Annotated in this window: 46 protein-coding genes (1 of these 46 running past the window's edge); 29 read left to right on the plus strand and 17 right to left on the minus strand. The window is 49.7% G+C overall.

The window, feature by feature from the left end; all coding sequences use genetic code 11:
* On the minus strand, positions 1-958 hold the 5' portion of the coding sequence (locus tag CDA54_RS06850; RefSeq protein WP_099034241.1) for a saccharopine dehydrogenase family protein. 107 nt of this gene lie to the left of the window's left edge; only the first 958 of its 1,065 coding nucleotides appear in the window; the start codon lies at positions 956-958; the stop codon falls past the left edge of the window.
* Between the two features lie 238 nt (positions 959-1,196).
* Between CDA54_RS06850 and bfr the strand changes: the two genes are divergently transcribed.
* The 3 genes from bfr to CDA54_RS06865 all read left to right on the plus strand — a co-directional run bounded on the left by bfr (position 1,197) and on the right by CDA54_RS06865 (position 7,414).
* On the plus strand, positions 1,197-1,664 hold the full coding sequence (gene bfr / locus CDA54_RS06855) for a bacterioferritin (protein WP_099034242.1): 468 nt from the start codon (positions 1,197-1,199) through the stop codon (positions 1,662-1,664).
* A gap of 338 nt (positions 1,665-2,002) precedes the next feature.
* Positions 2,003-6,790 carry a PPC domain-containing protein gene (locus CDA54_RS06860; RefSeq protein ID WP_099034243.1) on the plus strand — a complete coding sequence of 1,596 codons (4,788 nt, stop codon included), beginning with the start codon at positions 2,003-2,005 and terminating at the stop codon, positions 6,788-6,790.
* A 51-nt stretch (positions 6,791-6,841) separates the two neighbouring features.
* Positions 6,842-7,414, plus strand: a complete 573-nt coding sequence (locus tag CDA54_RS06865; RefSeq protein ID WP_099034244.1) for a hypothetical protein — start codon at positions 6,842-6,844, stop codon at positions 7,412-7,414.
* A gap of 29 nt (positions 7,415-7,443) precedes the next feature.
* Here CDA54_RS06865 and CDA54_RS06870 read toward each other — a convergent pair whose 3' ends face one another.
* Together CDA54_RS06870 and CDA54_RS06875 are read right to left on the minus strand one after the other, a co-directional pair.
* Positions 7,444-9,504 (minus strand): helix-turn-helix domain-containing protein, encoded by a 2,061-nt coding sequence (locus tag CDA54_RS06870; protein WP_099034245.1) that lies wholly within the window; start codon positions 9,502-9,504, stop codon positions 7,444-7,446.
* A gap of 194 nt (positions 9,505-9,698) precedes the next feature.
* Positions 9,699-10,376, minus strand: a complete 678-nt coding sequence (locus CDA54_RS06875; RefSeq protein ID WP_099034246.1) for a type 1 glutamine amidotransferase domain-containing protein — start codon at positions 10,374-10,376, stop codon at positions 9,699-9,701.
* A 461-nt stretch (positions 10,377-10,837) separates the two neighbouring features.
* Here CDA54_RS06875 and CDA54_RS06880 point away from each other — a divergent pair, with 461 nt between their 5' ends.
* Positions 10,838-11,668: a PEP-CTERM sorting domain-containing protein gene (locus CDA54_RS06880; RefSeq protein WP_099034247.1), complete on the plus strand. Its 831-nt coding sequence runs from the start codon at positions 10,838-10,840 to the stop codon at positions 11,666-11,668.
* Between the two features lie 195 nt (positions 11,669-11,863).
* Here the strand turns inward: CDA54_RS06880 and CDA54_RS06885 are convergent, their stop codons facing one another.
* The 5 genes from CDA54_RS06885 to CDA54_RS06905 form a co-directional block, all read right to left on the minus strand.
* Positions 11,864-12,340 (minus strand): hypothetical protein, encoded by a 477-nt coding sequence (locus CDA54_RS06885; RefSeq protein ID WP_099034248.1) that lies wholly within the window; start codon positions 12,338-12,340, stop codon positions 11,864-11,866.
* A gap of 221 nt (positions 12,341-12,561) precedes the next feature.
* Positions 12,562-13,254 carry a cysteine hydrolase family protein gene (locus CDA54_RS06890; RefSeq protein WP_099034249.1) on the minus strand — a complete coding sequence of 231 codons (693 nt, stop codon included), beginning with the start codon at positions 13,252-13,254 and terminating at the stop codon, positions 12,562-12,564.
* Positions 13,255-13,876: 622 nt separating this feature from the next.
* Positions 13,877-14,590: a DUF4386 domain-containing protein gene (locus CDA54_RS06895; protein WP_099034250.1), complete on the minus strand. Its 714-nt coding sequence runs from the start codon at positions 14,588-14,590 to the stop codon at positions 13,877-13,879.
* Positions 14,591-14,606: 16 nt separating this feature from the next.
* On the minus strand, positions 14,607-15,014 hold the full coding sequence (locus tag CDA54_RS06900; RefSeq protein ID WP_099034251.1) for a hypothetical protein: 408 nt from the start codon (positions 15,012-15,014) through the stop codon (positions 14,607-14,609).
* A 94-nt stretch (positions 15,015-15,108) separates the two neighbouring features.
* Positions 15,109-16,200, minus strand: coding sequence for a helix-turn-helix transcriptional regulator (locus CDA54_RS06905; protein ID WP_099034252.1), 1,092 nt, complete (start codon positions 16,198-16,200; stop codon positions 15,109-15,111).
* 198 nt (positions 16,201-16,398) lie between these two features.
* Between CDA54_RS06905 and CDA54_RS06910 the strand changes: the two genes are divergently transcribed.
* Entirely contained in the window at positions 16,399-17,235 is an 837-nt protein-coding gene (locus CDA54_RS06910; RefSeq protein ID WP_099034253.1) for a DUF2306 domain-containing protein, read from the plus strand.
* Positions 17,236-17,346: 111 nt separating this feature from the next.
* Here the strand turns inward: CDA54_RS06910 and CDA54_RS06915 are convergent, their stop codons facing one another.
* From CDA54_RS06915 to CDA54_RS06930, 4 genes are all read right to left on the minus strand, one after another.
* The gene (locus CDA54_RS06915) at positions 17,347-17,754 is read right to left on the minus strand and encodes a lanthionine synthetase LanC family protein (RefSeq protein WP_099034254.1); all 408 of its coding nucleotides are present in this window, start codon (positions 17,752-17,754) and stop codon (positions 17,347-17,349) included.
* A 62-nt stretch (positions 17,755-17,816) separates the two neighbouring features.
* On the minus strand, positions 17,817-18,101 hold the full coding sequence (locus CDA54_RS06920) for a type II toxin-antitoxin system RelE family toxin (RefSeq protein ID WP_099034255.1): 285 nt from the start codon (positions 18,099-18,101) through the stop codon (positions 17,817-17,819).
* Complete coding sequence (locus CDA54_RS06925) at positions 18,091-18,342, minus strand: type II toxin-antitoxin system Phd/YefM family antitoxin (protein WP_099034256.1); 252 nt, start codon at positions 18,340-18,342, stop codon at positions 18,091-18,093. Before CDA54_RS06925 ends, CDA54_RS06920 begins: the two co-directional genes overlap by 11 nt.
* A gap of 422 nt (positions 18,343-18,764) precedes the next feature.
* The gene (locus CDA54_RS06930) at positions 18,765-20,099 is read right to left on the minus strand and encodes a glutamine synthetase family protein (RefSeq protein ID WP_099034257.1); all 1,335 of its coding nucleotides are present in this window, start codon (positions 20,097-20,099) and stop codon (positions 18,765-18,767) included.
* Between the two features lie 280 nt (positions 20,100-20,379).
* On the opposite strand from CDA54_RS06930, the gene CDA54_RS06935 reads away from it, so the two are divergent.
* Positions 20,380-21,669: an NAD(P)/FAD-dependent oxidoreductase gene (locus CDA54_RS06935; protein ID WP_099034258.1), complete on the plus strand. Its 1,290-nt coding sequence runs from the start codon at positions 20,380-20,382 to the stop codon at positions 21,667-21,669.
* A 6-nt stretch (positions 21,670-21,675) separates the two neighbouring features.
* Positions 21,676-22,302 (plus strand): TetR/AcrR family transcriptional regulator, encoded by a 627-nt coding sequence (locus tag CDA54_RS06940; protein WP_099034259.1) that lies wholly within the window; start codon positions 21,676-21,678, stop codon positions 22,300-22,302.
* On the opposite strand, the gene speB is transcribed toward CDA54_RS06940, so the two are convergent.
* Positions 22,259-23,206 (minus strand): agmatinase, encoded by a 948-nt coding sequence (gene speB, locus CDA54_RS06945; RefSeq protein WP_099034260.1) that lies wholly within the window; start codon positions 23,204-23,206, stop codon positions 22,259-22,261. The genes CDA54_RS06940 and speB overlap by 44 nt on opposite strands.
* A 190-nt stretch (positions 23,207-23,396) precedes the next feature.
* Positions 23,397-24,758, minus strand: coding sequence for a glutamine synthetase family protein (locus tag CDA54_RS06950; RefSeq protein WP_099034261.1), 1,362 nt, complete (start codon positions 24,756-24,758; stop codon positions 23,397-23,399).
* 216 nt (positions 24,759-24,974) lie between these two features.
* Between CDA54_RS06950 and CDA54_RS06955 the strand changes: the two genes are divergently transcribed.
* The 14 genes from CDA54_RS06955 to CDA54_RS07025 all read left to right on the plus strand — a co-directional run bounded on the left by CDA54_RS06955 (position 24,975) and on the right by CDA54_RS07025 (position 40,395).
* Positions 24,975-25,763: a gamma-glutamyl-gamma-aminobutyrate hydrolase family protein gene (locus CDA54_RS06955; RefSeq protein WP_180237132.1), complete on the plus strand. Its 789-nt coding sequence runs from the start codon at positions 24,975-24,977 to the stop codon at positions 25,761-25,763.
* Positions 25,760-27,109 carry an aminotransferase gene (locus CDA54_RS06960; RefSeq protein ID WP_099034263.1) on the plus strand — a complete coding sequence of 450 codons (1,350 nt, stop codon included), beginning with the start codon at positions 25,760-25,762 and terminating at the stop codon, positions 27,107-27,109. The genes CDA54_RS06955 and CDA54_RS06960 overlap by 4 nt, the downstream gene beginning before the upstream one ends.
* A 71-nt stretch (positions 27,110-27,180) precedes the next feature.
* Positions 27,181-28,275 carry an extracellular solute-binding protein gene (locus CDA54_RS06965; RefSeq protein ID WP_099034264.1) on the plus strand — a complete coding sequence of 365 codons (1,095 nt, stop codon included), beginning with the start codon at positions 27,181-27,183 and terminating at the stop codon, positions 28,273-28,275.
* A gap of 109 nt (positions 28,276-28,384) precedes the next feature.
* Positions 28,385-29,503 carry an ABC transporter ATP-binding protein gene (locus CDA54_RS06970; protein WP_218962379.1) on the plus strand — a complete coding sequence of 373 codons (1,119 nt, stop codon included), beginning with the start codon at positions 28,385-28,387 and terminating at the stop codon, positions 29,501-29,503.
* A gap of 2 nt (positions 29,504-29,505) precedes the next feature.
* On the plus strand, positions 29,506-30,432 hold the full coding sequence (locus tag CDA54_RS06975) for an ABC transporter permease subunit (protein WP_373286084.1): 927 nt from the start codon (positions 29,506-29,508) through the stop codon (positions 30,430-30,432).
* On the plus strand, positions 30,429-31,259 hold the full coding sequence (locus CDA54_RS06980; protein ID WP_099034265.1) for an ABC transporter permease subunit: 831 nt from the start codon (positions 30,429-30,431) through the stop codon (positions 31,257-31,259). Before CDA54_RS06975 ends, CDA54_RS06980 begins: the two co-directional genes overlap by 4 nt.
* Complete coding sequence (locus tag CDA54_RS06985; protein ID WP_099034266.1) at positions 31,256-31,798, plus strand: cupin domain-containing protein; 543 nt, start codon at positions 31,256-31,258, stop codon at positions 31,796-31,798. The genes CDA54_RS06980 and CDA54_RS06985 overlap by 4 nt, the downstream gene beginning before the upstream one ends.
* A gap of 32 nt (positions 31,799-31,830) precedes the next feature.
* Positions 31,831-33,327, plus strand: a complete 1,497-nt coding sequence (locus tag CDA54_RS06990) for an aldehyde dehydrogenase (RefSeq protein ID WP_099034267.1) — start codon at positions 31,831-31,833, stop codon at positions 33,325-33,327.
* A 166-nt stretch (positions 33,328-33,493) separates the two neighbouring features.
* Complete coding sequence (locus tag CDA54_RS06995; protein ID WP_099034268.1) at positions 33,494-34,177, plus strand: TorF family putative porin; 684 nt, start codon at positions 33,494-33,496, stop codon at positions 34,175-34,177.
* Positions 34,178-34,291: 114 nt separating this feature from the next.
* Entirely contained in the window at positions 34,292-35,569 is a 1,278-nt protein-coding gene (locus tag CDA54_RS07000; RefSeq protein ID WP_099034269.1) for an NAD(P)/FAD-dependent oxidoreductase, read from the plus strand.
* Between the two features lie 109 nt (positions 35,570-35,678).
* A complete protein-coding gene (locus CDA54_RS07005; RefSeq protein WP_099034270.1) occupies positions 35,679-36,518 on the plus strand; it encodes a type II secretion system protein N in 840 nt (279 codons plus the stop codon).
* Positions 36,519-36,830: 312 nt separating this feature from the next.
* Positions 36,831-37,970 (plus strand): TolB family protein, encoded by a 1,140-nt coding sequence (locus CDA54_RS07015; protein WP_180237134.1) that lies wholly within the window; start codon positions 36,831-36,833, stop codon positions 37,968-37,970.
* 12 nt (positions 37,971-37,982) lie between these two features.
* Positions 37,983-39,737, plus strand: a complete 1,755-nt coding sequence (locus CDA54_RS07020) for a hypothetical protein (RefSeq protein ID WP_099034273.1) — start codon at positions 37,983-37,985, stop codon at positions 39,735-39,737.
* 52 nt (positions 39,738-39,789) lie between these two features.
* Positions 39,790-40,395: a cohesin domain-containing protein gene (locus tag CDA54_RS07025; protein ID WP_099034274.1), complete on the plus strand. Its 606-nt coding sequence runs from the start codon at positions 39,790-39,792 to the stop codon at positions 40,393-40,395.
* A 103-nt stretch (positions 40,396-40,498) separates the two neighbouring features.
* Here CDA54_RS07025 and CDA54_RS07030 read toward each other — a convergent pair whose 3' ends face one another.
* The gene (locus CDA54_RS07030) at positions 40,499-42,562 is read right to left on the minus strand and encodes a TonB-dependent receptor (protein ID WP_099034275.1); all 2,064 of its coding nucleotides are present in this window, start codon (positions 42,560-42,562) and stop codon (positions 40,499-40,501) included.
* A gap of 372 nt (positions 42,563-42,934) precedes the next feature.
* Between CDA54_RS07030 and CDA54_RS07035 the strand changes: the two genes are divergently transcribed.
* From CDA54_RS07035 to CDA54_RS07065, 7 genes are all read left to right on the plus strand, one after another.
* Positions 42,935-43,168: a hypothetical protein gene (locus tag CDA54_RS07035; protein WP_099034276.1), complete on the plus strand. Its 234-nt coding sequence runs from the start codon at positions 42,935-42,937 to the stop codon at positions 43,166-43,168.
* A 110-nt stretch (positions 43,169-43,278) separates the two neighbouring features.
* Positions 43,279-45,315 (plus strand): tetratricopeptide repeat protein, encoded by a 2,037-nt coding sequence (locus CDA54_RS07040; protein WP_099034277.1) that lies wholly within the window; start codon positions 43,279-43,281, stop codon positions 45,313-45,315.
* A 278-nt stretch (positions 45,316-45,593) separates the two neighbouring features.
* Positions 45,594-46,217, plus strand: coding sequence for a PEP-CTERM sorting domain-containing protein (locus CDA54_RS07045; protein ID WP_099034278.1), 624 nt, complete (start codon positions 45,594-45,596; stop codon positions 46,215-46,217).
* Positions 46,218-46,278: 61 nt separating this feature from the next.
* Entirely contained in the window at positions 46,279-48,948 is a 2,670-nt protein-coding gene (locus tag CDA54_RS07050) for a hypothetical protein (RefSeq protein ID WP_099034279.1), read from the plus strand.
* Positions 48,945-50,537 carry a hypothetical protein gene (locus CDA54_RS07055; RefSeq protein ID WP_099034280.1) on the plus strand — a complete coding sequence of 531 codons (1,593 nt, stop codon included), beginning with the start codon at positions 48,945-48,947 and terminating at the stop codon, positions 50,535-50,537. Before CDA54_RS07050 ends, CDA54_RS07055 begins: the two co-directional genes overlap by 4 nt.
* A 96-nt stretch (positions 50,538-50,633) precedes the next feature.
* Positions 50,634-51,473 (plus strand): hypothetical protein, encoded by an 840-nt coding sequence (locus CDA54_RS07060; RefSeq protein WP_099034281.1) that lies wholly within the window; start codon positions 50,634-50,636, stop codon positions 51,471-51,473.
* 318 nt (positions 51,474-51,791) lie between these two features.
* On the plus strand, positions 51,792-53,141 hold the full coding sequence (locus tag CDA54_RS07065) for a KamA family radical SAM protein (protein ID WP_099034282.1): 1,350 nt from the start codon (positions 51,792-51,794) through the stop codon (positions 53,139-53,141).
* 441 nt (positions 53,142-53,582) lie between these two features.
* Here the strand turns inward: CDA54_RS07065 and CDA54_RS07070 are convergent, their stop codons facing one another.
* Both CDA54_RS07070 and aptA read right to left on the minus strand, forming a co-directional pair.
* On the minus strand, positions 53,583-55,064 hold the full coding sequence (locus CDA54_RS07070; RefSeq protein ID WP_099034283.1) for a CoA-acylating methylmalonate-semialdehyde dehydrogenase: 1,482 nt from the start codon (positions 55,062-55,064) through the stop codon (positions 53,583-53,585).
* A gap of 20 nt (positions 55,065-55,084) precedes the next feature.
* Positions 55,085-56,419, minus strand: coding sequence for an omega-aminotransferase AptA (gene aptA, locus CDA54_RS07075; protein WP_099034310.1), 1,335 nt, complete (start codon positions 56,417-56,419; stop codon positions 55,085-55,087).
* 157 nt (positions 56,420-56,576) lie between these two features.
* Here aptA and CDA54_RS07080 point away from each other — a divergent pair, with 157 nt between their 5' ends.
* Positions 56,577-57,485, plus strand: a complete 909-nt coding sequence (locus tag CDA54_RS07080; RefSeq protein ID WP_099034284.1) for a LysR family transcriptional regulator — start codon at positions 56,577-56,579, stop codon at positions 57,483-57,485.
* The last annotated feature ends 186 nt before the right edge of the window (positions 57,486-57,671 follow it).

Consider the following 57,671-nt stretch of genomic DNA (forward strand, 5'->3'; position numbering starts at 1 on the left):
TTATCACCGCACCGACCATCGCCAGAGGCGCAGTAATGGTCAGATCGTAACCATTAGGCGTGGTAAAACGGGCGGTACGCTTATTGCCCTGCTCATCCCATACCTGACCCCAAAGGTAAGTCGGGCTGGCCTGACGCAGGGTTTCGTCGGGACCGGAGATCTTCTTTTCAATTTGCTTTTTAGTCATATTCTGCACAAAAGACAATCCATAGAACCAGCGCCACTTTTGGATCTTGTGCATCTTTGCCACAGTTTTTGGATGCACGGGCACATACACCGCCACATTTTCTATACCGGTACTGTGATAAGCCGTACTGACATCCCCCCAGGGAATGGTCATGGCCAGGCGCTCGCCTTCGCCAAAATCGATCTGCCGGGTTTTAGAATAAATGCCTTTAATGCTGCCATTTTCACGGACCTGGCAGAGCCCTCCCATACTTTCGACAGAGGTTTTCGCGGTGCCCGGACTAAGCTGTTTGGCAGCCTTGTACGCCAGCTCAAGATGCGTCGCACCAGGCAGGGCCTGCTTCAGTTTTGCCGCCAGACAATCTGTTGGCACCACATCAAAACCCACACCGGGGCAAACCATTATGCCGGCCGCTTTGGCGCGCTTACTGACATCAGCACTGTGGGCATGTTCAAACACCGCAATCTCGCCGGTAATATCAAAATAATGGGTGGAGGTGTCAATACAGGCCTCCAGCATAGGTTTATGCGTAGCAGAAAAAGGGCCGGCACAATGCAGTACCAGTATCATGTTTTTGAGACTTTCACGCAATTTTTGCCCTTCTGAGAGATCGACAATCACCGCCTCTAGTCCAAGTTGTGTTGCCAGAGCATTGACCTTCTCTTTATTACGACCTGCCAATACCGGCGTCATACCCCGTTTTTTGGCTTCTCTGGCAATTAACTCCGCGCTGTAGCCATTGGCACCGTATATCATCCACTTGTTCTGCATAGTTGCTCCGTCAGAAATTTTCTTGTTGTTCGCTAAGCCTATTAATTTCATAAACCTTAGCAAGATTCAAACAATTGTATGAATTAAATTTGGCAAGGCGCGTTTAAGCCCAAAACGAAGTGCCAACAAGAATCACTACTATTTATTAATGCGTTGATTTAAAAAGTAAAAATTTATATTTGCTGACATTTGAGCTAAACTTGGGCACTAAGGTTTACCAATATCAACAGGACTCAATATGAAAGGTAATGCCAAAGTCATCGATGCGCTTAATCGTCTGTTAGCAAACGAGCTTACCGCCATGGATCAGTACTTTATCCACTCCCGCATGTATCAGGACTGGGGACTGAATAAGCTGTTTGAACGTATCGATCATGAATTCAATGATGAAAAAGATCACGCCAGTGCTTTAATTGAACGCATTCTGTTTCTTGAGGGTACGCCGGATATGGCGACCAGAGAGAGCATTGCTGTGGGTAAAGACGTGCCCTCAATGCTGCAAAATGATCTGGATCTGGAATATGGCGTTCAGAAACTGCTCAAAGATACCATCAAACTCTGTGAGCAGGAGCAGGATTTTGTCAGCCGCAATATGCTCACTACCCTGCTTAAAGACACCGAGGAAGATCACGCTTACTGGCTGGAGCAACAGCTTCGCCTGATTAAGCTTATGGGCCTCTCCAACTACCTGCAATCACAGATGTGATCTGCTGATTCTATTCCAGGGAGGGAAATTACTCCTCCCTGGTTGCATACTCTTTTTCACTATCACCCTGTCGGTATTATCACTTCCACGACCCCATAGCTCGCTTCATACTGACCCAGTTAGCACCATTTAGCTTCAGATAAGCCATCACGGGTCCAGCTAACGTGCAAAGCCTATTCCCCAGACAGATGTTTGCTGTCAAAACTACTAAAGATATTTCCCATCCGGGACCCCTTAATATCGCGGCGCGTATGCCAATTAATACAACACGTTAATGCCTAGCAGTACCAGGCGTTCGGCCCTGTGGTCAAAGTTTTTAACAAGGAAAAGGATCTGTTATGCACACCTCTCAGCCATTGATACAGAGCGTGCTCTGCTATCAGCAATTAAGAACCGACTCTGTCAGGGTATTTAAATCCCTGAAAATCTGGTTAGCACTATTGTTTTTAACATGGGTCAGCACATACTCTCTGGCCGCCCACGCAGACAGCTTACAAAACGGTGGTGTTGTCAGCGGCGCTATCTCATTTGTGGGGGAGCAGGATAGCTGGACATTTAACACCAGCGCTGGAGACCAGGTGCATATTTCTGTTGTTGATATCAACAATACTTCGCTGTCGGCACTGGCAATGCTGTCAGCTCCTGATGGTAATGTTATCAGCACAGGCCAGGGTAACAGGGTCTCCAAAATCAGCGTAACTGCACCGCAATCCGGTACCTATACCCTCACCATTCGTGACAACAATTCCAGTACGGATAACGACACCGGCACCGGCCAGTACTCTGTATATCTGGCCATTCCTCCGGTTGCCGAGCATGGCAGTCTGATCAACGGCAGCTATGTACAAGAAACCATCGAGCTGGGTGATATTGATACCTGGTCGTTTGAGGCAAATGTCGGCGAATTTGTTCAACTGTCACTCACCGATATCAATGACACGGACCTCTCCGCCTATCTGGCGGTGTATGCCCCGGATGGCAGCTATATCACCTGGGGGCAAGGCAATACCGTGTCCAAGGCCAGCTTTACCGCAGCCCAGACCGGCACCTATACCGTACTGGTGATGGATAATAATTCGAGTACCGTCAATGATACCGGTACCGGTGATTATCGCCTGTATCTGGCCATTCCTCCGGTTGCCGAGCATGGCAGTCTGATCAACGGCGGCTATGTCGAAGAAACCATCGAGCTGGGTGATATTGATACCTGGTCGTTTGAGGCTAATGTCGGCGAATTTGTGCAACTGTCACTCACCGATATCAATGACACTAACCTCTCCGCCTATCTGGCGGTGTATGCCCCGGATGGCAGCTATATCACCTGGGGGCAAGGCAATACCGTGTCCAAGGCCAGCTTTACCGCAGCCCAGACCGGTATCTATACCGTATTGGTGATGGATAACAGGTCGAGTACCGTCAATGATACCGGTACCGGTGATTATCGCCTGTATCTGGCCATTCCTCCCGTTGCCGAGCATGGCAGTCTGATAGACGGCAGCTATGTCGAAGAAACCATTGAGCTCGGCGATATTGATACCTGGTCGTTTGAGGCTAATGTCGGCGATGTTGTGCAGCTGTCACTCACCGATATCAATGACACAGACCTCTCCGCCAATCTGACGGTGTATGCCCCGGATGGCAGCTATGTCACCTGGGGGCAAGGCAATACCGTATCCAAAGCCAGCTTTACCGCAGCCCAGGCCGGCACCTATACCGTACTGGTGATGGATAATAATTCGAGTACTGTCAATGATACCGGTACCGGGGATTATCGCCTGTATCTGGCCATTCCTCCGGTTGCCGAGCATGGCAGTCTGATTAACGGCAGCTATGTACAAGAAACCATTGAGCTGGGCGATATTGATACCTGGTCGTTTGAGGCCAGTGTCGGCGAATTTGTGCAACTGTCACTCACCGATATCAATGACACCGATCTCTCCGCCTATCTGGCGGTGTATGCCCCCGATGGCAGCTATATCACCTGGGGGCAAGGCAATACCGTATCCAAAGCCAGCTTTACCGCAGCCCAGACCGGTATCTATACCGTATTGGTGATGGATAACAGGTCGAGTACCGTCAATGATACCGGTACCGGTGATTATCGCCTGTATCTGGCCATTCCTCCCGTTGCCGAGCATGGCAGTCTGATAGACGGCAGCTATGTCGAAGAAACCATTGAGCTCGGCGATATTGATACCTGGTCGTTTGAGGCTAATGTCGGCGATGTTGTGCAGCTGTCACTCACCGATATCAATGACACAGACCTCTCCGCCAATCTGACGGTGTATGCCCCGGATGGCAGCTATGTCACCTGGGGGCAAGGCAATACCGTATCCAAAGCCAGCTTTACCGCAGCCCAGGCCGGCACCTATACCGTACTGGTGATGGATAATAATTCGAGTACTGTCAATGATACCGGTACCGGGGATTATCGCCTGTATCTGGCCATTCCTCCGGTTGCCGAGCATGGCAGTCTGATTAACGGCAGCTATGTACAAGAAACCATTGAGCTGGGCGATATTGATACCTGGTCGTTTGAGGCCAGTGTCGGCGAATTTGTGCAACTGTCACTCACCGATATCAATGACACCGATCTCTCCGCCTATCTGGCGGTGTATGCCCCCGATGGCAGCTATGTCACCTGGGGGCAAGGCAATACCGTATCCAAAGCCAGCTTTACCGCAGCCCAGACCGGTACCTATACCGTACTGGTGATGGATAACAGGTCGAGTACCGTCAATGATACCGGTACCGGGGATTATCGCCTTTATCTGGCCATTCCTCCGGTTGCCGAGCATGGCAGTCTGATCAACGGCGGCTATGTCGAAGAAAGCATTGAGCTGGGCGATATTGATACCTGGTCGTTTGAGGCCAGTGTCGGCGAATTTGTTCAGCTGTCACTCACCGATATCAATGACACGGACCTCTCCGCCTATCTGGCGGTGTATGCCCCGGATGGCAGTTATGTCACCTGGGGGCAAGGCAATACCGTGTCCAAGGCCAGCTTTACCGTCGCACAAACTGGCACCTATACCGCACTGGTGATGGATAACAGGTCGAGTACCGTCAATGATACCGGTACCGGTGATTACCGCTTGTATCTGGCCAGAATACCCGGAGCCAATGAACACGGCCAGATCGATGGTGCAGGCAGTCTTGAAGAATATATCGATCTCGGCGATCTGGACACCTTTACCTTTAACGGCCTGGCCGGGGACATTATCAATATCAGAGTAACGGATATCGATGAAACGAATCTTGCCCCCTTTATTTACCTGTTTGATCAAAGCGGCACCTATCTCACCCAACGTGGGGGGACTACGGTTGCCGAACTCATCGACTATAGCCTGCCCGGTGATGGAACCTATACCTTGCTGGTGATGGATAACAATTCCAGTACTGTTAATGATACCGGCATCGGACCTTACCGGCTGGATTATAACCTGCCTGATGCACCACCGGATCCAGAACAGCCTGTGGCCGTCGCTATTGCACCGGCTGAGGCGTATCGCGCAGAAGTGATTAATCTCGATGGCAGCGGCTCATTTGACCCTGACGATTCGCCACAACCTCTGAGTTATCTGTGGCAGCTGATTTCAGTGCCGGATAACAGCGCTATTACTGAAACCGATATTCAAAGTGCGAATAATCCGATAGCCAGCATACAAGGGGATGTCAGTGGCGAGTACCGCTTACTGCTGACTGTTGATGACGGGTTATTAAACGATAGCGCAGAAGTATTAGTATCTGTCCTCAATCGCACGCCGGTTGCTGATGCCGGAGAAGATAAAAGCGCCCCGGTTAACACTCTGGTCAGTCTGGATGGCTCTGGCTCTTCAGATGCTGACGGTGACCTGATCACCTATCAGTGGCAATTTCTGACTTTGCCAGCAGGCAGTAATGCAACCTTAGAAGACGCCGAATCTGTAGCGCCCTACTTCACCCCGGATATTGCAGGCAGTTACGCGATAGGTTTAGTTGTCAGCGATGCAGAGGATGACAGTCCTCAGGATGTTGTCACCATTGAGGTAACCGCCGCTAACATTGGCCCTCAGGCAAGCGCAGTTTATACCGGCGATCTCACCGTTGACGCCACCATTTCTCTTGATGGTAGCGGCAGTGTTGATCCCGATAACGGCCCATTACCTCTTAGCTATCAATGGCGTTTTCAGAGCGTTCCTGGGGATAGCACACTTGACGATACTGACATTACCAGTGCAAACAGCCCATTGGCGGCATTTTCTGCCGATGTTGAAGGGAGCTATGTACTGGTACTGGAGGTGACCGATGGTGAGCTGTCCGACGATACTGCCCTGAGCATTAACATCATCAGCCCAGAGATTTGCGAACTCAGCGTATCAGCAGGTCCTGATATCACTCTGGAGCTCGGTAACAGTGCAATGCTGAACAATGCCACAATTACCGCTTCCGATGTTTGCGAGGCAGTGACTTATCAGTGGCAGTTTGTCTCGGTGGCCCCTGACAGTAATCTGGTCAGTGCAGACATCAGCAATGCAGACCAGCCTGACGCAACATTTGTACCAGATAGTGGCGGCAGTTATGTTGTCCAGCTTCAGGTTAGCAACGCCGATATTTCTGCGTCAGATTCACTGACCGTAACGGTGACGGAGAATGCTATTCCGATTGCGAATGCCGGAATCGATCAGCAAATTGAACTTGGCGAAACCGCGCGACTTGATGCTGGTCAGAGTTATGATCCCGACAACGCTCCCCAGCCGTTAACGTACCTGTGGCAAATCCTCAGTGCACCCAGTGGCAGCTCAGCAGTGATTATGCCAGCCGACGCAGCTGCAACAGACTTCACACCGGATATCTCAGGAGATTATTTAGTGCAGCTGCGCGTCTTTGATGGCCAGGCCAGTGACACCGACACCATGCAGCTGACCGTCGATACCCCTGCAGAACCGCAAATGTGTGATATTGACGGAAATCTGGTAATCGACAAGGTCGACATTCGCGCCATCATGGTCCGGCGGAATAGCCCTGCCAGTGGCGATTCAGATCGGGCCGACTGGAACAGCGACGGTATTATCAATGTATTGGATGCCAGAGGCTGTGTGTTGCAATGCACCTTGTCTGGCTGCGCCACGCCAACGAATGACTGATAACAACGCTCTGGCCTGACATCGGGCCAGAGTATTTTAAGGAGAATTAAAATGACCAAGATAACAAAAGTACTTACCGCAGGAATCCTGGCTTGTGGCCTGTCTTGTAATAGTTTCGCTGCACCGATTTTGTCGTTTAACAATCAGGCTGCGCCATTGGAACAGAACTACCAGCTCGGTGATAACATTGCACTGGAGTTATGGATCTCCGGGCTGGATTCAGCGGATCTCGGCGGTTTCGATATTGGCCTGGTGTTTGATCAGGCTGTTAGCCCATTTTCATCTTTGCTGTTTAGTGATGACTGGTTCGATTTTGATGAAAGCCTGAGTGGCACCGGTACGCTGAATCTGGCCAGCCTGTCATCTCAGTTCGATCTCAGCTCGCAGGAAGACTCGCTGCTTCTGGCAACACTGAATTTCAATGCCAGTAGTATTGGAACCAGCATACTGGCATTTTCAGATGTTCTGCTCTCTGATGGCCAGGGTTTTGAACTTAGTGCACAGAATTTCGCCGCCACTCTGAATATCAGCGATATCCCGGATGGGAATCAAATCCCAGAGCCGGGCAGCGTCGCTCTGTTATTATTTGCTGTGCTGGCAATGCGGTTAAACAGACAAAAATAAACCTCTGTAACGGCGGCAACAGGCCGCCTTCATTGGTTTTGTAAGTTCTGATACACCGGGCAAAGATCGATCGCTTTGTGCCAAAGCTTCTCTGATACCTGCTCTTCACCCAGCTCTTCAAAGGTTAACGCCAGCGTAGTGACTACAGCTGGCTGTAATTCCTGTTCGGCGAATTGCAACAAACGTTGCCGCTGCGCTTGTCCTATCCTGACCGGCTTTCCGGTAATACTGCTGAGTTTCAAACGATAATAAACCTCACCAATTTCACCCCAAATCATCTGGCTGTTTCTGAGCTTGTCACGCTGAATTACCCTGAGCGCGTTGCGCAGCGCCTCTTCTGCACCAGAGTTATCATTAACCCCAAGATAAGAGGCGGCCAGCGCGCCCCAAACCTGGTGATAAACAATTTGATCCGGGTCCCCCATTTTTTCCAGTGCAGTCAATCGATGCTGCAGAGACAATGGATAATCTCCTTGCAGATAAGCAATCAAGCCAAGTTGCTCATCCGCCAGATGATTCTGTGGGTGCAACGCCCTGAGTTGCTCAAAGGCCTCCCGGCCCTGCTTCAGATTCCCCAGACACACTGCAACAACACCAGCACCGTTATAGGCTACAGCCTTTTTTCCCAAATCAGCAGCTTGCTGAAAATAGGACAGACTCTCAGTCATATTACCGTGATAAAAATAGTGAGTGGCCAGCCGGTAGTGATTAAACCAATATCCGGGCTCCAGTTTCAGTACATTCTGTAAGGTCTGCTCTGCCAACCCGATGGCGTTTTCGACACCGGAATCAGATTCATTGAAAGACAACATATAACTGGCACCAAGCCCCTGCAGTGCTTCGAGGTTCTGCGGCCACCGCTGCAAAACCTTCTGATACGCCTGAATACCAGCTTTTGTGCCTATGGTTCGCCGGTTTAACAGCGCCTGAGCAGACATCACATAGCTGTTTTGAGGAGCCAGCTGCCGGGCCCGCTGACAATGTTTTTCCGCTTGCTCTAACCGCTCCTTTTCATGCCCCTCGAAGCTATACCAGACATAGGTTTCACACAAGGCGGCCTCTGCTTCAGCAAAATCAGGATAACCCTGAATGGCCAGAGCCAGAAGATTAAGGGTTTTGTCTGATTCAGACCAGCTCTCGAGTTTATGGGCATCCATCAGTTGCCTTGCGAGCCAGTAATTGTCCCAGGCACTGATCTGTGCATCATTGGGCGTTGATGACAATGCCCCCGTTGTAATCAATTCACGAATCTTACTGGCCAGTTGTTCAGCAAACAGCGTCGCCTGCTGTTTAAGTACCGTATGACCCATTACTTTGTACCAGATTAGTCTGTTACTGCCGTTGTAAAAAGCCAGTGCCTGTACCCTCAGGTACCTCCCCCGACGCCGGATGTCGAGCGTAATCACCGCATCAGCCTGATAGTCACGAGCCAGATCAATGGCCAGACGCACTTCCTGATTGTCCTGTGATGTTAAGGTGGCGATGGAAAAATCCTGACTCAACGCCTTGTTTAGCGAAGCCGTTAAAGGTTCAGCCGCGATCTGCTGTGGATTAATCAGAATGCTTGTGGGGATCAGCGAGCCGGACGCTGGCAAAAGGTCCGGGGGGGTATCGTTGTCATCGGCCTGGATTCCACGAAACAGCAGTATAAAGAGTATCAGAGCCAGTCCGACGCCGAGCACGGGCATCAGCCAGGAAACGGTTATAATACGCTGCGGCTGAGCATGATGCTCCTCAGTGTGGGCGGCAGACTGAACGATATAGTCAACAGGTCCGGCCTCCCGCTCCTGATCCTGATCCAGACTGTCAGCCTCTTTAGAGGTCAGATACAACGCCCAGGCATCTGTGTTCAAAACCCTGGCGACCCGTTCTATACTGACGGGATCGACAGATTCACCGCGAAATACCCGGTTGACCATAGTGCGAGGGATCTTTTTGAGCCCCTCTGACACCTGTATTCGTCTGGCTACCTCAGTCTGGGATTTGATTCCTGCCGCCAACAGAGCCGACCGCAACTTAGCCGGCGATGCCTGCACACCCCTGGCTCGCTTGCCACCACTATAGGATACTGAGCCTTGTTTATCGCCCACAATTTCTCCCTGAAATCATTGCCTTATGTCTCGCTTTAAGGTGAATAAACGAATTACTTATCTGAAAGAATAATTCTGACGCGTTGCAAGCTGATGTCAAAAACCGGCGAATAAGACCGGAAATTCAGGCAATCGTCTTTGACAGAACTATCTAACTATCCGCTTGTTCAGGGGTCAAGGCTTTTATCTTTTACTCAGACAAGTTGTGTCAGCAAAGCCCTGGCCGTTTCGGCAGAGGAGCCCGGATTCTGACCAGTAATCAGGCGACCATCCACCTGCACAAAACTGGTCCAGTCATCGCCCTTACTAAAACTTCCCCCCAGTGCCTGGAGCTTATCCTCGAGTAAGAACGGCACAACATCAGTAAGTTGTACAGCTTGTTCTTCACTATTTGAAAAACCCGTCACTGACTTGCCTTTAACCAATGACACACCCTGATTATTTTTAACTTGTGTCAAAACGGCAGGTGCGTGGCATACCGCCGCCACAGGTTTATCTGCCTGCAAGGTTTTGCTGATCAGATCGATGGAGTATTGATCATGGGTCAAATCCCACAACGGCCCATGGCCCCCCGGATAAAACACTCCGTCAAAGTCTTCGGCATGAATATCACTCAACTTCTGTGTATGGGCCAGATGATGCTGTGCCTGCTCGTCTCTTTCGAAACGCCTGGTATCATCCGTCTGAAACTCGTCACCTGTACTATTTGGATCAATGGGAGGCTGCCCTCCTTTTGGTGATGCCAGTACGATCTCTGCTCCTGCATCTTTAAATACATAATACGGGCTGGCAAATTCCTCCAGCCAAAAGCCGGTTTTCTGCCCCGTATCACCCAATTTGTCATGTGATGTCAGTACCATAAGTATTTTCATATTTGTTTAATCTCCCGTTTTTCTGCATAGCAGATCGATATGTGACCAGCGAACTGGTTTTCACTGAAAACATATGGATAAAGTTTATAAGAACAGACCAATTGTATTGTTGATTTGGCAGGATTTAGATCACATCAGCCAGTATCTGTTAACGCCCCTGCAGTGCTGATTGTCAGAGTACTTTACGGCATTATACCTTGCTAGAAATGTCATATAGAAATCGATGTAAGAACTTAAATATCAATAGGTTAGGCAGTGTCTGTTAATGCTCCCTGTAGTGCTGACTGTCAGAGTACTTTACAGCATATTTATACCTTAATAGAAACGTCATACAAAATCGATATAAACGATTATATATCAAACAGTTAGTCATCACGGCCTGAAATTTGCTCAGACCTGATGCTTTAGTCAGTATTTTTCAATGAAAAATGCATTTTACTAGTTAATATTCAGGATAAATTATGTTACCAAAAAATACGCTTGCGATGACCATAGGGTTACTGGCTTTATCGGGTTTTAATTCTTTGGCACAAGCTGAAGTCATAACGCAAAGATCTGCAATTGAAACAATTATATTGGCTGATACTTCAGGCAGTAATTTGTTGGAAACAAATAGTGCAAACTCCGAATATACACAAAACTATGAAGACGCTGCCGCAACCCTGGCATTAAGAGCCGATACTTCAGCAGGTGTAGTCGGTGCCAGCTCCTATTCAAAAGGTGACTCAGGGCAAGCTCTGGTTACTATTTTCGATACTATTGAGTTTTCCGGTTTACTGACACCCACTACGATCAGTTACAACCTCGGTGTTGATGGTAGTTTTTATACTGATTCGATATTTGATTCAGCCTACTTTCAGTCCTATGTAAGGATTTACGACATTACGGGCATGCAAAGCTGGTTAGAAACCGAACCGTTTTTTGATGTTTTTGATGATACAGGACCGGTAGACAGCGCAAATGAAATTAGCTACACCGGATTTTATCAAAGTTCTCAGGATGCTGGTGACGGTCTGTATTCTTTTGATGAGGTATTAAATGGATCCTTTACCGCTGAAGAAGGTAAAACCTATGGTATTGCTATTGTCGCCAATGCCTTTGCATCGGGTGAAAATGCCTATACCGACTTTCTTAATACCAGTACGTTCAGTTTTACCGATCTGGGCGGGGCGACATTTACATCAGGCTCTGGTGCTTTTCTGAACCCGACGTCAGTGCCTGAGCCATCGGGCCTGGCGATCTTAGGTTTAGGGCTGGCCGCGCTCGGTTTTCGCCGGATAAAACAATCCTGAATGATGTCTGAAAAGGGGTTGTTGTTAAACATGCCTGCAGGGGTATTGCCTGAAATAACCTTGCAAAAAAACTAACTTCAACCCACTTTCACCTGTTCACGACTATGCCATATCAGACATTAACCAGCCTGGTGCTTATCAGTAGAAACCAACAAGAAGCGAGAGCCAGCTGTTTAGAGGGGTTTGGGGGATTACCTACGACTCTGCGACTATGGGATCCTGACCCCGGTCATTGTGGCTGTTGATCTCTCCCCAGACCTGATACGTCCCCACCGCATACAGCAGGCCAATTCCCAGACAAATACCTGAACTGACCAGCCAGAACGTCAGACTGTTTTCCGGGAACATGGGCATCAGCCAGAAAAACGCCACCCCCCGAATCAGATAAACGCTGGTAATAGCGCACAATGCAAACCGAAGAAATGGCAGGCGAAAAATCACTCCTGCACCAGATAAAGCGTACAAGCCCCAGGCCACCAACACCATAACCAGTACGGAGGTAACAATGGTTGGATACCACAGCCCTTTCTCAGCCATTTTCGCCATTTGCTCACCCGCGCCAAAAAATCGATACGCATCAGCCCCAAAAACGATGCACCCCAGATGGGAAAGCGCAGCAGCGAAACTGCAAAACGCACCAATGATTAACAGGGGATTTTTATCTGAGAACATGCTATTTCCTTATGTGTCTGCACGTTAAGTTACGCTGTAAGCCAATGACAACAAAGCCATTTTTTAACATGTTCGCAATCACTTCACCATCTTTACAAACTTTTATTGTTGTCTTTTCAGTACAGTTTGATGGTATTGCTGAAGGCAGCGTGCGGATAAAGTGAATGATTGATTAGGTTTTTGGTGTGACTGGCCATCGGGTCCCCCTTCTCTGGAGGGCCTTACTCTGCCTCTAGTTGCCGGATAAGCTCATCTGCACTCATTACTTGTGCATACCGCTCATTCAGGGTCAGCAATGTGGCTTTATGCAGTTCTTTGGTGATGGCGGCGGTGCAGTCTGAAATCAGCGATACCTGAAAACCAAGATCACTGGCACTACGAACTGCACTGCTGATACATTCGTTGGTGTAGACACCCGCAATATAGAGTTCGCTGATGCAAAGATTACGCAGCACACTCTCAATATTAGTAGCGATAAATACACCACTGGCCGTTTTACTGAGCACAATCTCGTCATCGACAGGCGCCACTTCCGGAAGGAACTCAGCAAGTTTGGAGCCCGGAGGGGCATGCAGCCCAAGCCTTTTATGTTCAAGACTGCGATCTCGCCCATCCTCAGTAAGGGACTGAATATGGATATGAATGACTTCATGATCGTTAGCCCGGAAGTATTCCTGAAGCTTGCTGACATTGGGTACGACGGTATCGCGAACACGCCTGAGATAGTACTGAATAGCATCTTCAGAAACCCCGGATTTACGGTGACTTTCGAAAACCCCGTAACCTTCTGCGCAGCCCAGGTATTGCAAGTCAATACACAACAATGCCTTTTGCCAGCTTTCGCAAAGCGGGCTACCCTGCTTTTTCTGATGTGACCCCAGAGGCCCGGGCTGAAAGCGTTTATCAGGTTCCATTCGATTCTCCTTACTCTGTGGAATCTTTGGGATGCGGGCTTATCAAGATGTGCCCTGAATGAGTATTTCCAGAGCTTTGAGTCTGGCAATGTATGAGCCCTGAACGCCTCGTCCGTGATGATTACATCACATGACTATCAGGCCGGGAGCCCTTAACATCATTGATGACCACCCGATTTTCAGGGGGCCAAGACACTCCAGATGAATAAATCCAGATTTATCCTCATGCCCGTTAGCATAGCTTACTTTGAATCCTTAATTAACATTACACGGAACACACAAAGGCCCCAATAAAACCGAGACTAAAGGTTAATTAAAAAGAAGAGTTCACAGCAGATAGTTTGCGCTAATGGCGCACAAACCATTACGAGGTATACCTGACCCTTGCACCCGATCAGGCATTGCGTGACCAGAACAGCAGTACTATCACTAATAAAGAAGTGACAATGGTCGGGTACCACAGTCCCTGCTCTGTCATACTCGCCATGTATTCATCGGCACCCAGCAAACAATGCAGCCAAGATGTACCGGGGCTGTAATAAAGTTGCAAATAGAACAAGTGATTAAGAGCGTATTATTACCCGCTTGCGTGTTTTCCTAAGAGTGAACATTACCAAGCGATTCATTTACCAATATTCCGTTGCCATTCCTCGGCATCGACTCCCCTAAAAATCAACCATAGCGCGCAGGTAAGCTCTGCGATAAAAGAAAGTACCAATATGGGAAATACAACATCAGACAAAGAAGGTGCGATCAGCAACGTAAGGCTGTTGAGCAGATAACTTAATCCAGCGATGGTCATTAACACACCAATAAATTTTGGGAAATAGTCAGCACAATAGATCAGAAAGCCATATCCGACACAGGCAAAGCCAAAGAAGACTAGCCCAAGAGCAAAACCGTAATCATGTATATCCAACAATAACATCACCTGAGAACTGACTTGGTCCGACTCAAAAGCCAACATATACTGCGAATCATTCATCATTATCAACGGCACTAAAAGCACCAGCTTATTGGCAACCAGCACGGCCGTCTGGGCCAGATTAAACGCGACCGAAACCAGAGCCAGTAGTTTATTAACCGGCTTTAGCAGGAAATACAGTATTACCATCACAGGAATATCCAGCGCGTGCATCATCACATCGCCGGCAATTCCGAGCCGCCATATATCGCTGGCTTCCAGGATATTGCTGGCAGTTAAGGCTGCATTATCAAAGTCTACCAGACCGTCCCTGATAAAAAGCTGGCCGGTAATACCAAAGCCAATAATCAATAGATACGCAATGCCGGCAATTCTGGTATAAGAATTGGGTGAGTCGATAATGGATTTCATCGATGGCTTCCTTTAATTATCTAATTATCCAGGGCTCGCTCTTAGCTTTTATATACCGTTCAAACACATATCCCCAGGGTAAAACAATGGGCACCAGCACCAGGCCGATAACACAGGCAAACAAGGTTTCAGCGGCATAGGAGTCAAGGCCGGTATCCAGCCACATCCGGTATGCGAAGGCCACGACCCAAATCAGCTTCCAGAGAAACTCGAAAATCAGCAGAGGTAACATTTTTAGCGGGTACCTGAGCCCAAGCAAGCACATCATGCCCAGTGCGCCCAGCAAAGCAGAGACCACAGTATGCACATCAGCCTGGCTACCCGATGGAAACAATATTTCCGGCCAAATAGTCAAACCAAGCCCAACGGCAATCAGTAAATACATTCCCCTGAGCAGATTTAGCCTCAGCGCCGACACTTCCATAATGCTTCCTCCGGGAAATATGCTTCAGACAGCCAGATCATCATTTGAACTTTCATATACCCCTTTAAACAATCCCTGAACGTTGATAACCAGCCTACTCAGAACAAACCAGTTCTGTGGGTGATGACGATGATTCACTCAAATAGCTGACACGATACTGATTTGGCGTTTGCCCGAATTCGGCCTTAAAAGCCCTTGTAAAAGGCCCTACTGAGGCAAAGCCGCTTTCCATGCCAACCACCGCCACCGGCCAGTGTCGGTTAGCCGGGTCTTCCAGCAACGCTCTGGCGTGATAAACCCGCAGTGTATTAACGTGATGATTGAAATTCTGCGCCCTGAGTTGTTCGCGCATAACCCGGCTGACGCGGTATTCCGGCACATCCAGTGCCCGGGCGATATCACTGACCCGTAAATTGGGTTGCAAATACTGCTGTTGTTGTTGCAGTCGGCGGGTAATTTCCTCAGCCAGCAGCATATCATTTTCATGGCCGGGCGCTGATACCATTGAGTCAGCCAGCCCTTGGGCTTCTGTCCCGCTTTTGGCTGTGTGAGACTTCCACAGGATCAATATCTGAGTAACCAGCATAATCTGAATAGCACTGATAGTCGCCAGCAGATGGTGCCAGTAGCCTTCATTTTGCGGCGTACTTATCAGTTTTAACACCACGGTACAGGCTAATAACCCACCACAAAAACTGGCCAGAAACAGCAGCTGTTGCTGCAATTGCTGGCCCCTGGCGCGGCGCAACCCCCGGCACCCTTCCCATACGCTCAGCACCAGCAGGGTTGAGGAAACCAGGTTAAGCATTTCTGACAGCGCCGAACGTGTTCCCAGGAATGTATCCGGCGCCAGTTGCTGAGACCAGGAAAAGCCGTGAGACAGAATAATCATCAACGCAACACTGGCCGCCAACAGATAATGCCGCAGCGCCAGCCCGTCGCTACCCCGGTGCAATGCACGGGCAACCAGCCAATAGCCGTTACAGGTAGCAAAGCCACCCATGGCAATCAGAAATTGGTAATCCCCCAGACTACTCCCCGCGCTCAACCGGGTGGCGGCACACATGGCCATAGAACCGCAAAACAGAGCGAATAAAAGATGTAGCGGCTGCTTATCACGCACCCATAGCTGAGCAATCAACAAACCCAGGCTGATGATCAGTTGCAGCGTATATAGCTGAGTCATATCGTATCCACGGAGATTTTCAGAGCCAGTTAACCTGCACTTATCCTATGCGGGGTGCCTGTTGGATGCAAAAAGTGAATGTTACGGGGTATGTCAGAATTTTATGCGCCGAATTTCGAATTCGGCGCGATAACAGGCCATTTTGCTGACAGTATTGCGACGTACAGATGATTCAACGGTCAATGCTGAGGAAACAATATGACTGATATCACAATTGAGGCCAACACGCCTGCCTGCCAGAAGCGCAAACCCGACTGGCTCTCCCTTTCTGCAAAGACCTGGTTTATCGTCACGGCTATCGGCCAGTGGCTGTTCGTAGCATACATAGTGGGCTATTACGGCCTGCGTTTTGCTGAAGGTGGTGTGGGTGGCTTTGCAGGAACCCATCTGGCAAATGGCTTTATCGCCGGAGACAGTATGGGCAACATGGCTCTGGCCATCCATATTCTGGTGGCGGGTCTGATTATTGCCGCCGGCCAAATCCAGCTGGTGCCAGCCATCCGTAATAAGCTGCCCCTTTTGCACCGTTGTAGCGGCTGGTTCTTTATGATCGCTTCGGTGATTGTCAGTATCGCTGGATTTTACCTCACCTGGTCGCGGGAACGGGTCATCGGTTCACTGATCCAGGATATTGGCGTCTCCGGCAGCGGGGTGTTGGTAATGCTTTTTGTACCCATCGCCCTTTATTATGCCATCAAACGCAACTTTGCCGCACACCGTCGCTGGGCATTAAGGCTGTTTATGGTGGTCAGCGCGGTGTGGTTTCTGCGCTTAATGATATATGGCTGGTTTATGACCACCGGCGGCATCGGCATCGACGGCAAGACATTTTCCGGCCCCTTCCTCGAAGTGGTGTCCTTTGCCCAATATTTGCTGCCGCTGGCGCTGCTGGAACTGTATTTCTGGGCACAGAAGCCAAAGAATAAACCCCACCAGGGTGCCGTGGCCGCTGTCATATTCCTTGTATCAGCCGCGATGGCAATTGGTGTATTTGCCATCAGCAGCGCTTCCTGGATCCCCAAAATCGGGGCATAGATAGAGAGAAGCGCTGGCTGGATAAATTCATCCCTACAGTTGAGTGGGTGCCCGGATCATGTGGGTACCCCCTTCCCTTCACACTTTACTTCTCACTGTCCGCCTCTTCTATCAGAATAAATCCAATCCAGGTATAGCCGCCTGTTGCGGATACAGACAATGATGCAAGTAAATAGCTAAACCCGCATCACCCGTCCACAAGGTGTATCGCCCCTGACCATAGGCTAAACGGTCATTCTGATACTGTTTAATAGCATGCATGGCGAATTTTCTCGCCCTATCAAGCCAGACTTTGTTGCCCCATCGGTGATAAAGATACAAAAATGCATAGCCGTTACCGGCTGTGCCGTGACAAATGTTTGAGCCTTTTTCTGCATCCAGCGGATGTGTTGGCCAGCAAGCATCCGGCAACAGTGATGTCTCGATGTCATCGATAATAGACAGAGTTGCCTGCTGAACAGCATACTCGTTCCATACACTGCTGCAAAGCGCTTCATGGCGGGATGATTCAAATAGCATCGGTCTGGAAAATCCAGTAGAGAGAAACACAAAACGCAGCCTGGCAGTTCAGCTTAGCCATATCAGATTCGCTTTTTCACAGAAGAATAAACCTGGCCTTTGTTTCGCTTACCAACAGCCAGCACATAAACAAGTAGTTCATCATCTGTGACCTCATAGGCCAGTCGGTATCCCGCGGAGCGAAGCTTGATCTTGTATACTGAGTCATAACCGCTCAGTTTATCCGCAGGCACCCGTGGATTTTCCAGTCTCTGTGCAAGTTTCTTTTTAAACTGACTTTTTATGGGAGCAGCAAGTTTCTCCCACTCCTTCAAGGCTGCAGGGAGAAATCGCAGCTTATAGGTCATCCAGCGACACCGCTATGGCTTGATCTTTGTCACCACGGCGCTGTTCTACCAGTTTAGCCAGTTCATAATCGTCAATCATGTCCATCAGAGCTTCATAGGTCTCTGCCGGGATCAAATATGCCGCGGGCTTGTTATGGTTTAGCACCGCAATCGGCGAACCGCTGGCCTGGGAAAGCAAGGAAGATGGATTTTTCTTTAATTCTGAGATACTTACAGAAAAATCAGCTAACACCTGACGCATAATGACCTTTATTAAGACATATATTTTGGTCTTATATTAGCCCATATATTGTGCGAGTGCTAAAATTTCGTGACCATCTACAACATTATTGTTCTACCTGATCTCGCAAAGGCGAAAGGCGCAGAGAGAATATCAGTTGCCCATTCAAATCCTTTGCGTCTCTGCGCTCTCAGAGCGAGATAAATCTTCTACAAGGCTGGCTTGCGTAACCCAGGACAGCGCGAAGTAAAAACGCGAATATTAATCCCAGCCTGGCCTGTTGTTCCGTTCGTGTTTTTAGTGTGTTTCGTGGTAAAAAAGACTCTGGACTCCCGCCTTCGCGGGAGTGACGCTCTTTTCAGCGGGAGTAGGGGCTCAGGAGAAAAGCGTGATATTGGTATGTGGCAGGCCCTCACTCCTCTCCCTTCTCCCCTCACACAAACCTACACGCCCAACAACAGAAATTCGCGCTCCCAGGAGCTGATCACTTCGTTAAAGGCTTCGTATTCCGCACGTTTTACTGCGCTGTAGGCCTGAGAAAAGCTCTCACCCATCACTTCGCGAAGAGGCTCACAACTGTCCAGCAGGCGCAGAGACTCTTCCAGGGTGCGGGAAATCTCAATTTTACCGGTATAGGCGTTGCCTTCATTGGCGGCTTCGGGCTGAAGCTTTTCCTGCATGCCTAAATAACCACAGGCCAGCGTCGCAGCAAAAGCCAGATAGGGGTTAGCGTCTGAGCCCGGCAGGCGGTTTTCTACTCTGAATCCTTCCGGTTCACTGTGCGGTACTCTTAAACCTGTGGTGCGGTTGTCATAGCCCCAGTCGAAATTAATCGGCGCCGAGATATCCGGTGCAAAACGACGATAAGAGTTCACATTAGGGGCAAAGAAGCACAGTGCACTGGGGCCGTATTTCTGCAAGCCGGCAATGTAATTGAAAAACAGCGGCGAGTACTTGCCTTCCTTATTGGCAAAGGCATTCTTGCCGGTTTTGGTATCCACCAGGCTCTGATGTATATGCATAGAGCTGCCCGGCTCACTGCGCATGGGTTTGGCCATAAAGGTGGCGTATACCCCGTTACTGAAAGCGATTTCCCGCAACACCCGTTTAAACAGAAATACCTCATCGGCCAGCTTCAGCGGGTCACCATGAAGAAAGTTTACTTCAAACTGTGCAGCACCCGATTCATGGATCAGGGTATCGATACCCAACTCCATTTTTTCGCAATAGTCATACATCTGATCGACTATACGTTCAAATTCATTGACCGCATCAATGCTGTAACTCTGGCGAGCCGATTCACGGCGACCGGAACGCCCCACCGGCGGGGTCAGCTCGTAGTCGGGGTCGGTATTTTGTGCCACCAGATAAAACTCCACCTCCGGCGCCAGCACCGATTTAAGGTTCTTGGTTTCATACATAGAAAGTATTTTTTTCAGCACATTGCGGGTAGATAACGGGTGAGGCTGACCGCTTGCAAGGTAGCAATCGTGGATCAACAGCGCTGTGCGCTCATCGGCCCAGGGCACCTCGCGGGCGGTAGAGAGATCCGGTTCCAGATACATATCACTGTCGGTTTCGCTGACAATATCGTAATGCTCATTGGTATATTCACCGGTTACGGTCTGGATCAGAATACTCTCCGGCAGGCGGCTCTCCTGCTTGATAAATTTCTTCGCCGGAATAAATTTACCCCGGGCGTTGCCCGTCATATCAGGCACCAGGCATTCCACTTCTGCAATGCGTCTGTTATTCAGCCACTTCTTTACGTCTTCCATATTTCACCTGTTGTTGTATCGGCATGGCAACACTTCATACCCAAGTGACCTCAAACCCTATGTTTCAGAGGTCACTTGGGTATATAACCTCAACCTGAGTAACCCCGGTTAAGGTTTCAAAGAGTTGCCGGATACCTCTATTAAAATCTTATTTCGAATTATTATTCGATATGCTAGAGTAAATTTAACCATTTAACAATATCTTATTAACCTGAATTTTGCTCAATATGTGGGCTCAGGGGTGCGGGATTGAATCAGGCGACTACGCCGGGGTACCGATATGCAAAACCAAACGGACTCACAACAATATTATCAACAGACCTGCAATCAGCAGCTGCATTGCCCGGGCTTCAGTGGCGAGAAAAGCGTTGATCTTTGTATTATTGGCGGTGGCCTGACCGGCGTATCCAGCGCTTATCATGGAGCAAAAGCCGGTCTCGATTGCCTGTTGCTGGAAGCTCAGCAGATTGGTTTCGGCGCATCAGGCCGTAACGGTGGGCAGGTCAGCCCCGGCCAGCGACTTGACCAGGCTTCTCTGAAAGCCAAAGTAGGTAAAACCCAGGCCCTCAAACTCTGGCAACTGGCACTGGACTCAGTGGATCTGGTGCGTGAGCTTATCGATAAATACCAGATCCCCTGCGACTTTACACCGGGCATTCTGCACACCGCTTTTAAGCCCGGTCATGCCAGAGAAATGCAGGAAAATGTGCAATTGCTACACGAGGAATACGGCTACCAGGATTGCCGCTATATTGAACAGGATGAGCTAAAACAAATGCTGGCCAGCCCACGCTACTATGGCGGCGAACTGGATATGCGTGCCGGCCACCTGCACCCGCTGAATTTTACCTTAGGCTTAGCCCGCGCCGCACAACAGGCCGGTGCCAGATTATGTGAAAACAGCAAAGTGCTGGATATCCAGTCCGCTGGGGAAAAAGTAAAAATCATTACCGCCGATGGCATAGTCACCGCCAACAAACTGGTACTTGGTTGTAACGGTTATCTGGGCAAGCTGTTTCCAAGAGTCGCCGGTAAAATCATGCCGATTAATAATTTTATCGTCACCACCAAGCCGCTGGGCGAAGCGCGAGCCCGTGAGTTAATCCGGGATAATGTGGCCGTGGCCGATTCTAAATTCGTAATTAACTATTTTCGTATGACGCCAGATCACCGCTTGTTGTTTGGCGGCGGTGAAAACTATTCGTCGCGCTTTCCGGATGATATTAAAAGCTTTGTGCGCCCTTATATGCTGGAGATTTTTCCCCAGCTTGAAAATACAGAGCTGGAACATGGCTGGGGTGGCACCCTGGCCATTACCATGAATCGCATGCCCCATTTTCAGTGTATTGATGAGCGCATTTATGTAGCACAGGGCTACTCCGGCCATGGCGTGGCAATGGCTACCCTGGCAGGAAAGCTGATCAATCAGGCTATCACCGGTCAGCCGGACGGCTTTAATACCATGGCCAGTTACCCGACTCCCACCTTCCCTGGTGGCACCTTGTTGCGCTATCCGGCACTGGTGGCGGGAATGCTGTATTATTCGCTGAGAGATAAATTCGGAAGTTAGGGCACAATGACAGACCAAAAAACCGGCCGCAAACCTCTGGGGCCGCGCAGCACACCGATCCAGAAACGCTCAAAAGCGCGCCGCGAGCAGATCCTCGATGTGGCGGCGGGCTTACTGGAAAAACTCGGCAGCAACAGCCTCACCACCATTCGCATTGCCGAAGAGGTGGGTATTTCCGTCGGCACCCTGTATCACTATTTTCCCAACAAGGAAGCGATTCTCTACGCCATGGGTCAGCACTGGCTTGAAGAAATGGCAACAACGCTGGAATCGCCGGATAATCAGCCTGTTAATGTTGAGACGTTTGTAGAGCACTTTGTGCAGCAGATACTTAAGCTCTATCGCCAGCAAAACGGCCTGCTGCATCTGGTTCAGGGTATGTTTGCTATTCCTCAGCTGATGCCACTGGATCAGCAGCACGATGATTTGGTGATTGACTATGTGGCCAACAGCCTGCCCGCTCTGGGTATCGATAAAGCCAAAGCCGAGCGCCAGCGAATTGGCCGCTCGTTCCATGAAGTCAGCCACGCTTTATTGCTGGTGGTAGTTAATCAAAGCCCCAGGCGGGGCAACAGCACCTTAGCCGAACTTAAGCTGTTGCTAAGGTCTTTGCTGAACAGCCATCAGGGTTGAGTAATTGCGGGTTTTGCTGACACGCCAGCAAGCAGAGCATATCTGTCATCATGGTGGCGGCCAGTAAGCTGGTGATCTGGCTCTGATCATAAGGCGGGCTGACTTCAACCAGGTCCATGCCCACCCAGTTCAGGCCATGCAGTTTACGCAACAATTCCAGTACAAAGGGGCCGCTTAAACCCCCCGAAACGGGCGTACCCGTGCCTGGTGCATACACAGGATCCAGGCAATCGATATCAAAGGTCAGGTACACCGGTGCATCGCCTACGGTATTTTTGATCCTTTTCACCACTTCTTCTGCCTTGCTGTGCCAAAGCTCATCGGCACTCAGCACCTTAAACGGCGAGCTGCCCTGCTCAGTACGAATACCGATCTGAATCACCTTGTCATCCTGCAACAATCCCTGTTTGCGGGCATGATAAAACACACTTCCATGGTCAAACTCACTGCCGCCGGAATAATCGTCGCTGTGAGCATCGAAATGCACCACGGCAACGGGGCCATGCTTAGCATGCACCGCCTGCAAAGCTGGCAGGGTAATCAGGTGATCCCCCCCGAGCATAAAAGGAATGGCACCGCCTTTTACTACCTGGCTGACATGGTCGTGCACCGCTTCCATTGCGCCTTTTGCATCACCATGAGAAAAGGCTAAGTCGCCGATATCGGCGATACTCAGCGCATCGCGCAGGGCAAAAGGCCAGGGATGACGTTTTTTCTCCCAGCCCAGGTTTACCGAAGCCTGGCGAATGGCCGCCGGGCCAAAGCGTGCACCCGGTCGGCCTGAGGTGGCCAGATCAAAGGGAATACCGGCTATGACCACCTGGGTTTGCGCATCCATCTGCTGCTGGCGGGCAAACACATATTTGTGCGTGCCCTGATAGAGTGAATAGTTGGCGTCTGTCATAGCAAAACCTTTTCTTTAGTTAGTGTCCGTCCAGGATTGGCCTATTGCCCCGTGCTCTGTGTTGGAAGTGCTCATGTATGTCTTATACACTGCGCTCTGCCGCCTTGATCACGGGGCAATATTCTCATTTCTGAACTGGACACATCGTTTCAGGATGAAAACTCATTGGCTGTAAATTTCAAATAACCTGTTATAACGTGGTCAGATAGAATTCGTATTCCTTGGGTGTCACGGTCTGCTCAAACTTTTGCAGTTCGTGTTCCTTACAGGCGGCATAAACTTTGACAAAATCCTCACCAAAATACTGATTAAATACTTTCGAGCCCCTTAACATTGTCAGCGCATCGGTCAGGCGCATTGGCAAACAGGGGTTATCTACCTCAAAGGTATTCCCTTCCTGGGGTTTAGGCGGCATCAGCTTTCTATCGATGCCTTCCATCATGGCATACAGCACCGTCGTCATCGCAATATAAGGGTTGGCATCAGCACCGGCCACTCTGTGCTCAATGCGCCTGCTGGCGGGGCCTCCGGCAGGAATTCGCACCGCCACGGTACGGTTATCGATGCCCCAGTTTACAAACATGGGCACATACAGATTCGGCTGCAGGCGGCGATAAGAATTGATATTGGGGCATAATAAGGCGGTGCTTTCCTGCATGGTGCCAAGCAGCCCCGCCACCGAATGTAACAGCAATTTGTTGTCTTCAGCTTCGCCTTCGGCAAACAGGTTATTACCCTGTTCGTCCACCAGGCTGGCATGGATATGCAAACCAGATCCGGCTCTATCATCGTAAGGCTTGGCCATAAAGGTGGCCTGCATACCGTGTTCTTCAGCTACCTGATGAATAATGCGCTTGAGCATCATCGCATGATCACAGGCCAATAACGGATCACTGCCATGGCGCAGATTGATTTCAAACTGGCCCGGTGCGTATTCCGACACAGCCGTATCGGCGGGTACTCCCTGTTGCTGGCAATATGTGTCCACATCCAGTAAAAACCCGGAAAAATCATCCAGATTAGTCATAGAATGACACTGTGTGCTGTCTTCTCTTTTGCCGGTTTTTGGCGAAATAGGAGGCTGAATCCCCCCGCTCTCGTCCCGCATTTTATCCACCAGGTAAAATTCCAGCTCTACCGCCACCACCGGCGTCATACCCCGCTCAGTAAACAGTGCCACAGCCTGACGCACCTGATTACGTGGCTCAATCATCACCGGATGCTTCTGGTCATCATACATGCTGAACAGCACCTGAGCGGTAGGCTGGTTCTGCCAGGGACAAACCACCAGCGTTTTCAGATCCGGATAACAGATACGGTCCGGCTCACCGATTTCCAGTCCCAGCTCAGAGGCTTCTACCGTTTCGCCGGAGGCATCCAGAGCCAATACAGAAAAAGGGATATGCATACCCTTTTTGACAATATTCCTCAGGGCGTCACGTTTAACCCGCTTGCCCCGGGCCATACCGTTAAGATCGGACAGCACAAGGTCGAAGACTTCTACTTCGGGATGATTAGTAAGAAAGTCAGCAAGAAAGGAAGTTGACTCCATGATGTTCTCCAGCGTCTAGTATTTTGAACACTCAGTAAATTGAAACACATCTAACCACAAAGGAAGTTTAGCTTCCAGCCGTTAAAACGCGGCTTAGTTGCGGATTTATTAAACTAAACGTTGCTATTCAGGGCACAAAAGTCTCATATTCCTGCTTGAAATTTACAGTTAACTCCAATAGCTTGAACCTATCGTTTCAATATATTGCTCACAATGATGAAAGAATCGAACAGCGACAATATCCTGATCATTGGCATCTGCGCCGATGTACACCGCCAGGGTGTACACAATTATCATCAGGCCGGTGACAAATATGTGCGGGCGCTGACCTCACTGAGTGACAAGGTGATACCGGTGATTATTCCGGCATTGTTTAATGAGCTGAGTGAACAGGCTCAGGACACGCTGCTAAGTGGTCTGGATGGCATTATGCTCACCGGTTCCTACTCTAATCTGCACCCCAGCTACTATCAGTCGGATCTACCGGATGACGATGACGCTCAGCGTGACCCCCACCGCGATGCCAGCAACTGGAAACTGATCGAAAAGGTACTGGCAGCGGACATACCGTTACTTGGTATTTGTCGGGGCTTTCAGGAACTGAATGTCTATTTTGGCGGCAGTCTGCATCATCGCATCCATGAAGTAGCGGGTCTGATGGATCACAGAGAAGACAAATCACTGCCGCTGGAGCAGCAATATGCCTATGCTCATCCGGTTGCGTTACAGGAAAACGGCATACTGGCCAGCTGGTTCGCCCCCAGAACTGAAATCCGGGTGAATTCCATTCATATGCAGGGCATCAATACGTTAGGAAACAAGCTGAACGTTGAGGCTACTGCACCTGATGGACTGGTAGAGGCATTTTCCTGCCCGAATTACCGCTTTATGGTTGCCGTACAGTGGCATCCGGAGTGGCAACCTGACAACTACGCTGACAATGCCAGCGTTATTCAGGGCTTTATTCAGGCCTGTGCAGAGTATAAGAACAGGAGCAGTCAATGACACAACTGAAACAATGGCAACATGCAGACGCCGCCCACCATCTGCACCCTTTTACTAACCAGGCTGAGATAAACAAAACAGGCACCAGGGTAATTAGTCATGCCGAGGGCGCATATATCTACGAAGCCGATGGTCATAAGCTGCTCGACGGCATGTCCGGGCTTTGGTGTTGCAACCTCGGCTATACGCAGCCGAAGATCAATCAGGCTATTGCCGAGCAATTGCAGGAACTGCCTTACTACAATACCTTCTTTCAATGTACCCATCCGCGCGCCACTGAACTGGCCGAGGCGATAAGTCAAAGGGCCCCGGCCCATATGAACCGGGTGTTTTACACTAACTCGGGTTCAGAGGCCAATGACAGTGCCATTCGTATGATTCATCGCTACTGGGATGCCCTCGGTCAGCCTCAGCGTAAAGCCATTATCGCCCGGGATAATGCCTATCATGGAAGTACCATCGGCGGTGCCAGCCTTGGTGGCATGGCGTTTATGCATAAACAATTTACGCCACTTGAGAATATTCATCATATAGCCCAGCCATACTGGTATGGCGCCAATGCGGATATCAGTCCCGATGAATTTGGCTTGCAGGCAGCCCAGGAGCTGGAGAAAAAAATTCAGGAACTGGGCGAGAACAATGTGGCGGCGTTTTTTGCCGAGCCAATTCAGGGTGCCGGCGGGGTCATTATTCCGCCACAGAGTTACTGGCCCGAAATTCAGCGCATTTGTGATCAATACAGTATTTTGCTGGTGGTGGACGAAGTCATCTTCGGTTTCGGGCGCACCGGTCATTGGTTTGCCAGTGAATGTTACGGCCTCACCCCGGATTTTATTGTCTTTGCTAAGGCAGTCACCAATGGCTTTCAGCCACTGGGTGGGTTGCTGATTTCAGATCGGGTGAGCAAGGCCCTGTTGTCACATACCGATGATCTGGCCCACGGCTTTACCTACTCCGGTCATCCGGTGGCCTGTGCTGCAGCGCTGGCCACTTTGGATATTCTGTCTGACGGTTATATCGACAAGGTGCGCATCGAACTGTCACAAGCGATGGAGGATTACTGGCTGGCGCTGGGCGAACATCCGTTAGTGGGCGAAGCGCGCTGCAAAGGCTTTGTTGGCGCGCTGGAGCTGGTGAAAGATAAATCCAGTCGCAAGCGGTTTGACAAAAATGGCAAAGCCGGGGCCCTGTGTCGCGATGCATCTTTACAATCAGGGCTGGTGATGCGTGCCACCGGCGATACGATGATTATTGCACCACCTTTTATCCTTGACCGCAGTGATGTCAAAGACTTAACTGAAAAAGCCTGGCAGGCACTGGATATAACGCTGAAAAAACTCAGTTAACCGGGTCAGAGCAAGCTTTTTCAACACCAAAAACAACAATAAGCAACGATACGCAACAAGAGGAAACGGGAATGAATACTATCAGGAAACTAGGGCTGTTAGCTGCCTCAATGTCGGCGGTGATAGCTGCCAACGCTCAGGCTGATACCATCAATGTGTACAACTGGAGCGATTATATCGCCGAAGATACCATCGCCAACTTTGAACAAAAGTCCGGCCATAAAGTCGTCTACGACGTATTTGACTCCAACGAAGTACTGGAAGCCAAACTGCTGACCGGCCAGACCGGCTTTGATGTCGTCGTACCTTCGGCTTCATTTCTGGGCCGCCAGATCCGCGCCGGCGTGTTTACCAAACTGGAGCGCGACAAACTGCCCAACTGGAAACACCTGGATCCGCTGCTGATGAGCAAGCTGGAAGTCGTCGATCCCGGGAATCAGTATGCCGTACCCTACCTGTGGGGCACCACAGGAATCGGCTTCAACGAAGATAAGGTGAAACAGGCTCTGGGTGAAGACTATGAAGTCAACAGCTGGGACATGGTGTTCGATCCTGACGTGGTCAGCAAACTGGCAGACTGCGGCGTGGTCACCCTGGATGCCGCCTCTGAGATGGTGCCTGCAGCATTACATTATCTGGGCCTGGATCCCAACTCAAAAGATGCAGATGAGATTCAACAGGCTGGTGAGTTACTAAAATCTATTCGCCCGCATATTCGCTACTTTCACTCGTCCCAATACATTAACGATCTGGCCAATGGCGATATCTGTGTGGCCGTAGGCTGGAGTGGTGATGTATTCCAGGCCGCCGACAGGGCCGATGAAGCCGATAACGGCGTGTCTGTGGGTTATGTTATTCCCAAAGAAGGTGCCGCAATGTGGTTTGATATGCTGGCTATTCCCGCTGACGCGAAAAGCATGGATGCAGCTTATCAGTTCGTGAATCACCTGCTAGAACCAGAAGTAATTGCCGGTGTCAGTGATTATGTCTGGTATCCCAATGCAAATAAAAGCGCCACGTCGCTGGTGGACCCTGAGATTACGTCTAACCCTGCTATCTATCCGCCTCAGGATGTCATGGAAAAGCTTTACACTTTTGAGGTCATGCCTGCAAGGGTATCCCGTGTAGTAAACCGCGTCTGGACAGATGTGAAATCTGGCAGATAAATCTGAACCTGGCGACGGCAAGGCAAGCCGCCATGCAGCCGCCGTTTTCCGGTTGAAGACAACACAACAGGAGCACCTCTGGTGCTCCGCTGTTCAAAGGGTTCAGCAAATGACGTTAAAACATGAGTCCAACACTACCAGTAAGGTATTGATGGAGCTGAAAAATCTGAGTAAAAGCTTTGATGGCCATCAGGCGGTAAGGCATGTGGACCTGAAGATTTATGAGGGTGAGATCTTCGCCCTGCTCGGTGGTTCAGGATGCGGTAAATCGACTTTGTTGCGTATGCTATCGGGTTTCGAACTTCCCACTGAGGGCAGTATCTTATTCGCCGGTGAGGATATCGCCAAGGTTCCGCCCTATAAACGCCCTTTTAATATGATGTTTCAGTCCTATGCTCTGTTTCCGCATATGACCGTAGAGGCTAATGTTGCCTATGGGCTGAAACAGGACAAGATGAAAAAAGCCGATATCGACGCCAGAGTCAGTGAAATGCTGAAACTGGTGCATATGGAAGAATACCGCAAGCGCAAGCCTGATCAGCTCTCCGGTGGTCAGCGGCAGCGCGTAGCCCTGGCCCGTAGTCTGGCGAAAAAACCCCGGTTATTGCTGCTCGATGAGCCAATGGGCGCGCTGGATAAAAAATTGCGCGGCGAGATGCAACTGGAGCTGGTGGATATTATCAAGCAGGTGGGCGTAACCTGCGTAATGGTGACCCACGATCAGGAAGAGGCCATGACAATGGCCGACCGTATTGCCGTGATGCAAGCCGGAGAGATCCTGCAAATCGGTTCGCCCCATGATATTTATGAATATCCCAACTGCCGTTTTGTGGCGGACTTTATCGGCACAGTAAACCTGTTCGACGGCACTATTGCCGATGAAGAGCCGGCTTTTGTGGTGATTGATGTGCCGAATCTGGCTGCACCTATTTATATTGATCACGGCATCAGCGGCCCGGGGGGAAATCGTCGGGTCAATATCGCCATCAGGCCTGAAAAAGTGCGCATGAGTGCCACCCCTCCCGAAGAGAAATATAACTGGGGTAAAGGCATCATCGATGACCTCGCCTATCTGGGGCAACACAGCATTTATCATATTCTGTTACCCGACAACCAGTTTGTGCAGGTTACCCAGACCAATGACAACCGGCGTGAGCGCCCTTTTGAACTGGAGCAGGAAATCTACCTGCACTGGACGCCGGATGCCTGTGTTGTGCTGGAGGAATGAATATGAAAGCACTGACTATGCGATGGTATAAGCTCAGACAGTCGGCCTGGTTAAAGCCCAGAAACAGCGTCATCGCCATTCCTTACCTGTGGCTGCTGCTGTTCTTTTTGGTGCCATTCGTGATCGTGCTGAAAATAAGTTTTGCCGAAGCTCAGATCGCTATTCCGCCCTATACGGATCTGATAACACTGGCTAATGACCAGCTCAGTATCAACATTAACCTGGGCAACTTTGTCTGGCTGTTTAACGACGATCTGTATTTCAGTGCCTATCTCAGTTCTATACGTATCGCACTGGTCTCAACACTATTCTGTCTTCTGATTGGCTACCCCATGGCGCTGGCTATCAGCAGAGCACCGGCGTCAAGCCGCAATGTCCTGTTGTTACTGGTTATCCTGCCTTCATGGACATCATTTCTGATCCGTATCTACGCCTGGATAGGCATCCTCAAACCTAATGGCTATATCAACAATGCATTGATGGCTATGGGAGTCATTGATACGCCAATTGTCATGTTGCACACAGATTTTGCTGTGTATGTGGGCATCGTTTATGCCTATCTGCCATTTATGATTTTGCCCCTGTACGCCAATATGATGAAGCTCGATCATTCTTTGGTAGAGGCCTCGTCAGACCTGGGTGCCTCCCCGGTTACCACCTTGTTTAAGGTAATCATCCCGCTGACCAAGGCCGGCATTATTGCCGGTTGTATGCTGGTGTTTATTCCGGCGGTGGGTGAATTTGTCATCCCCGAGCTGTTAGGCGGTCCGGAAACGCTGATGATTGGCAAAATATTATGGGAAGAGTTCTTCAACAACAGAGACTGGCCAGTGGCCTCTGCCGTAGCCATCATTATGCTGGCGCTGCTGATACTGCCCATCATGTGGTTTGATCGTTATCAGAATAAACAGATGGAGGAGCAGTCATGAACAGGTTTTCCTTCAGCAGAATGATGCTCTGGCTGGGCCTGGTATTTTTGTATGCCCCCATGCTGATACTGATTATCTATTCGTTCAATGAGTCCAGGCTGGTAACCGTCTGGGCGGGCTTTTCTACAAAATGGTACGGCGAGTTACTGCGCAATGACAAGTTGCTGGATGCGGTGGGGAACAGTTTGCAAATTGCATTTTTCTCCGCCTCCGGCGCCGTCGTTCTTGGTACGCTGGCCGCCTACGTGTTAACACGCTTTCGTGGCTTCAAGGGCAGTACCCTGTTGCGGGGTATGATCACCGCACCGCTGGTTATGCCGGAAGTGATTACCGGCTTGTCTCTGTTACTCCTGTTTGTGGCAATGGCGCAGCTTTTAGGCTGGCCGGAAGGACGCGGCATGACCACTATCTGGATCGCCCATACCACCTTTTGTACTGCCTATGTGGCCGTGGTGGTAGGCTCCCGCTTAAGCGAGATGGATATGTCCATTGAGGAAGCAGCCAGAGATCTTGGCGCCTCCCCCATCAAGGTGTTTTTCCAGATCACACTGCCGATTATTGCGCCTGCACTGATATCAGGGTGGCTGCTGGCCTTTACCCTGAGTCTGGACGATCTGGTTATCGCCAGCTTTGTCTCCGGACCGGGCTCAACCACCCTGCCGATGGTGGTGTTTTCTTCAGTCCGCTTAGGAGTCAGCCCGGAAATTAATGCTTTGGCGACCATTATCATCACATTGGTAACGTCTTTGGTGTTTGCCTCATGGTGGTACGCACGCCGGGTGGAGAAAGCCCGCAAACGTGAAATGCAAAGGATGCTCGCATCATGAAAGTCGGACAACGTATAAAAAAACTCAGACAGGTCAGAGGCATGTCACAACGGGAGCTGGCCAAAGCGGTGAATCTGCCTAACAGCACCTTGTCGATGATCGAGCGTGACGCAGTCAGCCCGTCTATCAGCAACCTGCACAAGATTCTGACCGGGTTGGAAATGCCACTGAGCCATTTTTTCACTCATGATTTTAATCAGGGCGAAAAGGTGGTCTATCACGCCGATGAATTACAGGATATCGGCAGTGGTGGCCTGCAGTATCTGCTGGTGGGTGCGGACAAACAGGACAGACAGCTCACTTTTTTAATCGAAACCTATCCGCCTCACAGCGGCACAGGTGATGAATGGATGACCCATGAAGGACATGAGGCCGGTACTGTGCTGGAAGGGGAAATCACGATTCTACAGAACGACCAGGAATATCACCTTAAAGCCGGTGACAGCTATTACCTGAATACCCAGCTTCCCCATCAGTTCATTAATCGTGGGGCGAATGCATGTCGACTGGTGAGTGCCGTAGCACCGGCCAGTTTTTAGTGGCAACCAATAACGTTAACACAGGAGGGGCAATGGCACCTGATAACCTGAACCAATGGCAAGAGTATGTAAAAAGCTTAAAAATAGAGGGGCGTGCCTTTATTAACGGCCATTATACGCCAGCTCAAAGCGGAAAAACCTTTGCCTGTATCAATCCGGCTAACAGCGATGAAATTGCGCAGATTGCGGAATGTGAACAGATCGATGCCGAAAATGCCGTACAGGCCGCCAGTAACAGTTTTAAAGCAGGAGAATGGCGGAATATGGCGCCCAGGCACCGCAAAAAAGTCCTGCTGAAGCTCGCAGAGCTGATTCTGGAACACCGCTGTGAACTGGCAGCCCTGGAAACACTGGATATGGGCAAACCTATCAGCGAAAGCCTGAATGTGGATATTCCCGGCTCCGCCGAAACCATACGCTGGCATGGCGAAGCCATTGACAAGATCTATGACGAAGTTGCCCCCACAGAGGCCAATGTGCTGGCGACTATTACCCGTGAGCCTATTGGTGTGGTGGCGGCGATTACCCCCTGGAACTTCCCGCTGTCGATCGCTTGCTGGAAAATTGGGCCGGCTCTGGCTGCAGGAAACTCTGTGGTGCTTAAGCCATCGGAAAAATCCTCTCTGACCGCCATAAAACTGGCGCAGCTTGCCAGCGAAGCGGGTATTCCCGATGGGGTGTTCAATGTCGTGCCGGGTTATGGCCATACAGTGGGCAAGGCGCTGGCACTGCATATGCAGGTGGATTGTCTGGCCTTTACAGGCTCTACCCGTATTGCCCGCCAGTTGATGATCTACGCCGGTGAGTCAAATATGAAACGGGTGTGGCTGGAAGCCGGAGGTAAAAACCCCAATATCGTGTTTGCCGATTGTGCCGATCTGGACAAAGCCGCCCGCAGCGCCGCCAGCGGCTGTTTTTATAACCAGGGCGAAGTCTGTGTTGCCGCCACCCGTTTGCTGGTTGAGCGCAGTATTCACGATGAGTTTGTGGAAAAAGTGCGCCAGGCCAGTCAGAACTTCAGGCCCGGCGACCCCCTCGACCCCGACACCAATATGGGTGCGCTGGTAGATAAACAGCACCAGGGCAGCGTGTTGCAGTATATCGACAAGGGTAAGCAAGGCGGTGCCACTCTGGCCCTTGGCGGTAAAGCGGCACTGGATGCCGACAAAGGTGCCTTTGTGGAGCCCACTATTTTCACCTCTGTGGATAACAAGATGCCCATCGCCAGAGAAGAGATCTTCGGCCCGGTAATGTCGGTGATTCCCTTCGATGACGAACAGGATGCCATCGCTATTGCCAATGACAGCGATTATGGCCTTGGCGCGGCTCTGTGGACTTCCAGCCTCTCGCGTGCTCACAAGTTGTCGAAACAGCTGCGTGCCGGTTCGGTGTGGATCAATAATTACAATGACGGCGACATGACGGTGCCCTTTGGCGGCTTCAAACAATCAGGGAATGGCAGGGATAAATCCCTGCATGCACTGGAGAAATATACCGAGCTTAAAACCACCTGGATCGAGCTCGACTAACCCGGCAAATTGAAACATCACTGATTCAGGCGACTGACCTTTCGGCCGGTTGCCCGATACCGGCTTGCCCGGTAACAGCCAGGCCCGGCTGTCAGTAGACCGGGCTGAGCGTTAACAGACCGGCCTTCAGGCCACAAAATGACAATAATAGTGGAAGGACAACAAGATGAAACTCAAACACAAACTGCTTACTGTGTCTTTGCTAAGCGCCATGCCCCTTGGCGCGCAGGCAGATGTCAGTGGTTACGTTACACTCACCTCAGACTATATGTTCCGTGGTGTTACGTTAAATGATAAAAGCCCTGCCCTGCAGGGTGGTATCGACTGGGAAAGTGACACTGGCTGGTATGCCGGTGGCTGGGCTTCACAAACGGATGACGGTGAAACCAGTGATGTAGAAGTGGATCTGTTTGCCGGTTACTACGGTGAGATGGGTAACGGTTTCGAATACGATCTGATGGTGATTTACTATGCGCTGTTGGACGACGCCGATTACAACTATTTCGAACTGCATGGTGCGCTGATCCGCCCCGTAAGTGACAGCCTGACGCTCAGCCTGAATATGGATTACACCAATGACAGCATTGCCGCCAAAGGCTTTGGTGATGATCTCAGCGCCCTGCATGTTTCCGCCATTGCAGAATACGATCTGGGCAATGATATGGGGCTGGCGCTAGAATACGGTCGCCAGGGCTGGGACGAAGACGGAGATAGTTATGGCTACAACTGGGGGCGTGTCAGCCTGACTAAGGATTACAATGATTTTTCCTTTGATTTGAGCGCCTGGCACAACAGCCTGGATGATGATGACTCGTCCAGCGTCACGGCTTCTGTCAGCTACAGTTTCTGATCTAACGATTTGCCCAAGCAGCCCGGCCTTATGCCGGGTTGCTACCTAAACATAAATTACATCACCGCTACAGATTTACTTTATGTTTAGGTACTAAAACATTCCGGAGTTTCCATGAGCGATTATATCAACAGTTACTATGCCTATAATGCAGATACAGCTACCCCCTACCCGACGCTGAATGAAGATCTTCAGGCTGATGTCTGTATCATGGGCGGCGGTTTTACCGGGCTTTCTTCGGCGCTGCATCTGGCTAAGGCAGGCTACAAAGTCGTGCTGCTGGAAGCCAACCGTATTGGTTTTGGCGCCACCGGCCGTAATGGTGGCCAAATAGTCAACAGTTACAGCCGTGATGTAGACACCATTGCCAGAAAATATGGCCCGGACATGGGCAAAGCCATGGGCGCCATGATGTTCGAAGGCGGCGATATTATCCGTAGTCTGATCCGGGAGCATCAGATTGATTGCGACCATGTTGATGGTGGTGCCTTTGTCGCGCTGAATCACAAACAGCTCAAAGGCCTGGAAGAACATCAGAAACTCTGGCAGCAATACGGCAATAACAGCATGGAACTGCTGAACAAAAGCTCCCTGAGTAAAATTGTGAAATCGGATCGCTATACCGGTGGCCTCACTGACGGCAAAAGCGGGCATATCCAGCCCCTTAAGCTGGCATTGGGAGAAGCCAGAGCCATCAAAGCCCTTGGCGGAGCGCTGTTTGAACAAAGCCCGATTACCAAAGTAGAAAAAGGCGACAGAGTCAGAGTGCATACCGCCAAAGGCACGGTCAGCGCCGATTTTCTGGTAGTGGGCGCCAATGCCTATCTGAGCCATGTATTACCAGAGCTAATGAAACGCTCCATGCCCTGCGGCACCCAGATTATCACCACCGAAATACTCGGCGAAGACACCTGCCGCGAGCTGCTGCCCGCCAATTACTGTGTCGAAGACTGCAACTACCTGCTTGATTATTATCGCACCACTGCCGACCATCGCCTTCTGTATGGTGGTGGTGTTGTTTATGATGGCCGCGATCCCGATGACATTGAGCGTCTGATCCGGCCAAAGATGGAAAAAACCTTTCCTCAGCTTAAAGGGGTTAAGGTGGACTTTGCCTGGACCGGAAACTTTTTGCTGACCATGTCAAGATTGCCCGAGTTTGGTCGTCTGGATAGTAATATCTACTATATGCAGGGATACAGCGGCCACGGTGTCACCAGTACCCACCTGGCAGGGAAAGTCGTATCCGAAGCGATAAAAGGTCAGGCTGAACGTTTCGATGTATTCAGTAAACTGCCCCATTTGCCCATGCTCGGCGGCCGGGCACTGCAAATCCCTTTTACGGCACTGGGCGCCAGCTACTACAACTTGCGGGATATGCTGGGAATTTGACACAATCTGAACAACGGAAATCCGCGACTACCACATTAGGACTTAAACAAAATATCAACTATCTTTTAAGCTCTTAAAAGCCTATATCCCGGAGATACAGGGGAGCCTGATGTCGGATAGCACGAATACATCCCGGGCGCGCAAATCGGTGCCGGTATTCCGTCTGTTGATGGGGCTGGCGCTGATTCTGATAATTATATTGATAATCGGTAGCCAAATAAACAGTTGGTTGAGTGCACCGTTGCAGACAGAAGATACTCGGCAACTAAAACCAGCCTCACACAAACGGGTAATGTCCACCAGTCATTCCGCTGAGACTCGCCACGGGCCTGGTTCCCCAGATAAAAAGCAAGTTCCCGCATCTGATTCAGCACAAGCCAGCTTTCCTTTTGATACCGGGCACTTGCTGCTGGTTGGTGTCGTATTAAGCAGTGACAAGCTTGGCAGCATTGCCATTATCGAGTACCGGGGTCATCAGAATGGCTATTCCATTGGTGACCGCGTGTATCATCATCAGATTCTGTTAACGCAAATAACGAAGGAAAGTGCTGTCATACAATACCAACAAAACTCACATACGCTTTATCTGCAAAAAAGTACTTCCCGGCCCGGGCTGTCAATCGCCAGCAAAGAAAATGCACCTCCGAGTGAAAAGGGAGATTCAGGTGCCCCTGATTTTGGCCAGTATATTGCTGTTACTCCGGTTTACGAACAGGGAATACCGAACGGACTGCTGGCGACGCCCAAAGGCGACTCAAATGTTTTCCTGAAACTGGGTCTGATGTCGGAAGATGTCATCACAGAAATAAACGGAGTCAGCATGACCAGTTCTGAAGGGCTTGAACGGGCAGACGCTCTGCTGCAGACTCCCGGGCCTCTGCAACTCTCAATAAGACGACAAGGACAGGTAATGACGGTGCTTGTCGATCCACCCCAAGGCTTTTTATAGCGAATAGCGATACTTCATTCCTAGAATCTCAACTACAAACAGCTGATAGTTAAGAAAATGTCGGTTAAATTTACAATTTGATACATGTTGCTCGCAAAGCCACAAAGGAACTGTTTAACATTCAATAGCTTATAAAGCTGGCTCTTATTATGCTTACTTTCTGTATGATTTCGGGATGTAATGGCATTAAGCAGTCCCACCTTACCGACCATACCCATAAGCCGGTTGCCATCCCCCTATCACTGCGAATTAATCAGACATTTAAGGCAAAAGAGCTGTACTGCCTCACTTAAATAAGTGAAGGAGCAAGTGGTGAAACTTGTAATCTGTGTACTTAAAGTTGGCCTGTTGGCCACAGGGCTGCATCTGTTGGGATGTTCATCTGATATTGCCCGTGGCTCAGACAATAATCCTTCTGTTAATCAGACAAAGAATACTGAAAATTCTCAACAACGCCTGCTGTTTGTTTCTAATCAGGATGGTGACAGAGAAATTTACACTGTCAGACTCGATGGTAGTGAACTGCATCAATTAACGCACACCAGTCGTGATGACTATGATGCCAGTTGGTCTCCCGATGGCGGCGCAGTGTTGTTTACTTCCAGCAGAAACGAAGGTAACGCGGAAATTTATGTTATGCAGCCTGATGGCAGCGATCAAAAGCGCTTAACCAATCATCCAGGTTATGACGGTGAAGCCAACTGGTCACCTGACGGCAAACAGATAATATTTTCCTCTGACCGAAATGGCAGCACCATCCATCTTTATACCATGCATCCTGATGGTTCTGAGATCCGTCAGATCACCACCGACAATACTGCAAGTTATGGCTCTCCTGAATGGGCACCGGATGGTCAGTGGATTGCCTATCTTAAATTCAATACTCAGGCCAAGGCTGATACCTGGATAGTGAATGTTAACACCGGTCAACACCAGCAAATTACCAACCACCCCAAACACGAAGACGGTAAAGCCAGTTGGGCACCTGAGTCCACCCGACTTGTCTACCATTCACGCCGCAATAAAGAATTTAATATCTACCAATACGACTTGAAGTTAAATAAAGAGCGCAAACTGACTGATTTGCCCTCTTCCGATTCACAACCCCAATGGTCAAATACCACAGGAGAAATCCTGTTTTTATCCACCCGTGGGCCCCATGGGCGCACACAACTTCATATTATGAAGGAAGATGGTTCCCAGCAACGCAGTTTTACTGATGCTCAGTACCAGATAGATGATGCCATCTGGCTGGCTGATGACTCAGCAATATTGATGGTAAGTTGGCAGGGAGGGCGTTACTCCAATGTGTATGCACTGAATTTATCCGGTAACACACTTTGGGCTATCGCTCCCGCTAAAGGCTATCAAAGCCAGCCCCTGCCAGAACCAGCCGCACTTCCGACAACCGTACCGCAACTTGCAGGCAGCGCCTCGCAAGCTTTGCACTAGGAGGAAGCTTAAATGAAACGGCTAATGACAAAGATGCTTACCGGCACAGTCTCCACCCTGTTTATGGCAGGGATGGTGAGTGCCGCCACAACGACTTATACCAATGATGCTGATTTTGATCTTGGTACTCTTAATTCACTTAACCATGACGCACCCAACAACAATCAGTTACAGCTGAATATGATTGGAGACACCTTTCCGGTACTTTGGGTTGCCAATGCCGGTGAAGATACCATGTCCAGAGTTAACACCGACGGAGATGGTTGCGAGGAGGCCAGATATCTGACGGCATTTGGTGATCCTAACAGCCTGGCAAATCACGGCGCCTTCTCAGGGCCTGCCCCATCAAGAACCGCGGTGGACACCGAAGGCAATGTGTATGTGGCTAACCGGAATTTTTCAGGCAATCGCGCCCCGGAGCTGATTAAAATTGCGGTAGAAGGCGGGGTAGACAGAAATAGCAACGGTGTGATCGACACCTCACAGGATTTAAACAATGACTGCATGATCACACCTGATGAGATGTTACCGGTCATTGATGACAATAATGATGGAATTATCCAGATAGAAGAGTTCAGAGATGAACGGGTAGTCTGGATATCCCCCTTTGCCGGTCCTGCTCATCTGGGGCGCTCTCTGTGCCTCGATACTAATGGGAACCTTTGGGCTGGTACCTATTCCGGTGATCGTGCCTATTACAAATTTGATCAGAATGGTAATTTGCTGGCAGGTCCCATTGCCACCAATGTCAGCAATTATGGGTGCGCGGTAGACTCAGATGGCACACTTTGGGGTGCCACATTGGGTTCTACCCTGGTAGAACTTGATACCAATACCAATACCTGGGTGCAGAACCGTACCGGTCAGAGTAATTACGGCATTGGATTGGGAAACGACAGAGTTTATCTGGGCAGCTCGTTACATGCCTTTAATCCCGCCACCAACAGTTTTCAGCTCAGTATTGCCGGCGGCGGAACCGGCGTTGCAGTAGACGGGGATGGTGCGGTCTGGTTCGGTACACCGACCTTACGCAAGTTTGTCACCGATGGAGCAGGAGATCTCAATACAACTCCTGCCTGCAGTGTTAATACCTTGGGCGGTAGAGGCCCTATTGTAGGACAAGGCGGAAGAATCTGGACCATCAACCTTAACTCAAACAGTGTGTCGCAGTACGACAGCAACTGCAATTTTATCTCCACCGTCCCGGTCGGACGCTCTCCTTACACCTATAGTGACGCCACAGGTTTTGGCGCCCGCAACCAGACCGATCCAACAGGTATCTGGACAGTGATTAGCGATGGTGGCAGTGCCGGTACGCCATGGGATCTGATTAGCTGGAATAATGAACCTGAAGCTTTCATCCCCGCGGGGGGCAGTATCACTGTAGAGGCCCGTAGTGCCGACAATCAGGGTGATCTTGGATTAATGGCCTATATACCGGTTAGCAATAATACCGCGGGTATTGGACTAACCGGAAGGTTTATTCAAATCAGAACCACCCTTCGCCCTGATGCTGCGGGAATCTCACCGATCTTGTCAGATTTGCAGGTCAGCACCGAGGGAGATGTGGTCGAGCCGAGCTGTGATAACAACAGTGATGGAGAAGTGAACCTGACCGACATCGGCAATATTAATTCAAACCGTAATGTAGCGGTACCTCCGGGTGACCCCATCTTTGACCTGAACAGTGACGGTATTATCAATGTACTGGATGCAAGAATCTGCATCCTCCAATGTGATAACGCTCGTTGTGCGATCAGTGGTTAGTGATGGACGATATGAAAAGCATTAACTTTGTAACAGAGAAAGGAAATAAGACATGAAGAAGTTATTCAGAAACCTTTGCGTTGCCATCGCCCTCGGAATTCCGGGTATGGCGATCGCAACCCCTATCATCTCAGTAAATCCTGACTATACGAATGGAACTGTTGGGGATGTGATCTCAGTGGACATTCTATGGGACGGTTCAGCCGATCCAGAGTATTTAGGTGCCTGGGATATCGATTTATCATTCGACAACTCGATTCTCAGCTTTACCAGTGCGACGTTTGGGTTTGGTGTAGACTCCTTGGGCTGCATCGCTTTTTTCACTTGTGATGCCTTTGAGTCTTCACCGGGTATAATCGATCTGTTTGAAGAATCACTGGATAGCGTGGCGGATCTTATGGCTAACCAGGATGGATTAGCTAATCAGTTTGTACTGGCTTCTCTAACCTTCGATGCGATTGGTAATGGTGGAACCGCATTGGCCTTCACCGGCTCCACCCTGACCTTTGGCGATGCCAGCGGTGCGGCGATATCTCCTAATCTCATCAATGGTTTTGTCTGTATTGGTGAGGATGGCTGTGTCACAGTGCCGGAACCAACAGCCATTTTGCTATTGCTCAGTGGGCTGGTTTTGTTAAGACGGTTCCGGAAGCGTTGAAACAATCACAGTCTCGTCAACAAAAATGCTGCCCGGGGGCAGCATTTTTTACTTCTGAGACACGACTGCTATCTGCATCACCTTTGTGTTCTGAAACTGTTATTCAAAAGCTTCCCTGTAGCCCCAGAATAAAGTTACGGCCTGCCTCATTCTGACCTGAACCATGGATGCGGTAATCCTTGTCAAACAAATTCTCCACTTCCAGTCGCACTCTCAGTTTATGACTGAGCTGATAGAAACCGGAAAGATTTAACACGCCGTAGCCTGGCGTACCTCCTTGCGGAATGCGTTGGCTATCGCCCATATCTCTGGTTGACAGTCTGTCGGCACGCTCAACCAGATACCACTGCATTTGTCCCCCCCAATCCTGATGCACAGGCTCATAGTCAAGTGCAAAACGCACAGAAGTCGGCATCAGTCTGCTGGGATATTCGCTGGTAAGCTGTTGCTTCGAACCCGGAAAGGTATCGACTTTGCCACTGACATAAGCCGCCAGCACCGAACCTTTAAATTCTTTGCTGATGGCATAGCCGAGTCTTAATTCCAATCCTTTTACATGTCCGTCACCAATATTGGCCTTACTTATCTCAAACTCACCATCAGCATTGATATTACCTGTTACAAAGCGTTCAATCTGATCTTCTATATCAGTAAAAAATACCGAGACATCCACCATCGCCTCAGCCTGATAAAATTTGTAGCCCAGGCTGTAGTTAGTGAAATGTTCTGCTTTGAGATCCGTGCTGGGAATTTCAAACTCATTGCTGCGAGCACTGTCGAAACGAGTTAGATCTGACAGGTTCGGTGCCCTGAAACCCTGCGAAATACCAGCGTAAAAACTCTGCGATGTTGACTGACGGTAATTCAACATCAGATTAAATACCGTGTTACTCCAACGGTTTTCAATAGCAATAGGATCACCGGTTACCGGATCGCTGACCTTGTTCGCATCGACGCGCATATGATTAAACCGGGCACCCGCCAGCAAATCCAGTCCGGATGTCAGTGCTGTTCTTCCCTGCAGGTATAAGCCATGCCATTGATACTGGGCGTCATCGGCTACTGGTCCCTGAACTGGATTGCCAGTGGAAAAGCTATCCACACTATCAATATAACTCTCCAGTCCGTAAACCCAACTGGTGTCGGCATATTCAGAGGTGAACTGAGCCTGAAAGCCCAGGGTATCGGTGGTAATACCTTGCGCATCATAACGATTATTCGTTCTTTCTCTGTCACGACGCTCTTGCTGACTTTGCCAGGACAGCGTCACCTGTAAGTCACTCACAACACCAAATGGCTTGTCGGCACTAAGACGGGCATAGCCCATAAATCGTTTATGACTGAGATCCCGTCTCAGCTCATTACCCAAACTGGTACCGCCAAAAGACGTGGAGTAAATCGTCCGATGGGTACGTGGAACGTCATCCTGCTCAGTGTAAAACGTCGCGGCAGTCAGTTGCCATTGTTCATTCAGTGTTCTTACCCATTTCGCATCCAGATTGTACTCATCGTAGCCTGTATTGAGTTGCTCAATTCCGCGGCCTCTGGTCAAATCACCAAAATCCTTAAGTGTTACACCGGCCATAAAGGCTTGCCCTGCAGCTTCCGAACGTAGACTGCTGCGCAGAATATTGGAATGCTCAGCACTGGCTCCACGATAAAAGTAGTCGATCCGCTGTTCAGAACGGTAAACATCGGTATCCAGCCTGGTGCTGAATACCTGCACTGTACCGCCAATAGCATCAGCACCATACAGGGCCGAAGAGGGTCCTCTCAATAGTTCCATACGACCTACCGAAAAGGCATCGACTGTGTTCCAGTATTGATTGGGTCCTTCTCTGAAGATGGCATTGTTCAAACGTACGCCGTCTACCAGAAATAAGGTTCTGAAGCCGGTGAAACCGCGAATATAGGGGGAGCCTTGTCCATAAGCCGTTTTTTGTACCATCACGCCAGCGGCATCTTTAAAAATATCCGGCAAGCTTCGGTAAAGCCCCGCATCAATATCTTCAGCGGTAAATTGCTCTACAGAATAAGGTGTATGTAATGTTGATCTGGCCACTCTTTCACTGGTGACATAGATGACTTCCATGTTATCAGGCTGTTGGGAAAAAACTGCGAAACTGAGCATTAAAGCGGCAGATACAAAAGGAAAAGTGCATTTCATCACTTCCTCCGTGAAATCCTTGTGAGCCCTGAACTACTGCCGATACCAACTTGATGAAGCTCGTACAAATCAGGGAGTTATTTTTGTGATCAAAGTATAGAAGACAAAAGCAACATTGCTGCAACGGAAAATAACTTAGTTGTAGCATCAGGATCCCAGTGATCGGACAATTCCGGATACTGGCCGCAAAGGTTTCGCTGTGGTGGGCAAGCTGGCGCTAAACTGAAAATCTCAGACCGGATAAGTGATATTTTCGATTTAATTTATATGGGAATTGTTTCTTTGTCCTCTATCCAATAAGGCTGTTTCCAGAGTGAAAAGCAGTAGAAAAGATCTATTTCCCTTACACTAAAATTTCCTGGCCATTTTGTTATGGTACGCTGCAATTCGGCTGGTTTCAGGGCCAATCAGCACAGACAGGTCGATAAAATCGAGCAACTTAAACAGTTACCGGATCACCTTCGCTTTCAGATGAAAGTGGTTACCAGCGTCTTTCCCTATCGTGTTAACAACATTGTTATTGATGAGCTGATTAACTGGGGCAACGTGCCGAACGACGCACTGTTCCAACTGAACTTCCCGCAGCGGAATATATCCGGGGTTTGACGGGCCTTTGTGCTAAGCCACAAATAACGATGATAATCATTGACTTATAATGTCTAATCGTGAATGGTAGTCAACATATCAGGCATTGATCAAGCAATGGCGAGTCGATTGTGAGCACTTCAGGTCAGGACAGTAATACTTCCCGTAAGCGCGGTATCAGAGCATCACGCAGTAAACTCGACAGGGCAATGCTGGCGGCCGGGTTTAAAACTCAGACAGCCCTGGCCCGGAAAATTGCCGAGCAAGAGCAATTAGACGCACCACCTAAGGACATGGTGAACCGGGCCTTTCGTCAGTTGCCTGTAGAGCCTATGTCACTTGAGCGTATCGCCGAAGCCCTTTGTGTACCCGCCTACCAGCTATACCTTACCAGTGAAGACAACCAACACCAGGACAGCCTGCCCGAGCCCGCACCTGCCGCAGGAGAACAGGCGGTCATACCGGGCAATCAGACCACTAAGCCTGGCCTGAGCTGGAAGCGCAGTGCGTGGCTGATTATTCCGTTACTGATTATTGTCGGCGTATACTTCGGGCAGTCGGCGCCGGTTGAATCCACGGCCCCTTCCCGTATCCAAAACCGGGATATCAGCACGTTAAAACTGGCAATAGTGGCATCCCCTGGTTCCTTCGACTCTGCGCTGAAAACTGAATTAACGACACAGTTCAGATCACAGGTCCGGCTTGTGGAAAACTGGCCGCAACAGCAGTTGTTGCAGCAGGATAAACTCGACTGGAGCAAAACCTTAGAATCGGATTACGTTCTCACCTGGGAAACCAGTGAACTTGAGCGTTACACGCAATTGCAGGTTTACCTTATCAATCAACAACAGCGGGTTTTACTCTACAGTGACGCGTTGTTAACGGCCTCACTGGATGATATCCAGGCCCTGCTCGGCCAGAGGATTACCCATGCCTTTGTCAACTACCTGCAATCAGGTGAAATAAAAGCAGAAACCGGGCTGACATTAAATACCGAAGCCTTGCAGCAATTTATGCTGGCGATGCAGTATTTCAATCAGGAAAACACCCTGGCTAATTTATCCCGCACCGAAAGCCGGTTACAAAGGTCATTACGACTGGACAGTGATTTCGCCCGGGCACAGGGAGCGCTGTGCACCACCTTGCTGCGCAAAGCCAGTTTAAGCAGTGATATCGAGATGATTGCTGATACCAAAGAGGTCTGTCAGAAAGGTGTGCAGATAGCTGCGGTTGAAGAGTCGTTGCAAGGCATGGCGAATTACGTCAGGGGTCACGACCAGTTAGATGAATCGATGCACTACTATGAGCAAATTTTGCAGTTTAATCCAGGCTTTACCGATGCCTTGTATGGTAAATCTAAAGTGTTGGAAAAACAGGCTGTATTGCAGAAGCAACCCGATTTATTTGCTGAGGCCATCGATGTTCTCGATGCTGCCATTGATTTGGAGCCAGATGGCTGGCGAGGTTACTTTATCAAATCCCACTTATTGTACCGCCTGGGTAAGCCATCAGAGGCTATCGCTGCACTTGAGATTGGGGTAAGTAAGGAAGCAAACTTTAATACGTTGAACAATATCGGCACCATGTATTTTTGCCAGGGTGAAATGCCCAAAGCCAAAGAGGCGTTTTTGCAGGTAACCGAACTGGAACGCGACCCAAGCTGGATCATTGAGCACCAACTGGCCTCACTGTTTCAGTTTTCAGGTGAAACCGATAAAGCCGTGGAATATGCTGAGCGCGGCATGGCGTTGCTGGATACCGAACAGGTGGATGGCCATTTTGATCCCTGGATCACCAAGGCCCTGGCTTATCAGGCACATGGCAATCAACAGGTTGCCCATGAGAGCTTTGCTAAGGCCCTGAAAATTGCCGAACGTTTGCGCCTGTCGGGTAAAGATCCGGGCAATACCGATATTCAGCTGGTCTATATAAAAGTCGCTGATGCCTATATCGACAACAAGGTTATCAGCGATCCGGTACGCCAGACACTGCTGGATGAACTGAACGAAATAGCAGATAAAGCCACTACCCCCAATGCCATGGTCAGGCTGATGCTATCCTATGTGATGCTGAACCATTATGAGCCTGCCCGCCCAATCTACCAAAGAATAGGGGCTATGTGCCCGGGCTTTGTAAAAGACCCGATTCTGGCTCCACTGGCAACCTGATATCAATCCTCAGAAATAATTATTCATGCTTTTACACCGGGAGAGTTACCTCTCTCCCCGGTTTTATCATCATCCTTATATCCTCCGCCATCTCCCTGACAGCAGCTAACGCAAGTTAACCGTAGTTAACGGCAGTTAACTTTATTGCTTTGTTTTTATTGATTATTTTTGTGCAAGAATCATTTTACCAACACCAGCCTAAAGGTGTTGCACCAGAACGCTAAGAGGCCCCTTGGACTCTGACGGAACCGAACGTTAACAAACTTAAGGAATACAAAATGAAAAAGCTAGTAATGGCTATGATGCTATTCGGGTTTAGCTGTATAACCCAGGCAGGCCTGATTACCGACATTGCCGGCAATCTGCTTGGCGCCACCAATGTCGAAGTCGATGGGAACTTATTTGATGTCGCCTTTGAAGATGGCACCTGTATCGACGTGTTTTCAGGTTGTGATGATAATGCAGATTTCACCTTTAACACACAAAGCGCAGCCATTGCGGCAAGCTGGGCGCTGGTTAATCAGGTTTTTATCGGTATTTTTGACACGGACACCACCAGAACCAATGGCTGTGAAGATATCCACAATTTCTGTTGGGCTTACACGCCTTACGACGTCAATAGCGTGGGTCAAATTGAGTTTCATGCCGCCACCAATGGGCCTGAAGAATATCATGATGGCGTCGCTTGCTGTTCAACCAACGACTATATCGATTTGTCACTTCCTTACTGGGATACCGCGACCTGGGCCGTTTGGTCGGTAGCAGGCACAGACAACAACCCGGACAATGAGCAGGGAACCACGATCCCTGAACCCGCCACTTTGATTTTATTCTCAATGGGATTAATGGTGTTAGTTCGCCGTCACTCGAAGTCGTCCTTTGATTGTGAATCATCGATATAAGTCTGAATAAATGCCCTTGCAAGGCTGAACAATACCACTACCTGCTTTTTGGAGAGCGACAATGAAATATTACCTGGTCATCTGTTTTACGGCAGCCACCCTAATGTTCGGTCTGCCAGCGCTGGCGATGACAACACCGAAAACAGCGCAGGATATTATTACCATCCTGAATGACGCCGCAAAGATATGCTCCAAAGACTGTCAAAAAACCTGTTCAGCCGAGGCAAAGGCTCTGGCTAAGTTGCCTGGGGTGAGTGGTCATATTCAGCAATTTAAACAAAGTGCGACTAACTGCAGGAGTACATTGTTAAATGACAAACAAGGAAAAAGTTCACCGGCGCATATGAATGCCTATATGTCGCTGATGATGGTAGACAGCAACATTGACCAAATTATTAAAGCTGAACAAACACAAGCCAGTACAACTAACAAAGCCAACTCGGCGCCGTCTAAAGTGGATACCAATATTCACGATGCTGATGGTGTTCTGGATATCAACAAAGTGCATCAATTGTACAGCCATTTGCCGCAATTCTGTGACACGCATTTGAACAATCCTGGTGATGTCACCCTGCGTACTTGCCGGGATCAATGCCAACAGGGAGCCGATAAGGTAAAAGAGTACAGTGAAAATTACCTGCACAGTGCAGAGAAAAGCAAATCAGCCACTGGCCTGGATATAATGAAATACAAAGGTCTGATGGCATCCAATTTACAACAGCTGGAACGAACCCTTTCTAAACAAGGCATGTGTTTTTACATCTTAGAAGGCCACTTCAAAAAAGGCCCTACCCCGGATATTTACAAAGCCATCTATGCCGCAGCTCAGGAAGTAAAAGACGGCAAGTGGCCGCCTAAAGCGGCACCCAGTCTGGATTTGGATGAGCTGCTGGTTGAGGAAGACGAAACGCTGGCAGATAAACTAAAGCGCTTGTTTGCCATCGATGCTCCGCAAAAGCTGACGTTCACCGGGGCACAACAGCTGTTTGTTAATACGCCTGAATTTAAAGCGATCGCCGCAGAGGCCAGGAAAAACGGCTTTCACGTTGCCCAAGTGAAACAGTCCATGACCAAACTAAACACTCTTAAAGATAAGCTCGATTCTAATCAATGGCGACGCAAAGCGGAGCAATTCAGTGACTATGGGAGTAAAGCGGAGTTAGTCGAGGCCTTAACCCGACGTTGCGACACCAGCTATCTGAAAGATTTTAATCAGGATCGCCTTTGGATAATGCCTGTTGGCAGACACGGGTTCGAGTTAAATTATCATATCCCTTCTGCTTATTTGCATCGCCTGTGCTTTAACGAGCTCACCCCTGCACTGCAAGCCGACATTGACACAATGACCAGCCGGGAAAGCTATCAAACATGGGTAGAACAACATGTATCACAAGCGCCACTAAGCGGTCGCGCAACGTGCAGGGACTGTCCGCCTGACCGCGTAATGACACCGGCACAATGGCTGCCTGCATGGGCAACCTATGCGCAGACCCGGGCAGATGAATTTGAAAATCAGGGGAAAAACGCAGAATACGTTGCCAATTACAAAGCCGTCATGCAGCAAGAACCGTTCACCCAATGGCTAAAACAACATCAGCAGGAAGTCAATGATGCACAGGATGCACTCAAATCTGCTGCTATGAGTGCCAGGCATCAAATCACTCTGGCCAGTCCGTATAAAATGGAAATGACAAAAACTGGCTTGCACGGTATTGATTATGTTTATGCTTATATGCCCAAACTTGTACAGACAAATAAACCCCGCGCGAATGATGTGCCAAAAGTCCGGTTAACGTCGTTTAAATTGCACGACATGTTAGCCTGTGAGCAGGCATCTTCTTTGTGGCAAGCGTTCATTAAAGATCCTGTGAACGTGGGCTATGACCATTTCCACAAAACCCGTATCGCCATCAGCACCTGCAATGACAAATTTAACTATGTGGCCAATTCCCGTTCCGGCTTTGATGATTTAATTACGGCCAGCTCCATTGGTGGTGATGTAGTACAACAGGTTATTACCAAAGGGCAGTTACAGGTTAACACCAGAGGGACTGTATATAACGAATATATTAAGTTCCAGGGTGTTGACTACCTCGATTTCTACGGCCTGTATTCTGTTAATGAAAAACTCAAACAATTAGCTGCCCGGCTCAGCTCTGATCAGGAATCGGCGAAAAATCACTTTGCTACACTCACCGCCGATGAATACCAGCAGATAACGGGTATCGATATCAATGACAAACAAAAAATCGTACAAGCGATGGAGGACTATAAAAAACAACAAAAACAACAAAAACAACAAGCCTTGATAGAGCGCATGGGGGGCCAGGCAGACAAACAGCAGACCATTGAAAAAGCGAAAGTATCAGGCTCAGCGCTGAAAATGGAACGATACGGACGCTGTTTAAGAGATGGAACGGCGAATACCTATAACTGCGAATGTTTAGCCGATGCCTACGTCAAACAAAAAGCCGCAAATCCAGCTTTAGATGATTACCAGATTCACAAAAACACCTCGGCGCAATGTTTTGATTTAACCGCAATAGCAAAAGTCAAAAATAAGGAATGCACAGGTCGGCAAAAATACGGAACTTCTCTTAAAACTGACTGCGAATGCTACGGTAATACCTATGCAAAACTGGTGACCCAATCAGGCAGACTCACCCGCGCTGACCAAAAAAGAGCCGGTTCCGAAGCCCTTACAGCCTGTTCAAAAGGGTTCCCACAATGACATCAGGCTACTCAACTCTCAAGTGGGCGCACCTGATGACAGTACTGGCCATCAGTGCCAGCTCTTATGCCAGCTTTGATGCCAGCTCTGCCTCAGAGCTGCAGGTACTCACAGCAGACAATCGTCTGGATGTGGGCAATGCGAAGATACTCGCTGGCAAGCTGGAGCAGATTTGCACCAGTCGCTTTCATAATCAGGCGCAGGCCTTTCAGTGTAAATCCGCCTGTGGCGGATTAGATGAAGCCGTCAGCGGTGTGTCGACCCATATCAACCGGCAGGCAAATCCGACGATTATAAAAAACAGTCTTAAAACACTGGTACAACGCACCTTACAATGCAATCAAAGATGGCAGCGTGATTTCCCTCAGGAATTTAAACCTTTTGCTCTGCTGCTAAAAAGCCTGCATGAAGGCCGAATGCCACAACCGGGCAAGCCTGCACCACAATTACAAAATAATCCTGCACATTACGCCGAGAACCTGAAACAACTGGCACCACAGTTGTCGTCGCTGGGTAATGTCTGTCACGAATCCTTGTTCAGAGACAGTTGCCTGAAAAGCTGTGATATCAGCACGGATTCAGTGAACCTGGCCGAGACCCTGCAACAGGGCACATGGCAAAGTTTAAGCAGCATGAATGAAGAAACACCCTGGGTAAAAGCACTCAGAACAACCTCCACTGCATTGCATCAAAAAACCCGGCAATGTGCTAAGCATTATGGCCGCACACCGGCAGGTGTTTTGTCATCGGTGCAACTGATCAGTAAAACGGTGCAGGACAAAGCCAATGAAGTGTATAGCCGCCATTTAGAAACGGAAAAACTCCGCCGCGAGGAATTAGCCCGGCAACGGGACGCAGAGCTCCAGCAACGGAACGCAGAGCGCCAGCAACGCAAAACCGAAGAACAGCATCGTTATCAGCAGGAAGTCGCCAGATTGCATCAATGCCGCAACGACAGCCCCTTTGATGGCTATAGCGGCTGTAGTTATCTCACCGCCATTTATGACGGTAACTTTCAACAGGCGATAAGCCTGGAGTTACAGACTTCGAATCAGTTTAAAGACGGCTGGTTAAGCAAAACCAACCGGGAGCTGGCAAAAGGAACCCCGCTGGAATTTTTGACAGCGCTGCAGGATACCGGATATCGGGCTTTCACTTTTATTGATAAGTTGATAACGGTTTATTCAGCATACTACAGCGCCGCATATCCGGGTTGTCTGGGCGATAACCCGATAGAAATTACGTTAACGACCGAAGTCAGCACTGAGTATAAAAATGGATTTGGGAGCGTTGTCCATTTTACTAAACACCTGGAGACCGATTACCTGTTAATACCCAGGAGACTTTACGATAAATTTGGCCTGGCAGGTATCGGCACCCGCGGTTTGGGTATTTCGACAATAGCAGAACAAGCATTAAAGGCAGGCAGTGAGCAACAAGGGTTATCGACCCTGGATGTGACGATGGGCCTCAGCAGCGCGATGGATAATTACGGATGTGACAGCGCTACGATGCGCAAACTGGAGCAGCAAATGCTTAGCTACCAGGCCCACCGCCAGCAATATAACCGGCAATTCGGTGGCGGATAACATGGGCAGAATAAATTCATACCCTGCAGAACAAGAAATCAGGCAAGCCTCCCGTCGGATGATGCTCAGGTTTGAGTCATCTGCTGTGAATCCGTTATGAATCGCCTAACAGAATGGCTCAGATGCGTATTGCCGCAAGCAGGGAAATCGCACCAAAAAGCGCCCTGCTTATCAGCAGAAACGTCGTCAGCGACCAATATAACACAGCTCTACAATGAACTGCGCCATATACAGCAGCAACTCCTGGAAGAGATTACCGCCAGGGTGAGCATTAAACACGGCGGTTTTACATCTTCGGAAACTGGTAATAAAGGTATCCGTGAAGGACTCAGGCTGGCTAAAGAATGCATCAGAAGTGTTGACCCTTGTTGGGTTCAGGTTTCCTCATGGGAGGGGCTGGCCGAAGATCAAAAGCAGTACCTTGATAACCTGCTTCACCAGTTACAACAGCATCCGCCAAAAGCAGCCGACGCTTTACTTAATCAGCAACAACGCCAGGCAATTTTATCAAACCTGACCACGCTGAAACAGGACATCTCATCTAATGCGAGTCATACCTTGGATAACCAGGCTGATACGCTAAAACTGACCGACATTCAGACCCACAAACGCCAGTTTATCAATACTATCAGCGAGAAAATAAAGCAGACTTTAATCCATTTCAGCGATAAGGATGTGGAAATTAACACTCAACTGGTCTCTTTGCAGAGTTTACCCGCACAGCAATACCTGAATAGCACCCAACTCCCCCTTGAACCTGCCAGCAGAGAGGTTCTGCAACAGGCACTGGACAACATCAACGCTCAGCAACAGCTATTTAATGCGCAGCCTGGTTATAAAGGGGTTTATGAACTGGTCGGGCTCAACGATGCGGCAGAGGTAATCAGACAAAAACTGCGAACCATCACTAACAATCAATCACAAACAAAGGCATGACTGAATTTATGGCCTTGCAAACAAAATTGCCGCCCTTAATGGCCGTACCAAAACACCTGCCGTATGCGCAAATACAAAAGCTCTACAGTGACCAGCTGGATAACAAATTTGAAGCGTTCTTTAGTAACGCCGAATAAACCTCTCGTTGGCCAGATGAGTCTGAAAGGTTAGTGCTCAAACATATTGATCTTAATGGGAACGCGGAGATACAACCTGCACTGTAAAGGATTCATAACAGGGCTAATTTTACAGCACTGAAATCCCAATGTAATTTTGTTAGAGTACGCTGCATTTTGCACCCCTAATTAAAGGAAACCTATGCAGCAAGTCGTTCAGATACAGTCCGCACAGAGCTACAGATCGCCTGGCTTCAAGGCCTATCAGCACAGACAAATCGATAAGATCGAGCAGCTAAAGCAGTTGCCGGAACACCTGCGCTTTCAGATGAAAGTGGTGGCCAGCGTGTTCCCCTTTCGTGTTAATAACTTTGTTATCGATGAGCTGATTGACTGGGACAACGTACCGAACGACCCGCTGTTCCAGCTGACCTTCCCACAGCGCGGTATGCTGGATGATGACTCCTATGCCCGCATGGCGTCATTATTACGCACCGATCCGACTTCAGAGCAGGTGATGGCGCTGGCCGAAGATATTCGTGCCAGACTCAACCCCCACCCGGCCGGGCAAACGGATCATAATGTGCCACAGCTTGATGGCGAACGGGTCGAAGGCATGCAGCATAAGTACCGTGAAACCGTGCTGTTTTTCCCGGCGCAGGGTCAGTATTGTCATTCTTATTGTACGTTCTGTTTTCGCTGGGCCCAGTTTGTCGGTAAAGCCACCCGCTTTAATAATAATGATGCCGAACAATTGCATCAGTATCTGCGCGAACATAAAGAAGTCACAGATCTGCTGGTCACCGGCGGAGACCCCATGGTAATGCGTACGGTTAAACTACAGGCCTACCTTGAGGCCCTGACTCAGCCGGAGTTTGACCATATCCGCACCATCAGAATCGGTACCAAATCGCTGACCTTCTGGCCCTTTCGTTATGTGACTGACCCAGATGCCGACGCATTGCTGGAACTCATCAGCAAGCTGGTACAGGCGGGCAAACATGTGTCCTTTATGGCCCATATTAACCATGTGCAGGAATTACGCACCGATATCACCCGTGAAGCCATCCGCCGTATTCGTGCAACCGGCGCACAAATCCGCTCTCAGGCACCGCTGTTGAATAACATCAATAACGACGCCGATATGTGGGCAAACATGTGGAAGGAACAGACCCAGCTCGGCATCGTGCCCTACTATATGTTTATCGAGCGTGATACCGGTGCCAAACGTTACTTTGAGATCCCGCTGTATAAGACCTGGGAGATTTTCCGCCAGGCCTATAAGCAGGTATCCGGTGTCAGTCGCACCGTACGCGGGCCATCAATGAGTGCAGGCCCCGGCAAGGTTGAGATCTCGGGCGTGGCTGAAATTAAAGGTGAGAAAGTCTTTGTACTGCGTTTTATCCAGGCCCGTAACCCTGACTGGGTACAACTGCCGTTTTTCGCAGAGTATGACGAAACCGCTACCTGGCTGAATGACCTTAAACCCGCCTTCGGCGAACAAAAGTTCTTCTGGCAGGATGAATACGAGGCTATGTTAAAAGCCGACTAAACGCCCGGATATTAATCACCACAGAGGCACAGAGCGAACAGAGTCAGAAGAGTTTTCAGTTGCCAGCTCTCAGTCTTCAGTTTTGGGAACTGACAACTGAGGCTGATATCTGACCACTTAAACTACCATACCTCCGTGTTCTCTGTGGTGAATCATTCTCTTCCAGTGGTTAATGGGAAAAAACCTTCGACCACGAAAAACACTAAACCCACGAACAACGCATGATCCTGTAGCCCGCGATGCAGCGAAGCGGAATCCGGGGATACCCTCGCCTTGCACCAGCCCCTATTCCACTGCGTCTTTGCGCCTCTGCGAGATCAATATAAACCACCGAGATATTGATGGTTTAATACCCTTCACTTCTCTGTGCCCTCTGTGTCTCCGTGGTTAAATTGCTCTTCCGTGCTTTTTCTGACCACTGATAACTGAGGGCTGACAGCTCTACAACTGCCCGAATGCAGTAGAGTGGCCGGTCTGCTTTAACCAGCGCTGGGTAACCGTTTTACGTTTGGTGTAAAAACGCACCCCATCGGGGCCATAAGCATGTAAATCACCAAACAAAGATTGTTTCCAGCCACCGAAGCTGTGAAAGGCCATGGGCACCGGCAGCGGGACATTCACCCCCACCATACCGGCTTCAACCCTACTGCTGAAGCGATTAGCCGCCGCACCGCTTTCGGTAAAGATACAGGCACCGTTGCCATACATATGGGCATTGGCAAGACTGATGGCATCATCCAGCTCGTTGACTCTGACCAGACTCAGCACCGGGCCGAAGATTTCCTGCTGATAACAGCTCATGGAATCGGTCACCTTATCCACCAGGCTCGGCCCCACATAACAGCCCTTAGCCGGTAACATGGCATAGTCGCGACCGTCACGCACCAGATGTGCGCCCTGCTCTTTGGCTTCGCCCAGAATCGTATTCACCCGGTTTACCGCAATCTGATCTATTAGCGGCCCCATATCCGCCTGTTGATTATTATCCGCCGAGAGTTTCAGCTCATCCATTTTCGGCAACAGATGCTGAATCAGCCGGTCAGCGGTATCCTCACCCACACAGACCGCCACACTAATGGCCATGCAGCGCTGTCCGGTGCCGCCAAAGGCAGCACCAATCAAAGTGGCGGCGGCGTTTTCCAGATCGGCATCGGGCATAATAACCGCATGGTTCTTAGCGCCACCCAGCGCCTGCACCCGTTTACCTGCACCAGCCGCGCGCTGGTAAATGGCTCTGGCGGCTACGGTAGAGCCGACAAAACTCACGGCCTTGATATCAACATGATCGATCAACGCCTCGGCGGTATCACGGCCACCATGCACAATATTAAATACTCCGGCTGGTAAACCCGCTTCTGCCAGTAACTCACCTAATCTGGCTGCGGCCAGCGGCACTTTCTCCGAGGGTTTAAGAATAAAGGCATTGCCGCATATCAGCGCCATGGGGATCATCCACAGTGGCACCATGGCCGGAAAATTAAAGGGCGTAATCCCCAGCACCACACCCAGGGCATGAAATTCCGACCAGCTGTCGATATCGCTGGCTACCAGACGGCTATGCTCGCCTTTTAACAGTTCGGGCGCGCCGCAGGCGTATTCCACCACTTCCAGGCCCCGTTGCAGTTCGCCTCTGGCATCGGCCAGGGTTTTGCCATTGTCCAGGCTAATCAGCTCCACCAGTTGATCCTGATGCTGTCTGATCAATCCGCGCAGATTGAACATCACCTGAGCGCGTTTATGTACCGGGGTGGCAGCCCAGTGTTGCTGGGCTTTTACTGCGCTGGCAACGGCTTTGTCTACCGTTTCCTGTGAGGCCAGTGGCACAGTGGCGAGGATCTCACCATTAGCCGGATTGATATCCTCCAGCACAGGTTCAGCGGTAGTAAAGGCCTGGTTATCTATCCAATGGGAAAGTGTTTGCATTAATAATCCTTAATAAGTTTTTAAGCTTTGGCGTACTCGGTAATGGCTTCGGCCACCCGGGCAAAAATCTCATGAATGTCCTGCGGCTGGCTGATAAAAGGCGGCGCGAAACTTAAGTTATTGCCACCGAAGCGCACATACACGCCCTTTTCCCAACAGCGGGCACTGATGTCGCTGGCCCGTTTAAGAGGATGAGCCGGGTCCATTTCAATCTGAACCGCACCGGCAAGACCGATATTGCGAATGTCCTCCACCAGCGGCAGGCCCTTAAGATCGTGAATGGCATTTTCAAATACTTCGCTTAAGGCCCTCACCTGCTCCATCATCGCAGGGCTGGCGATCTGTTCGATGCTGGCCAGCGCAGCGGCACAGGCCAGAGGGTGAGCGGAATAGGTATAGCCATGCATAAATTCGATACTGTATTCATCGCCGGGCTGGTCCATCATGGTCTGATAGATTTCCTGACTGGTGATCACCGCCCCCATGGGCACCACACCGTTGGTCAGCGCCTTGGCGCAGGTGAGCATATCCGGCTGCACATTAAAATAATCGGCCCCAAATACTTCGCCCATGCGCCCGAAACCTGTGATCACCTCATCAAAAATCAACAGAATATCGTGCTTGTCACACAGCTCGCGCAACCTTTTCAGATAACCGGCCGAGGGAATGATAACGCCGCCAGAACCGGCCATAGGTTCGACAATCACCGCGGCAATATTGCTGGCGTCCTGCACTTCGAGAATCTGATTCAGGGCATCGGCCAGGTGATCGCCCTCGGTGGGCAGGCCACGGCTGAAAGTATTTTCTGCCAGCAAGGTATGAGGCAAATGGTAGGCATCCAGTGTCTGACCATAGCTCTTGCGGTTAGGGCCGATGCCGCCGACGGAAATGCCACCGAAATTGACACCATGGTAGCCTTTGGCCCGGCCGATGAATTTACTTTTCTCCGGTTTACCCTTGGCCCGCCAATAGGCGCGAGCCAGTTTCAGCGCGGTATCGGCCGCTTCTGAGCCGGAGCTGCAATACAGCACATGGTCAAGATCACCGGGCGCCAGCGCTGCCAGTTTCTCTGATAATTCAAAAGCCTTGGGATGACTGACATTAAAGGCTGGTGCATAATCCAGCTCATCTAACTGCCTGGTGATGGCCTCTTTGATGGCCTGATTGCCATGGCCTAAAGGCGAACACCACAAACCCGACAGGCTATCATAGAGCTTATGGCCATCCGGTGTATGGTAAAACAGTCCCTCTGCCTTACTGACCAGCCTCGGCGACTGATGAAAACGCCGGTTACTGGTAAAGGCCAGCCAGTGATGGCGCATGGATTCAGGGGTAGGCTTAGTTTGACTCGACATAATGCTGTCCTGTTGTGTTTCTGCCGGAATAAGGATTGTTGTTTTACTATGATCCTCTTTTATCGTTGTGATTAATTTATGACAAAAACTTGTGCGGATAAATTCACAACTGATACAGTTCAGTTTTGATTTACTTAAACTAAGAATCCCAGCCGTCATGCTCAATCAACGAAAACTGCGCCAGGTCAGTAATCTGGACCTGAAACTGCTGAAAACCTTTCTTGCCGTAGTCCAGGCGGGCAGCTTTACCGGCGCTGAGAGTATACTGGGGTTAAGTCGCTCAGCCATTTCTATCTATATTTCCGATCTTGAAAAACGCTTAGGCATGAAGCTCTGCTCCCGGGGCCGGGCCGGATTCAGCCTGACACTGGAAGGCCAGACCGTGTATGAAGCTGCATTGAGGCTGATGAGCGCTGCCGAGCAGTTCCAGGAAGAGGTGAACAATACCTACTCTGTACTCAAGGGTGAGCTGAATATCGGCATTATCGATAATCTGGTCAGCATCCCCCATCGCACTATCAGTCAGGCGCTGGCCAGACTCAAGCAAACCAGCAGTGAAGTTAAAGTGAATATCCGCATGAGCAACCCGGCTGATATCACCCTGGCGTTACTCGAAGGTGAACTCGATATAGGGGTGATGCCGAGCCTCACGTCAATAGATGGCCTGAAACTGCGCCCCTTGTACAGCGAAACCAGTTCGCTGTACTGCTCAGAGCAGCATCCTTTGTTTAACCAAAGCGATAAGCTTGAAAATATTCAACAGTGCAGTGCCGTATTGCCCGTCTATGCCGAACAGATGAACCTGCCGCAGCTGTTCGATAATCTGGATGTTGCGGCAACCTCCAACAACCGTGATGGCGTGGCTTTTCTGGTGCTGACCCACGAATATATCGGCTTCTTACCCGACCACTACGCCAGCCGCTGGGTAGATAAGGGCGAGATGCGTGCTATCCTGCCCCGGAAATTCAGTCTGACCACAGATTTTTATATCGCCACCCGCCAGGCCCAGCGTAACCGGCGGGTACTGGATGTGTTTCTGGATGCACTGGGCATGACAGATGCCTGAGGTCTGCCGAGTCAAACTGTGACCGTCAGCACAGGCAATCTCATGTTATGAGGCATCGGGTACCTGAGGCGCCATAGCTGCTGTTCATCGGAGTATGTTATCGTTTGCCCGGAATATACAGCCCTGCCAGTGGCCCAACACGCAGACATCGAAAGCAACACAATTGGATATTCTATTTTGCTAACA

The organism is Lacimicrobium alkaliphilum, assembly GCF_002591895.1.
Lineage (GTDB): Bacteria > Pseudomonadota > Gammaproteobacteria > Enterobacterales > Alteromonadaceae > Lacimicrobium > Lacimicrobium alkaliphilum.

Excerpts from the sequence above, each read along its gene's own strand:
- CDA54_RS07030 (WP_099034275.1), bottom strand. The coding sequence starts at position 42,562 with ATGAAATGCACTTTTCCTTTTGTATCTGCCGCTTTAATGCTCAGTTTC.
- CDA54_RS06920 (WP_099034255.1), bottom strand. The coding sequence starts at position 18,101 with ATGACCTATAAGCTGCGATTTCTCCCTGCAGCCTTGAAGGAGTGGGAG.
- aptA (WP_099034310.1), bottom strand. The coding sequence starts at position 56,419 with ATGTCGAGTCAAACTAAGCCTACCCCTGAATCCATGCGCCATCACTGG.
- CDA54_RS06890 (WP_099034249.1), bottom strand. The coding sequence starts at position 13,254 with ATGGAACCTGATAAACGCTTTCAGCCCGGGCCTCTGGGGTCACATCAG.
- CDA54_RS07060 (WP_099034281.1), top strand. The coding sequence starts at position 50,634 with ATGAATCGCCTAACAGAATGGCTCAGATGCGTATTGCCGCAAGCAGGG.
- CDA54_RS06910 (WP_099034253.1), top strand. The coding sequence starts at position 16,399 with ATGACTGATATCACAATTGAGGCCAACACGCCTGCCTGCCAGAAGCGC.
- CDA54_RS06885 (WP_099034248.1), bottom strand. The coding sequence starts at position 12,340 with ATGTTCTCAGATAAAAATCCCCTGTTAATCATTGGTGCGTTTTGCAGT.
- CDA54_RS07070 (WP_099034283.1), bottom strand. The coding sequence starts at position 55,064 with ATGCAAACACTTTCCCATTGGATAGATAACCAGGCCTTTACTACCGCT.
- CDA54_RS06880 (WP_099034247.1), top strand. The coding sequence starts at position 10,838 with ATGTTACCAAAAAATACGCTTGCGATGACCATAGGGTTACTGGCTTTA.
- CDA54_RS06965 (WP_099034264.1), top strand. The coding sequence starts at position 27,181 with ATGAATACTATCAGGAAACTAGGGCTGTTAGCTGCCTCAATGTCGGCG.
- CDA54_RS06865 (WP_099034244.1), top strand. The coding sequence starts at position 6,842 with ATGACCAAGATAACAAAAGTACTTACCGCAGGAATCCTGGCTTGTGGC.
- CDA54_RS06990 (WP_099034267.1), top strand. The coding sequence starts at position 31,831 with ATGGCACCTGATAACCTGAACCAATGGCAAGAGTATGTAAAAAGCTTA.
- CDA54_RS06915 (WP_099034254.1), bottom strand. The coding sequence starts at position 17,754 with ATGCTATTTGAATCATCCCGCCATGAAGCGCTTTGCAGCAGTGTATGG.
- CDA54_RS06940 (WP_099034259.1), top strand. The coding sequence starts at position 21,676 with ATGACAGACCAAAAAACCGGCCGCAAACCTCTGGGGCCGCGCAGCACA.
- CDA54_RS06980 (WP_099034265.1), top strand. The coding sequence starts at position 30,429 with ATGAACAGGTTTTCCTTCAGCAGAATGATGCTCTGGCTGGGCCTGGTA.
- CDA54_RS07020 (WP_099034273.1), top strand. The coding sequence starts at position 37,983 with ATGAAACGGCTAATGACAAAGATGCTTACCGGCACAGTCTCCACCCTG.
- CDA54_RS07000 (WP_099034269.1), top strand. The coding sequence starts at position 34,292 with ATGAGCGATTATATCAACAGTTACTATGCCTATAATGCAGATACAGCT.
- CDA54_RS06970 (WP_218962379.1), top strand. The coding sequence starts at position 28,385 with ATGACGTTAAAACATGAGTCCAACACTACCAGTAAGGTATTGATGGAG.
- CDA54_RS07055 (WP_099034280.1), top strand. The coding sequence starts at position 48,945 with ATGACATCAGGCTACTCAACTCTCAAGTGGGCGCACCTGATGACAGTA.
- CDA54_RS07050 (WP_099034279.1), top strand. The coding sequence starts at position 46,279 with ATGAAATATTACCTGGTCATCTGTTTTACGGCAGCCACCCTAATGTTC.
- bfr (WP_099034242.1), top strand. The coding sequence starts at position 1,197 with ATGAAAGGTAATGCCAAAGTCATCGATGCGCTTAATCGTCTGTTAGCA.
- CDA54_RS06995 (WP_099034268.1), top strand. The coding sequence starts at position 33,494 with ATGAAACTCAAACACAAACTGCTTACTGTGTCTTTGCTAAGCGCCATG.
- CDA54_RS07045 (WP_099034278.1), top strand. The coding sequence starts at position 45,594 with ATGAAAAAGCTAGTAATGGCTATGATGCTATTCGGGTTTAGCTGTATA.
- CDA54_RS06960 (WP_099034263.1), top strand. The coding sequence starts at position 25,760 with ATGACACAACTGAAACAATGGCAACATGCAGACGCCGCCCACCATCTG.
- CDA54_RS06875 (WP_099034246.1), bottom strand. The coding sequence starts at position 10,376 with ATGAAAATACTTATGGTACTGACATCACATGACAAATTGGGTGATACG.
- CDA54_RS06895 (WP_099034250.1), bottom strand. The coding sequence starts at position 14,590 with ATGAAATCCATTATCGACTCACCCAATTCTTATACCAGAATTGCCGGC.
- CDA54_RS07065 (WP_099034282.1), top strand. The coding sequence starts at position 51,792 with ATGCAGCAAGTCGTTCAGATACAGTCCGCACAGAGCTACAGATCGCCT.
- CDA54_RS06905 (WP_099034252.1), bottom strand. The coding sequence starts at position 16,200 with ATGACTCAGCTATATACGCTGCAACTGATCATCAGCCTGGGTTTGTTG.
- CDA54_RS06900 (WP_099034251.1), bottom strand. The coding sequence starts at position 15,014 with ATGGAAGTGTCGGCGCTGAGGCTAAATCTGCTCAGGGGAATGTATTTA.
- CDA54_RS06935 (WP_099034258.1), top strand. The coding sequence starts at position 20,380 with ATGCAAAACCAAACGGACTCACAACAATATTATCAACAGACCTGCAAT.
- CDA54_RS06975 (WP_373286084.1), top strand. The coding sequence starts at position 29,506 with ATGAAAGCACTGACTATGCGATGGTATAAGCTCAGACAGTCGGCCTGG.
- CDA54_RS06860 (WP_099034243.1), top strand. The coding sequence starts at position 2,003 with ATGCACACCTCTCAGCCATTGATACAGAGCGTGCTCTGCTATCAGCAA.
- CDA54_RS06955 (WP_180237132.1), top strand. The coding sequence starts at position 24,975 with ATGAAAGAATCGAACAGCGACAATATCCTGATCATTGGCATCTGCGCC.
- CDA54_RS07025 (WP_099034274.1), top strand. The coding sequence starts at position 39,790 with ATGAAGAAGTTATTCAGAAACCTTTGCGTTGCCATCGCCCTCGGAATT.
- CDA54_RS07035 (WP_099034276.1), top strand. The coding sequence starts at position 42,935 with ATGGTACGCTGCAATTCGGCTGGTTTCAGGGCCAATCAGCACAGACAG.
- CDA54_RS07080 (WP_099034284.1), top strand. The coding sequence starts at position 56,577 with ATGCTCAATCAACGAAAACTGCGCCAGGTCAGTAATCTGGACCTGAAA.
- CDA54_RS06985 (WP_099034266.1), top strand. The coding sequence starts at position 31,256 with ATGAAAGTCGGACAACGTATAAAAAAACTCAGACAGGTCAGAGGCATG.
- CDA54_RS06950 (WP_099034261.1), bottom strand. The coding sequence starts at position 24,758 with ATGGAGTCAACTTCCTTTCTTGCTGACTTTCTTACTAATCATCCCGAA.
- CDA54_RS07005 (WP_099034270.1), top strand. The coding sequence starts at position 35,679 with ATGTCGGATAGCACGAATACATCCCGGGCGCGCAAATCGGTGCCGGTA.
- speB (WP_099034260.1), bottom strand. The coding sequence starts at position 23,206 with ATGACAGACGCCAACTATTCACTCTATCAGGGCACGCACAAATATGTG.
- CDA54_RS06925 (WP_099034256.1), bottom strand. The coding sequence starts at position 18,342 with ATGCGTCAGGTGTTAGCTGATTTTTCTGTAAGTATCTCAGAATTAAAG.
- CDA54_RS06930 (WP_099034257.1), bottom strand. The coding sequence starts at position 20,099 with ATGGAAGACGTAAAGAAGTGGCTGAATAACAGACGCATTGCAGAAGTG.